The sequence below is a fragment of the Bordetella saccharivorans genome (assembly GCF_045862855.1).
Taxonomy (GTDB): Bacteria; Pseudomonadota; Gammaproteobacteria; order Burkholderiales; family Burkholderiaceae_B; genus Bordetella_A; species Bordetella_A petrii_F.
On the sequence record NZ_BAAFZO010000001.1, the window covers coordinates 4,617,526 to 4,673,062 of the forward strand.

The following is a 55,537-nucleotide window of genomic DNA, read 5'->3' on the forward strand; positions in this document are numbered from 1 at the left end:
GCGTTGTCGAGCAGCGACAAAAGCAGGTGCTCGACGGTAATGAATTCATGCCGGGCCGAGCGGGCCTCGACAAAAGCCATGTGCAGGCTGACTTCAAGCTCTTGGGAAATCACGCTTCCTCCGTAACGCATCGAAGCGGTCGAAATACACGATTCATATTCTAAGCCGATCAGGGCGTAACGCCAGAGATTTCAAAAACCACACGGTCGTATCGGCCTTGCGCATCCATGGCGGTCAATGTGTACCGTCCATTGTGCACCAAGGCCAATTGCAGCGGCGCGGACGGCCCGCCGCGCTGTCGCACGCGGCCGTCCAGCATCCACCATACTTCTCCACGCGCACCCTGCACGCTTACATCCAGTACTACTTCCTGCCGGCCCGGCACCGGGCGCAGCACCGAACCATCGGCGATGCCCTGCAACCGCAACGGCCCGCGCGCCGCGTCGACATAGCCGGCGAAGGTGGGCGGCACCGTCTGGTCCAGCGCCCACGCCGAGCGGGGCTGCGAACACGGCTGCGCCGCCATGCTGCGCTGGCGCCAGCCCTGCGGCCAGCACGCGACCACGGGCTGTACGCTGGCCGGCCGCCGGCGCGCCTGCGGCGCCCCCGCCGGCAGGGCCGCCGCAATGTCGCGCAGCAGCGGCGCCGCCACGTTGGCCCCGAAAAAACCCGGATTCGGCGTGCCATCCGGCCGTCCGACCCACACCCCGATGGTCCAGCGGTCGGTCACGCCCAGCGCCCAGGCGTCGCGAAAGCCGAAACTGGTGCCGGTTTTCCAGGCCAGCCGGCGGCCGGGCGCACCATCGTGCCAGAGCGGCCGGTCGGGATGCCCGCCCCCTTCGAGGATATCGCGCACGATCCAGGCCGCGCCTGCGCTCATCATACGGGACTCGACCCGGGGCTGTCCCGGCGCCAGGCGCGGCCGGCCCGCCAGGCCGTCGCGCGCCAGGGCGCGATATGCGCCCACCAGTTCTTCCAAGGTGGTGCCGGCCCCGCCCAAAATCAAGCTCAGGTTGGGCGCGGCGCCATCCGGCAGGCGCAATCGCACTCCGCCGGCCAGCATGGCGGCGGCGAAGCGCGCCGGCCCGACGCGGTCGAGCAGGTCGACCGCCGGCACATTCAACGACCGCTGCAGCGCCTGGGCCACGCTGACCGGCCCCGTGAATGCCGCCTGGAAATTGCCTGGCGCGTAGCCGCCGAACGACAGCGGCGCGTCCAGCAACAGGCTCTCCGAATGGATCAATCCGTCGTCGAGGGCTTGCGCATACAGGAACGGCTTGAGCGTGGACCCCGGCGAACGCACGCCCCGCACCATATCCACGTGCGCGTAGCGGCTGGCGTCGGAAAAATCGGCCGAGCCGGCGTAGGCCTTGATTTCCAGCGTGTCGTTATCCATGGCCAGGGCCGCCATCGAGACTTTGGGCGGCAACGCGTCCACCCGGTCGAGCAGCATGCGTTCGACGGTAGCCTGGATATCGGCGTCCAGGGTCGAGGCCACCACTGCCGGCCGCTTGCCGCCGCGGTCCCGGCCGGACACCAGCCGCTGGGCGGCCAGGGGTGCCAGCCAGCGCGCGCGCAGCGGCGGCGCCACGACTGTTTCCAGCTTGGCGTCGGCGATCGCCGCCGCGCTCCAGCCGCGCGCTGCCATGCGGTCCAGCACTTTATCGCGGGCGGCCTGGGCGGCCTGCGGATGGCGGTCTGGCCGCAGGCGCGACGGCGCCTGCGGCAGCGCCGTGAGCAAGGCGGCCTCGGCGCGGCTGAGGTCGCGGGCCGACTTGCCCAGCCACAGGCGCGCGCCCATTTCCACGCCCTCGACGATACCGCCCATCGGCGCGTGCGCCAGGTAGAGCCCCAGGATCTCGTCTTTGCTGAAATGCCATTCGAGCTGCACCGCCCGCGCGATCTGCCGCAGCTTCGCGATCGGCGAACGCGACGGCAGCGCGGCCAGGCCCGGATCGACCAGCCGGGCGACCTGCATGGTCAACGTCGAACCGCCGGAAACGATGCGGCCATGCGCCAGCCATTGCCAGCCAGCGCGCGCCAGCGATACGGGATTGAACCCGGGGTGCCAATAGAACCAGCGGTCTTCATAGCCCAGCAAGGCTTCCAGGTAGCGCGGCGAGACCTCGTCCGGCGTGACCGGATAACGCCATACCCCGTCGCGGCTGGGATAGGTGCGCAGCGGCGTGCCGTCGGCGGCCACCACCACCGCGGCCCCGCCCCCGGCCGTGGGCGGCAGCGGATACAGCCTGTCGAACGCCAGCAGCGCCACGGCGACGGCCAGCAAGCCGCCCGCCAGCCTGGCCAGCCAGCGCCGCCCGCGCGCGGCAGGCATCAGGGCCGCGCGCCGCGATCGCGGATCTCGATCGGGCTCCATTGCTCGCCCACGCCGCGCAATTCGGGGCGGTACATGTCCTCGGCCACGGTGGACGGCACCGCGTAGCGCCCGGGCGTGACCACGCGCGCCATATAGAAGATATCGACCGCGCCGCGATTGAGCTCGACCGCCGCCACGTAGCGGTCGTCGCGGAACTCCCGATGCTTGATGGCGGAATTGGCCAGCGCGTCGGCCACGCGCGTGCCGCCGATCTCCCAGTCCCGCATGTCGGGGCTCTGCGACAGGTTCAGGTTCTCGACTTCGAAGCCGGCCGGCACGCGGTCGACCACCAGGGCATCCGGCAGGAGCTGGTTGGCCGAAGCGCGCAGCTTCACCACGAGCAGGTCGCCCGTATGCAACACGCCGCCGTCCCAGGGCTTGCCGTCAGGCGTATACCAGCTGCGCTGCAGGCGGATCACGTCGCTGCGCGGCGCCGGCGGCTCGCGCCGCGTGCCCTGCAGGTCGAATTCGGCGAACAGGGGCTGAGTGCCGGTATTGGTCAGCCGCAAGGCCGCCAGGTCCGCGCCGCGCAGCGCCACCGCGCGATCGGCGTCGCCGCGCAGGGCCTGGGCGCCGGCCGCCGTGGCAAGCTCGGCCGACCAGGGCGCCTCGGCATCGCCGCCGGCCGCGCGCGCGGCCAGCACCAGCGCCATCTGCTCTTGCGTGGACAAGTAGGAACGCCCCTGCAGCCGGCCGTCCAGCTGCGCCAGCAAGGCTTCCCTGCCGCCGTCCAGCAACCCGTACTGCGCGGCCAGGGCGTAGCTCAGCGCGTAGTCGCGCACGGCGCTGCCGTAATCGCCCAGCCAGTCGTCGCCGTAGCCTGCCCGCCCATCGTGCCGGCGGAAGCCATAGGCCCGCTGCGCCGCCAGGCCGGCGGCCTGCTCCATGCGCCCCGCATCGCCCATGAGCTGGAACGCCGCGGCAAGCTGGATCAGCGGCAACGGCGACAGCGCGCGTTCCTGGTAGCGGTCGAACAATTGCCGCACGGTCGACAGCGGCGCCTGGCGGTCGCGCGCCAGCGCCAGGGCGGCGGCGGCGTAACCCGCAAAACGACGATGATCGTTGCGCAGCGTGTCGATATCGTCGCTGGCGATGCGCCCATTCTGCAGGCCGTGGCGCAGCCGGTCGGGCCAGGTGCCGAAGCTGCCGGCGCTCTGCTGCAGTTGCTCCAGCAGCCATTGGCGCGGACGCGCCAGCGCCGCTTCCGGCACGCTGAAGTCGTGGTCGCGCGCGTCCTGCATGAAACCGACCGCATACGCGGTGAGCCAGACGTCGCGCGCCGACGCGTCGCCCCACAGCGAATAGGCGCCCGCGGCATTGCGCATGCCGGCCAGGCGGGACAGCGCGCCGGCCACTTTGCCGACCCGCTCCTCGTGGCTATGCGGCGGCAGGCCGAAGCGCTTGCCGTCTGCGTCGCTCACCAGCACCCAGGGCAGCGCCGCGCTGATCGTCTGCTCGGTGCAGCCGTACGGATAGCCGAGCAGGCGCTCCACCAGCCGCGCGACGTTGATGGGCGGACGGCTCGACAGGCTGAGGCTGGCCGAGACCGAATCGGGGTAGTAGCCCGCCAGCGCGTCCGCGCCCGGCGCGAAATTCTCGCCCGGCGCCAGCCGCAGGCGCCGCACCCGGCTTTCGGCGGCGTGAGCGGGTTGCACTTGCAGGACCGCCTCGCGCACGATGTGCACCGGCTTGGGCCCGCCCGCGCCGTCGACCTGCAGCCGCAATTGCCCCAGCCCGTAGGAACCGGTGGTGGTGGCGGTGAAGCGGAGGGTGGCGCGCTGCCGGTGCTTGAGCGTGAGCGTGCGGGCGCCGTCGGCGATCGCAAGAGGGTCGAGCGCGCGCAAGTCGACCTTGACCTGCTGGGTGGCGCCGCTCAGGTTCGTGACATCGAGCGCCACGGCGGCCTGGTCGCCCGGGGTCACGAAGCGCGGCATGCTGAGTTCCGCCACGATGGGCGCGGCCACGACCATCTCGGCCTCGGCGCTGCCGTATTGCTCGCCGGTGAACGCGACCGCCATCAGCCGCAGCGTGCCGTTGAAATCAGGCAGGTCCAGCGGGATCTCGGCCTCGCCCCGCTCATCCAGCGCGACCGGACCGGAGAACAGGTCCACCAGCTTGACCTTCTTCGGCAGGCTGCGGCTGTCGCCGCGCAGCGCCGCGTCGCCGCCCCATTTCAGCCGCCCGCGGGTGCCGTCCATTTTCTCGATCAACTTGCCGTACATGTCGCGCAGCTCGGCGGCATAGCGATGCTTGCCAAAAAAGTAATCGAGCGGATCGGGCGTTGCGTACTGGTTGATGTTGAGAATGCCCACGTCGACCGCCGATAGCGTCACGGTCGCGCGCTTGCCCTGCGCGCCATCCACCTTCACCCGCACGGTCGAGCGCGCTTCCGGCTCGACCTTGGCGGGTGCCGCGATGGCGACGCCGAGCCGGCGTTCGTCACTGGCAATGGGCAGGAACGCCAGCCCGAGCGCGCGGGCCGGCGTAATGCGGTCGCCGGCGCTGCCCGGACGGAACACCGTCGCCGACACGTACAGGTCGTGGCGCTTCCATTCCGGGTCCAGCGCGATCTCGACCGGCGTGCCCGCGGCCTGGACCGGCACCCAGCGCGACCACAGCATGCGGTCCGCCTCGACCGTGACAAGCGCCTGCCCGTCGTGCGGCGGCGTGACGGTCAGCTTGACGGTATCGCCGGGCCGGGCCGGCACGCCTTCCAGTTTCATCTGCACGCGATCGGGGCGATTGCCCACCGCCTCGGCGTCCTGCGCGCCCCAGCCGGCGTAAAAGCGGTAGCGCAATACCTGGCCGGTCTGCGGATCGGCGAGCTCCAGGCGGTAGCGCCCCCATCCCACCGGCAAGGCCAGCGGCGTGCGGTCCAGCAGCGCGATCTGGCGTGATTCGACCAGTTCCTCGGTCTCGGTATAGCCGCTGTTCCAGCCACGCTGGTCGTCATAGCGCCAGTAATAGTTCCGGTGCTCGCGATACAGGCGCAGTTGCGCCTGTTCCAGCGGCGCCACCTTGCCGGCGGCGTCGACCCGCACGGCTTCGAAGCCGGCGGGCGCGCCTTCCCGCGCCACGTCGTCTTCGAACAGGGGGCGCACCGCAATGAGTCGGTCGGCCGGCCAGACGGAGCGCTCCAGCGAGCGCACCACCGGCCGTCCGCCGGATTCCAGCAGGCTGGCCGACAGCCGCACGCGCAGCGGCGAGTGCGCCGTGCCGGCGGCCTGCGGGTCGACCTGCAGGGTGGCGCGGCCCTCCTCGTCGAGCGCGGCCTCCGGGAGTTCTTCGTAATGCCGCAGGGTATCGTCGGCCACGTCGCCGAAAATGAAGCCGGGCCATTGCTGCGGCAAGGCATGGCGTTCGCGCTTGACCTGGAAACTCGCCAGCAGGCGGTTGCCGGCGGCCGGCGCGCCGTACAGGTAGTCGCCCTGCGCCGCCACTTGCCAGGTTTCATCCGGCGCCAGCACCGCCTGGCCGGAGTCGAGCCGCAGCTTCATCCGCTCGGGCAGGAATTCCTCGACCTGGAACCACCACGCGGCATCGGGCGCGCGGGCGGCCGGATCGACCCGCAGCTCGAGCAGCCATTTGCCGGTCTGTGCGTCCACCGGCAGGTCGACAGCGTGTTGCACATAGCCGGCCACCTGCGCCGCCGGATGCCACAGCTCGCTGCGCACCACGCGGCCATCGGGCCGCTTCAGGGTGGCGGTCAGCGGCGCGGGCGGCAGCAGGCGGCCATCCGGGTCGCGCGGCAGCACCGACACCCGGAAGGTTTCTCCCGGCCGGTACAGGTCGCGGCCGGCATACACGAACAGATTGGTGTTGCGCGCGGGATGGCCGCCGATGTCATATTCGGACAGGTCGAGCGCCGGCTCGCCCAGCGCCAGGACTGTCAGCTCGCGTCCGCGTACCGCGCGCACCAGGCGCGCCTCGGCATGCGCCCCCTCGAAGCGCGCATGGCCGGAGGCGTCGACCCGCGCGCGCGCCAGCGCCTTGCCGTTGCCGTCGACCAGTTCGATATCCGCATCGCCAATGGGCTCGCCGCGGGTCAGCGATACCGCGTAGGCCTCGATGCGGTCGGGATAGCGGCGCGTATGCAGGCCGATGTCGCTGACGTAGAAGTACGTCACCTGGTACTCGTAGCGGAACCGCCCGGGCTCGCTCATCACCGCCACATAGATGCCGGGCTGTTGCAGCTCGGCGATGGTTTCGACCGGCAGGAACGTCACATGGCGCCGGTTGGGCTTGTCGTCGGTCAGGAAGCGGCCCTGATAGACGCTGGTGGTCAACTCGTGCAGGCGGTCCAGGTCCCAGTTGCTGACCGAGCCCTTCAGGCTGCGGTTGTCGGCGTAGCGCCAGGCATCGTCCTCGTCGTCGGCCTCGTCGCCGTCCTCGTCGCCAGCGCTGCGGCCGTAGCCGAGCACATCGTCGAAGAACTCCGGCATGCGTTCGGGCGCCACGCGCAGGAACTGCACGTCGACCTCCGGCAGGTTGACCGTGGCGACCGGCAGCCCGCCATTCTGGCCCGCCGGCAGCACCACGCCCCGGCTGGCGAAATAAAAGGAAGGCGGCATGGCGTCGGTCTGCACCGCGCACTGCATGTCCGCGCCCAGTGTCGCCCCGCCCTGCGCCGGCAGCGCGGCGCGCAACTGCACCGCGTAGTTGCGCTGCGGCTGTACATACGGGAAGTAAGCCATGCGCGGGTTGTCGCCGACGACCCAGCCGCCCTCGACCGGCTTGCCCCGCGGCGTCGCATCGCCCGCCTGGCGCGCCACCGGCGCATTGGCGGCGGCCGGGGCCGGCGCGTCATCCTGCGGGGCCGCGGCCGCGCCGGTATCGAGCACATTGAGATAAGCGTCCAGCCCGGCCTTGCGGTCCACCGGTTGGCTGAATGTAACGGCAAGCGCCAGGCTGTCGTTGTATTGCCGCGCCTGGCAATCGACGGCAGCAAAGGGATCAGGCTGCCCCACGGTGGCGGCGGGCAGCGGCTCCGCCGTGCGCGCCGCGGGCACGGCCGCCGGCTCGGGAGCCGGCGGCGCCGAACCCGGCACACCGCCGCGCCCCGCCCACCAGCCCAGGCCTACCGCGATAGCGAGCGCCACCGCCGCTATTCCGACCGCCCCACCCCTGTCACTCATGGCTTGCCCCTGTACAGCCGGTTATGGGCGCTCCGCGCCCGGTCGACGGGCCGCATGGTCGGCCGGCCCGCCGCAGATATTAGCGCGCGGCCGTGCTGTTTCGGCAGCCGGCTAGACAGGCTCCATGACGCATTGCAGCGGATGCTGCCGCGCCCGCGCGTACTGCGCCACTTGCGCGATGCGCGTGGCCGCCACGTCGCGCGGGTACACCCCACAGGTGCCGCGCCCTTCGTGGTGGACCTGCAGCATGATGCGGGTGGCATCTTCCTGGTTCTTGCCGAAGAACTTCTGCAATACCTTCACCACGAACTCCATCGGGGTGTAGTCGTCATTGAGCAGCACTACCTGGTACATGGGCGGCGGGGCCGTGCGGGCCGGCGCCTTCTCCACGGCCAGGTCGTGCTGGGTATCCACGGTCGAACTCATAGGGCGGCTATTCTATTGAAACAGGGACAGGCATTGCCCGGACTTACCCAAAATTACACGCAGAAATGCGTAGTTTCCATACTTGACGCCGGAAAGAAAAGCAGAGCATTATCCACGCATTCGGGGGCCCTCGTCTGCATCAGGGGCGCCCGGAAGCCGGAAGGTCGCCGGTCCAGGCCGTGCCGCCTTCTGTCAACATACGATTCAATGAGGCAGTCCGCATGTCTGATACGACCGCAACCGCCGTCCAAGGGGACAATCCCAAATCGACGGGTACCGTCAAATGGTTCAACGATGCGAAGGGTTTCGGCTTCATTACGCCCGATGACGGCGGTGAAGATCTGTTCGCGCATTTCTCGTCCATTCAGATGAACGGGTTCAAGACCCTGAAAGAAGGCCAGAAGGTGGCTTTCGAGATCATCCAAGGCCCTAAAGGCAAACAGGCGCTGAACATCACGTCGGCCTGACGCCCAGTATCTGTATCGCGCCGCCCGCGTGCCGGAAGCATCCGGCTCCGGGCGGCGTTTTTGCCCGGGCGGGGCACCATGCCCCGCCCTGTTATTTTCCGCTGTTTCACTGCTTCATGTCGACCCGCCACGCTCCGCCGCCCGCCCGCAGTCCCGCCCGGGTCGCCGCGGCCGCCGCCCTGCTCGGCGCCCTGGCCTGCCTGCCGGCCGCCCGGGCGCAAACCCCGCAAACCGGCCTGCCGGTCACCCAGCTGTCGGCGGGCATCCACGTCATCCGCGCCGAAGTCGCGGATACCGAGGCCACGCGCCGCGTTGGGCTGATGCACCGGCAAAGCCTGCCCGGCAACGGCGGCATGCTGTTCGTGTTCGAATCGCCGGACCTGCAATGCTTCTGGATGCGCAACACACCGCTGCCGCTGTCGATCGCCTTCATCGCCGACGACGGCTCCATCGTCAATATCGCCGACATGGCTCCGCAGACGGACGATGCCCATTGTTCGGCCCGGCCGGTGCGATACGCGCTCGAAATGTCGCAAGGCTGGTTCGAGGCGCACGGCATCCAGCCCGGCAACCGGATCGACGGCCTGCCCTGAGCGGTTGGCGCCTCGATGAAAGGAAAAGGGAGCCGCGCGGCTCCCTTTTTTGCTGCTGGCGGCGGCTGGCGCGGCCGGTCAGACGCGTTCGAGGATCAGCGCGATACCTTGCCCCACCCCGATGCACATGGTGCACAGGGCATAGCGGCCGCCAGTGCGGTGAAGCTGATTGATCGCCGTGGTCGCCAGGCGCGCGCCGCTGGCGCCCAGGGGATGGCCCAGCGCGATGGCGCCGCCATTGGGGTTGACGCGCGCGTCATCGTCGGCGATGCCGAGCTGGCGCAGCACCGCCAGCCCCTGGGCGGCGAAGGCTTCGTTCAGTTCGATCACGTCGATCTGGTCCAGGGTCAGCCCGGTCAGTTCGAGCACCTTGCGGGTGGCCGGCGCCGGACCGATGCCCATGATGCGCGGCGCCACGCCGGCCGTGGCCATGCCCACCACGCGGGCGCGCGGCGTCAGGCCATGGCGGGCGGCGCCGCGCTCGTCGGCCAGCAGCAGCGCCGCCGAGCCGTCGTTCACGCCGGAAGCATTGCCGGCGGTGACGGAGCCGCCCTCGCGCACCACGCCTTTCAGGCGGGCCAGCGCCTCGAGGCTGGTCTCGCGCGGGTGCTCGTCCTTGGACACCACGATGGGATCGCCCTTTTTCTGAGCAATCGAGACCGGCGTGATCTCGGCGTCGAACACGCCGTCCCGCTGCGCCCGGGCGGTTTTTTCCTGGCTGGCCAGGGCGAACTTGTCCTGGTCTTCGCGGCTGATCTTGAAGTCGTCGGCCACGTTCTCGGCAGTTTCCGGCATGGAGTCCACGCCGTACTGGGCCTTCATGAGCTTGTTGACGAAGCGCCAGCCGATGGTGGTGTCATAGATGGCGGCGCTGCGCGAGAAAGCGCTGTCGGCCTTGCCCATGACGAACGGCGCACGGCTCATGCTTTCCACGCCGCCGGCCAGCATCAGGCCGGCTTCCCCGGCGCGGATGGCGCGGGCCGCGGTGCCCACCGCATCCAGGCCCGAGCCGCACAGGCGGTTGAGCGTGGCGCCCGGCACCTCGACCGGCAGGCCGGCCAGCAGCGAGGCCATGCGGGCCACGTTGCGGTTGTCTTCGCCGGCCTGGTTGGCGCAGCCGTAGATCACGTCGTTCAGTTCTTCCCAGTGCACGCCGGGGTTGCGCGCCATCAGCGCCTTGATGGGCACGGCGGCCAGGTCGTCGGCGCGCACCGGCGCCAGGGCGCCGCCGTAGCGGCCGAAGGGGGTGCGAATGGCATCGCAGATAAAGGCATGCACGGTCATGGATCCAAGCTCGAAAAGAAGAAAAAAACTGAATAGCGAATCTATTGATGTTACGCCACTCGGGGCTGGGGCAGCGGGACGCGGCGCGCAGTCTGTCCGCATATCGGACAGTGTTTGCGCCGTGGACGCTCGCGCGCGGCTACGGCGCCCCGCGCGCCGCGCGGCCGGTCTCGACCTGGGCCTGGCGGCGAAAACGCCCGGCGGCGAAATGATAGAACGGCCGCGGGCAGAACTGCCGCGCCACCAGCGACGCGGCCAGCGCGCCGACCAGCAGCCAGAACAGCATGGGCTGGCTGCCGGTCATTTCCATCACGATGACGCTGGCGGTCAGGGGCGACTGCGTGGCGGCGGCCAGGAAGGCCGCCATGGAAATCAGCACCAGCACGCGCCGGTCGATATCGCCGCCGCTCAATTCCCACAGGTGCTGACCGATGCCCGCGCCGGTCGTCAGCGCCGGGGTGAATATGCCGCCCGGAATACCGGCCCAGTAGGACACCACCGTGGCGGCCAGCTTGGCCAGGCCGAATGCGGCCGGCCCCTCGGCCTCGCCCGACAGCAGGCCGCCCGCCACGGCGTAGCCGGTGCCGTACACCGTATTGCCGCTGAGCGCGCCCAGGCAGGCCAACGCCAGGCCCATGGCGGCCGCGGTCCAGATCGGATGCTGGCGGATCCAGCCGCGCCAGGCCGGCGGCGCCACGCCTGAAGCGCCCTTGCTGAGCAGCCGGCCGAAGACGCCGCCAAGCACGCCGTTGACCAGCCCGCACGCCAGCACCCAGAGCGCCATGTGGTGCGGCAATGCCTGGCCGCCGAACGTGCCGAAATACGGATTGTTGCCCGCCAGCGCGACCACCAGGAAGCCGGCCGCCAGCACGCCGATCAGCACCAGGCGCTGCCAGCGCAGTACCGTGCCGCGGCCGAGCTCCTCGATGGCGAAGATCACGCCCGCCAGCGGCGCATTGAAAGCGGCGGCCAGGCCGCCGGCGGCGCCGGCCGCGATCAGCTCATTGGCATGAAAACCGCGCAAAGGCACGCCGTTGCGGCGCCAGAACCGCCCCCAGGCCAGCATCACGGCGGCGCCCACCTGCACCGACGGCCCTTCCCGGCCGGCCGATGCGCCTGCCGCCAGGCCCAGGAAAGTCAGCGGGATCTTCCATACCGTCTGGCGCGGCGATACCAGGCTGGACTGCGCCGGCCCGGGCGGCAGCGACAAGGCGCCGATGACCTGCGGAATACCGCTGCCGGCGGCATTGGGCGCCAGCCGCAGGGTCAGCCAGCGCAATGCGGCAAAGGCCAGCGGGATCAGCGCGAACGCCAGCCAGCCATGGCGCACCGTCCAGGCGCCGTTCCATTCGAGCGCCAGGTCGGCCAGCCAGGCGAATCCCAGCGAGACCAGTGCCACCAGCGCCGCGCCTCCCAGCAGCAAGCCCAGTTGCAGGCTCTTGCGCGACAGCCTGCCCAACTGGCGCAGTTTGCGCCGCGCCAGCCGGCGCGCGCGGGAACCAAGGCGGCGTAACGTATCAGCGGTCGGCATGCGGGGGCGTAGGGGTGGAAAGCCGCTTACCTTAACATCCGGCGGCGGCCACGGCCGCGCACGCAAAAACGCCCGGCACCGGGCCGGGCGTGATGCGCCTGCGGCGCCGTGCCGCTCAGGCGAAATTCTTGGCGGCGAAATCCCAGTTCACCAGGGCCCAGAAATTCTCCAGGTACTTCGGACGCGCATTGCGGTAATCGATGTAGTAGGCGTGTTCCCACACATCACAGGTCAGCAGGGGCTTGTCGGCCGTGGTCAGCGGCGTGGCGGCGTTGCTGGTGTTGACGATGTCGAGCGAGCCGTCCGGCTTCTTCACCAGCCAGGTCCAGCCCGAACCGAAGTTGCCGGCGGCCGACTTGTTGAAGGCTTCCTTGAAGGCGTCGAAGCTGCCCCACTTGGCATTGATCGCATCGGCCAGCGCGCCGCTCGGGGCGCCGCCCGCGTTGGGGGCCAGCGAATTCCAGTAGAACGTGTGGTTCCAGATCTGGGCCGCGTTGTTGAACACGCCGCCGGACGACTTCTTCACGATGTCTTCGAGCGAGGCGTTCTCGAACTCGGTACCGGGAATCAGGTTGTTCAGGTTGGTGACGTAGGTCTGGTGGTGCTTGCCGTAGTGAAACTCCAGCGTTTCCTTGGAGATGTGCGGCGCCAGGGCATCCAGCGCGTAAGGCAGGGGGGGAAGAGTATGTGCCATGTGGGGTTCCTTCTCTGTGTTGAGTGCACGATCAAGCGCAACCATTGTATCGGCAGTTTGCACGCGTGCTTGCGTTAACCCTGATCCGGCGCGGGGTTAACGTCGGCCTCGTCGCCGCGCGCGGCCAGCACCTGCACTTGGGCGCCGCCATGCGAGAACGTCACATCCAGCGACTGGCCCCGCGCCAACACGGCCGCATCGCGCAGGATGCGGCCGTGCTCGTCGCGCACGATGGCATAGCCGCGTGCCAGCGTGTGGCGGGGATCGAGGGCGCGCAAGTGGGCCGCGACAGCCGCCGCGCGCGCCTGGCTGGCCGCGAGTTGCCGCGTCTGCGCCTGGCCCAGGCGGCGCGCCAGCGCGTGCAGGCGCTCGGCGGCGCGCGCCGTATCGGGCGCGCAATGCGCCAGGCGTTGCGCCAGCAATCCGGCGCGCGCCGCGCGGCGTCCGTGCGGCGCGCGCCAGGCCGCGGCCAGGCGATGGCGCAGGGTATTCAGGCGCTCGGCCTGGTGGGCCAGCCGGCGAGCCGGCGATATCAGTTGCGCGGCGGCGCGGTCGAGCCGTTGCGCGGCCTGCTCCAGCCGCCGTTGCTGCCCGCGCGCCAGGCGCTGCGCCGCCTGGCCCACGCGACCGAGCAACTCCGCGCGCGGCACGCAGGCCAGCTCGGCGGCCGCGGTCGGCGTGGGCGCGCGCACATCAGCCACGAAATCCACGATCGTGAAGTCGGTTTCGTGCCCTACCCCGCTGATGACCGGAATGGCGCTGGCCGCCACCAGGCGGGCCAGGGCTTCATCGTTGAAGCTCCACAGATCTTCAATGCTGCCGCCGCCGCGCACCAGCAGCAGGGTATCGACCTCGTTGCGCGCGTTGGCCACCTGCAGCTGGACGGCCAGGCGGGCCGCCGCGTCGGCGCCCTGCACTGGCGCCGGGTAGAGGATCACCGGCACTTGCGGCGCGCGCCGGGCCAGCGCCGACAGCACGTCGCGCAGCGCCGCCGCGTGCGGCGAGGTGATGACGCCGATGGCGCGCGGCAACGCGACGGGCTGGCGTTTGGCGGCGGCGTCGAACAGGCCCTCGGCGGCAAGCTGCGCCTTCAGGCGCAGGAAAGCCTCGTACAAGTTGCCCAGGCCGGCGCGCCGCATGGCATCGGCCTGCAATTGGTAATCGCCGCGCGGCTCATAGAGCGACACCCGGGCCCGCACCTCGACCTGGTCGCCGGCGCGCGGCACGAAACCGACTGCCGAGGCGCGGCTGCGGAACATGACGGTGCGCACGGCGGCCCGGCTGTCCTTGAGGGTGAAATACCAGTGCCCCGAGGCAGCCTGCGTGAAATTGGAAATCTCGCCGCGAACCCACAACGCCGGGATGTTGCGCTCCAACAATTGGCCCACTGCTTGATTTAGCTGGGCAACTGTCATGATATCCCGCGCAAATACGTCGTTTCTTACGGGAAACTGTGCTGTCATAAGGCTTTCCAGGGGGATATCTGTCCACAGGGCTTGTCGGGCGGGCCTCGATGATATCTCAGCGCCGCTCATCCCAGCCGCCTGCCCGCAGCGCCAGCAAATTCGTCGCAAGTATCTGTTTTTTATATAGAAAAAACCCACCCACCGCTGCCCCGCTGGCCGCCAACCCAGCGCAAAACCAGCATTCATCCGTGTTTGGGGGGAGTTCTACACAGAATTATCCACAAAAACTGTGGATAGTTTGGGAGGCCCGCCGGCCTTGCCACGGTCCCGCTCCCCCCGTTACAGTTCGCCCTTGAATCGGGCGCCGCGCATCGCGGCCCTGCCTACCGGGAGCCTCTCTCTTGCTGTCCATATTCCGCGAAGCCGGCTGGCCGATCTGGCCGCTGCTCGCCACGTCCGTCCTGGGCCTGGCGCTGATCGTCGAACGCCTGCTGTCGCTGCGCCGCAGCCTGGTGGCGCCGCGCGGGCTGGCCGAACAGGTCATGGAAATGCAGCGCAACGGCCAGGACAGCCCCGAAGCGCTGGCCCGGCTGGAGCGTAATTCGCCGCTGGGCCGCATCCTCGCCGAAGTGCTGCGCCACCGGCACCAACCGCGCGACGACCAGCGCACCGCGGTCGAAGACGTCGGCCGCGCCGTCGCGCACGACCTGAACCGGTACATTCCGGCGCTTGGAACCGTGGCGGTCATCGCCCCGCTCATGGGCCTGTTCGGCACGGTGGTGGGCATGATCGAAATCTTCGGTTCGTATACCCCCGCCGGCGGCGATCCGGCCCAGCTGGCGCGCGGCATTTCCATAGCCCTGTACAACACTGCATTCGGCATCCTGATCGCCATTCCCGCCATGATCGCGCATCGCTACCTGCGCGGCCGCGTCGACGCGCTGCTCAACACCATGGAGCAGATCGCCGCGCGCGTGGCGCGCGCCGCCCGGCCGGAGGCCCGGCCATGAACTTCCGCGGGGCGCGCGGCGAGCGCGATGATCTCGAGATCAACCTGATCCCGCTGATCGACGTGCTGCTGGTCATCCTCATCTTCCTGGCCGCCACCACCTCGTTTGTCCGCTACACCCAGCTCAAGGTCGCCCTGCCCGAGGCCGCGGTCGAGCAGGACACGCCGCCGGCCATCGAAATCGCCATCAGCCGCGACGGCCGCTATGCCCTCAACGGCACGCTGGTCGATGCCGCCGATGCGTCCGCCATCGCCCAGGCCCTGGCGCTGGCGGCGGCGGGCAAAAACCAGCCCGTGCTGGTCATCAACGCCGACGCCCAGGCGACCCACCAGTCGGTCGTCAACGTCATGGAGGCCGCCCGCCTGGCGGGCATCGGCCGCGTCAACTTCGCCGCCCAGAACGCCCGGTGAAACCGCCCGCTTCCCGCGCCGCCTTCCCGCAGCGCCACTGGCAGCACGACGGCTGGCTGGCGACCCTGCTGCGGCCGCTGGCGGCGGTCACGCGCTGGCAGGTCGAGCGGCGGCGCGCCCAATACCTGTCCGGCCGCCGGCCCGCCTACCGCGCCCCCGTGCCAGTGGTGGTGGTCGGCAATATCTATGTAGGAGGCACCGGCAAGACGCCGGTGGTCATCGCCACGGTCCAGGCGCTGCGCGCGCGCGGCTGGACCCCCGGCGTCGTGAGCCGCGGCTATGGCACGCGCGTGGGGCCGCAGCCGCGGGTCGGCCAGGGAGAGCTCGAACCCGCCGACTACGGCGATGAGCCCGCGCTGATCGCCCACGCCACCGGCGCGCCGGTGGCGGTGCACCCGCGCCGGGCACTGGCGGCCCAGGCGCTGCTGGCCCGGCACCCGCAGGTGGATGTGATCATTTCCGACGACGGCCTGCAGCACCTGGCGCTGGCGCGCGATGTCGAAATCGCGGTGCAGGACGAGCGCGGCATCGGCAACGGCCGGCTGCTGCCGGCCGGGCCGCTGCGCGAGCCGGCCGCGCGCCTGGACACGGTGCATGCTGTCATCACGAACCGGCCGCGCCCGCCCGCTCCGCCGGCCGATCCCGCGCCGGACGGCGCCCCGCGCCGCGCCGACATGTGGCTCGAGCCGGACGCCGCCCGGCACCTGCAAAGCGGCGCCCGGCGGCCGCTTGCCGACTTCGCGCCGGGCCGGGCTTTCGCGACCGTGGCCGCCGCCGCCGGCATCGGCAACCCGGCGCGCTTCTTCACCACTCTGCGGGCGGCCGGTATCCGGCCTGACCCCAGCCTGGCCCTGCCCGACCACTACGACTACCGCCGCCCGCCGTTCGGCGCCATCGCCGCCGAAGCCATCCTGGTCACCTCCAAGGACGCCATCAAGTGCCGCGCGCTCGGCGACACGCGCCTCTGGGAAGTGCCAGTGCGGGCGCGCTTTTCCGATCCCGCCCTGTTCGACTGGCTGGCCGCGCTGGTGCGCGCGGCGGCCACGGCGCCAGGCGGCGCAAGCGCCGCCGGCGCGCATAAACTGCTTTAGAATCGCCCCATGGAATCCCGCCTACTCGACATTCTCGTGTGCCCGGTGTGCAAGGGCCGCCTCGACTACGACCGCGCGCAAGCCGAACTGATCTGCCGCGCCGACCGCCTGGCCTATCCGGTGCGAGACGGCATCCCGGTCATGCTCGAATCGGAAGCCCGTCCGCTCGACGGCGCGCGCCCCGAACCGGCGTGAGCCGCGCCGTGAGGTTCGTCGCCCTGATCCCGGCGCGCATGGCGTCCACGCGCCTGCCCGACAAGCCCCTGGCCGACATCGCCGGCAAGCCCATGGTGGTGCGCGTGGCCGAGCGCGCGGCCCGCTCGCGCGCGGCGCGGGTTTGCATCGCCACCGACGACGCCCGGGTCGAGCGAGCCGCCGCCGCGCATGGCCACGCCGCCCTGTTGACCCGCGCCGACCACCCCACCGGCACCGATCGCCTGGCCGAGGCGGTCGAGCAGCTCGGCCTGCCCGACGATGCCGTCGTGGTCAATGTCCAGGGCGATGAACCGCTGATCGACCCGGCGCTCATCGACGCCGTGGCCGAGTCGCTGCAGGCCCATCCGCAGGCCGACATCGCGACCTGCGCCTGCCCCCTGGCCGACGCCGAGGCCTTGTTCAATCCCAATGTGGTCAAGGTCGTATGCGGCGCCGACGGGCTCGCCCTGTATTTCTCGCGCGCGCCCATCCCCTGGGCGCGCGACGCGCTGGCCGGCGGCCAGCGGCTGCTGGCGCCGGGCCTGCCCGCCCTGCACCACATCGGCCTGTACGCCTACCGGGTGGCGTTCCTGCGGCGCTTCCCGACCCTACCGCAAGGCCCGCTGGAACGCTACGAAGCCCTGGAACAGCTGCGCGCGCTGGAGCACGGCCATCGCATCGTCGTGCACCGCACGCCGCAGGCCCCGCAGGCCGGGGTCGACACGCCGGACGACCTGGAACGCGTGCGAACCATCTATGCAAATGGGTTATAAGGGGTTTTCCCTTGATCCGCCCAGCCACAACGGCTGCTGCATTGCGGCATAATCGTCCCCGGCCATAAAAATTCCCAATCATTCAGGAGCACCCATGCGTCTCATCCTGCTCGGACCGCCGGGCGCCGGCAAAGGCACCCAGGCCGCATTCGTCACCCAGCACTTCGCGATCCCGCAGATCTCCACCGGCGACATGCTGCGCGCGGCCGTCAAGGCCGGCACGCCGCTGGGACAGGCGGCCAAGAAGGTCATGGACGCGGGCGGCCTGGTGTCCGACGACATCATCATCGGCCTGGTGCAGGATCGCCTGAAGCAACCGGACTGCGCCAACGGCTATCTGTTCGACGGCTTCCCGCGCACCATCCCGCAGGCCGACGCGCTCAAGAACGCCGGCGTGGCGCTCGACTACGTGGTCGAGATCGAGGTCCCCGAAGAAGACATCATCGAACGCATGAGCGGCCGCCGCGTGCACCCGGCCAGCGGCCGCAGCTATCACGTGCGCTTCAACCCGCCCAAGGCCGAAGGCCTGGACGACGTCACCGGCGAACCGCTGGTGCAGCGCGACGACGACCGCGAGGAAACCGTGCGCAACCGCCTGGCCGTCTACCAGAAGCAGACGCGCCCGCTGGTCGACTACTACGCCTCGTGGGCCGACGCCGGCGACGCCGCGGCGCCCAAGTACCGCAAGATCTCCGGCGTGGGCGCCGTCGACGAAATCAAGGCCCGCCTGTTCCAGGCGCTGGCAAGCTGAACCGGCATCGCCGCTTTCGCGCGCCGCGGCCCGCCGCGGCGCTCCGTTGAACACTTCCCGCTCAAAGAACCGACATGGAAATCGCGAACAAGGTATTCATCGTCACCGGCGGCGCGTCCGGCCTGGGCGCCGGCACGGTGCGCATGCTGGTGGCCAACGGCGCCAAGGTCGTCATCGCCGACCTGCAGGACGAACCCGGCCAGGCGCTGGCCGACGAACTGGGCCAGCGCTACGTGCACTGCGACGTCACCCAGGAAGCCGACGGCCAGCGCGCCGTGGCGGCCGCGCGCGAGCTCGGCGCGCTGTTCGGCCTGGTCAATTGCGCCGGCGTGGCGCCGGCCGCGAAGATCGTCGGCAAGAATGGCGCGCATCCGCTCGACCTGTTCCAGAAAGTCGTCTCGATCAACCTGATCGGCAGCTTCAACATGATGCGGCTGGCCGCCGAGGCCATGAGCGCCAACGCGCCGGAACCCACCGGCGAACGCGGCGTGCTCATCAATACCGCATCGGTGGCGGCCTTCGACGGCCAGATCGGCCAGGCGGCCTACGCCGCCTCCAAGGCCGGCGTGGCCGGCATGACCCTGCCTATCGCGCGCGACCTGGCCAAGGCCGGCATCCGCTGCATGACCATCGCCCCGGGCATCTTCGGCACCCCCATGATCTTCGGCATGCCCCAGGAAGTCCAGGACTCGCTGGCCGCCAGCATCCCGTTCCCGGCCCGCCTCGGCCGCCCCGAAGACTACGCCAAGCTGGTCCACAGCATCATCACCAACGACATGCTCAACGGCGAAACGATCCGCCTCGACGGCGCGATCCGCATGCCGCCCAAGTAACGCCTCCGCGCGCGGCCGCGCCCCCAGCCCGGCCGCGCGCACTTTCCCGTCCTCCCCATGGGTCTGTTCCGCTCGGCCGCCACCGTCAGCAGCTTCACGCTGCTGTCGCGCATTACCGGCCTGGTCCGCGACATCCTGGTCGCGCGCGCGTTCGGCGCCGGCCCGCTGACCGACGCCTTCTGGGTGGCGTTCCGCATCCCCAACCTGTTGCGCCGCCTGTTCGCCGAAGGCGCGTTCTCACAGGCCTTCGTACCCATTCTCGGGGCCGCGCGCACCGAGCGCAGTGACGCCGAAGTGCGCACCCTGCTCGACCGCGTGGCCCTGCTGCTGACGCTGGCCCTGATGGCTATCACGCTATTGGGCATCGTCGCCGCCCCCTGGGTCGTCACCGCCATGGCCAGCGGCCTGCGCGACGCAGCGCGCGGCACCGAATTCGGCGCCGCCGTCTGGATGACGCGGATGATGTTCCCGTACATCCTTTGCATGTCGCTGGTGGCGTTCGCCTCGGGCGTGCTCAACACCTGGCGCCGCTTCGCGGTGCCGGCCTTCACGCCCATGCTGCTCAACCTGTCCATGATCGCGGCCTGCCTGTGGCTGGCCCCGCGCATGGAAGTCCCCATCTACGCGCTGGCGCTCGGCGTCATGGCCGGCGGCGTCGCCCAGCTGGCCGTGCAGTGGGCCGCCCTGGCGCGGCTCGGACTGGTCCCGCGGCTGGCGACCAACCTGCGCCAGGCCTGGGGCGACCCCACCGTGCAGCGCATCCTCCGCCAGATGGCGCCCGCCACGCTGGGCGTGTCCGTGGCCCAGATATCCCTGCTCATCAACACCAACATCGCCACCTGGCTGGCGCCGGGCAGCGTGACCTGGCTGTCGTTCGCCGACCGGCTCATGGAGTTTCCCACCGCCCTGCTCGGCGTCGCCCTCGGCACGGTGCTATTGCCCAGCCTGTCGGCCGCCCACGCGCGGCAGGACGGCTCCGGCTATTCCGCGCTGCTCGACTGGGGGCTGCGGCTGGTGCTGCTGCTGGGCCTGCCGGCCGCGCTCGGCCTGGCGCTGCTGTCCGACGGACTGGTCGCCACGCTGTTCCACTATGGCGCCTTCCAGGCCCACGACGTGCAACAGACCCGCCTGGCGGTGGTGGCCTATTCGGCCGGCCTGATCGGCATCCTGGCGGTGAAGATCCTGGCGCCCGGCTTCTACGCCCAGCAGGACATCCGCACCCCCGTCAAGATCGCCATCATGGTGCTGGCGGCCACCCAGTTGATGAACCTGGCGCTGGTGCCCGCGCTGTCGCACGCCGGCCTGGCGCTGGCCATCGGCCTGGGAGCCACGCTCAATGCCCTGGCCCTGCTGGCTGGATTGCTGCGCCGCGGCGTCTATCGGCCCGCGCCGGGCTGGGGGGTATTCGCGCTGCGGCTGGTGCCCGCGCTGGCCGCCCTGGCCGCCATACTGCTGTACGCCGACCGGCGGCTGGACTGGCTCGCCCTGCAGCTCCAGCCCGGCCAGCGCGCCCTCTGGCTGGCCGCCGTGCTCGCCGCCAGCGCGGCCGCTTATTTCGGCGCGCTGTTCCTGTGCGGATTCCGTCCGCGCGACTTCGGCCGCCGCCGCGGCTGACCCTCCGCGCGCCCCAACCGTCGCATACTGGTTACAACGCCAGCAAAAAACAAAAAACTATGCGCAATCTATGTAATCTAAAGTAAAAAAAGCATTATTATTTAAGAATGCAATCGTTCGGCAGTCACTCGAGTTCGCTCATGGGGCCGGATCTCACCTCCAGCCAGGCGCCGCCGCTGTCAGACCAGGTCATCGACTGGCTGCTGCTGCTGCGCTCCGGGCGCGCGACCCAGCACGACTACGCCAACTTCCTGGCCTGGCGCAATGCCGATCCGCGCCACGACAGCGCCTGGCAGCAACTCACGGGCACGCTCGGCGGCGCCGCCTTCGGCCGGCTGGGCGACGCCTACCCGGCGGCCGGCTACCCGGCCCATTCGCCCCCCCTTCCTGTCGAGGCGGTATCGCAGACGCGCCGCCGCTTTCTGGGCGGCATCGCCCTGCTGGCGGCGGGCAGCGGTTCGGCTGCCTATGTGGGCAACATGTTCTTTCCGCTCGGCAGCCTGGCATCCGACGCAGCCACGGCCACGGCCGAGCGGCGCCGCTATACCCTGTCCGACCGCAGCGAACTGCTGCTCGATGCGCGCAGCCGGGTCGACCTGACCTTCACCGCCAATTCGCGCCACTTGCGCCTGCAGCAGGGCGCCGTGACCGTCACCGCGGCGCCGGACGACCGCCGGCCCTTCACCGTGCAGACCGCCGAAGGCATGATCCGCTCCTCCGGCAACCGCTATATGGTGCGGCAGCAGCCGCACCGCACCCTGGTGGTGGCGCACGACGAGCCGGTCGAAATCGAAACGCTGGCCGGCGCGCGCGACATCCTGCGTCCAGGCCTCGGCGTGCGCTTCGACTCCGTGCGCGTGGGCGTGCCGCGCGCCGAGCTGGCCGCCCAGGCCGCCTGGGAACGCGGCATGATCGACGCACGCGGCCAGCCCCTGGCCGAAATCGTCGAAGCGTTGCGTCCCTATTATCCTGGCACCCTGCGCGTCTCGATGGCCGCCGGCGGCCTGCCTGTCTCCGGCCTGTACCCGCTGGACGACGTCGACGTGACCCTGCAGTCGCTGGAAGACCGCATGCCCATCGACGTATGGCGCTTCATGCGCTGGTTCGTATCGATCGGCGTCGCCTCGGCTTAGGGGGCCGGCCCTGCGAGGCTGCTCGCAGCGCCGGCCTAGAGCAAAGCGCTTGCAATCCCTTCGATACTTGCTACAATATTGGACTTTGCCGAATTCACTTTAATATCGCAACATGGCCAATACCGCCCAAGCCCGCAAGCGCGCCCGCCAATCGGTCGCGCGCAACAAGCACAATTCCAGCCTGCGCTCGATGCTGCGCACCGCCATCAAGCGCGTTCGCCAATCCATCGCTGCCGGCGACAAGGCGGCGGCCAGCGAAGTGTTCCAGAAAGCCACCAGCGTGATCGACCGCGTGGCCGACAAGAACATCATCCACAAGAACAAGGCCGCTCGCCACAAGAGCCGCCTGGCTGCCGCCATCAAGGCGCTGGCCTGAGCCATTCTGCCGCCCCGCGCGCCGGGGCTGCATGAATACGGCAAAACAGAAGGATGCCCGCGGGCATCCTTTTGTTTTGGATTGCTTTCCCGGCTTCAGCTGGGAAAGGCCTCGCGCAGGGCGAACGTTGCCTGCTTGAAGACTCCCAGGTCGGTGCCCACGGCCACGAAGTGCATGCCCATTTCCAGGTAGCGGCGCGCATCGGCCTGCACGGGCGCCAGGATGCCCACCGCCTTGCCCTGCGCGCTGGCCCGCTCGTACAAGTGCCGGATCACTTCCTGCACCTCCGGATGCGCGGGGTTGCCGATATGGCCCAACGCGGCGGCCAGGTCCGACGGGCCAATGAAGATGCCATCCACCCCTTCCACCGCGGCGATCTCGTCGACTGCCTCGATGCCGGGCCGGCTTTCAATCTGCAACAGGACGCAGATATTGTCGTTGATGGTCTGCAAGTAATCCGGCACCGTGCCATACAGGTTGCTGCGCTGCGAGCCGGCCACCCCGCGCATGCCCTGCGGCGGGTAACGGGTGGCGGCCACCGCGCGCCGCGCGTCTTCGGCCGATTCGATGAACGGGATCAACAAGTTGTAGAAGCCGATATCCAGCAAGCGCTTGATCTGTACCGGGTCATTCCACGACGGCCGCCCGACCGGCGCGCTGGCGCTGCCCTGCAGGGCCTGCAGCTGCTGCAGGAACATCGGCACTTCATTGGGCGAGTGCTCGCCGTCCAGCAACAGCCAGTCGTAGTTGGCCAGTCCGGCCACTTCGGCGGTAATGTGGCTGGACATGCACATCCAGAAACCAATCAGCCGTTCGCGCGCCAGAATGCGTTGGCGGAAACGGTTGGGCAGTGGTGAATTCATGGAGAGTCCTTCGATGATGGAATCGGTCAATGGATTTCCGGTTCGCCGGCGCCAGCCTGCGGATGGCCGGTCTGCAGGAAATCGAAATCGCAGCCCGTATCGGCCTGGCCTATGTGCTTCAAGTAGAGCACGCCGTAGCCGCGCTCGAAACGCGGCGGCGGGGCCTGCCAGGCGGCCTTGCGGGCCGCCAGTTCCCCTTCCGGCAGTTGCACGTCCAGGCGCCGGTTGGGCACGTCCAGCGTGATCAGGTCGCCGTCGCGCACCAGGGCCAGCGGCCCGCCGACATACGACTCGGGCGCCACGTGCAGGACGCAGGCGCCGTAGCTGGTACCGCTCATGCGCGCATCGGAAATGCGCAGCATGTCGCGCACGCCCTGCTTGAGCAGCTTCTGCGGGATCGGCAACTGGCCCCACTCCGGCATGCCGGGCGCGCCTTGCGGGCCGGCATTCTGCAGCACGATCACGCTGTCGGCGTCGACATCGAGGGCGGGATCGTCGATGCGCGCCGCCATGTCGTTGTAGTCCTTGAAGACCACTGCCCTGCCGGTATGGGTCTGCAGGCGCGCCTCCATGGCCGGCGGCTTGATCACCGCACCATCGGGCGCCAGGTTGCCGCGCAGCACTGCCAGGCCGTCGCGCTCGACCAGGGCCTGGGCGCGCGGGCGGATCACGTCGTCATTGAACACGCGCGCCCCGGCGATGTTCTCGCCCAGCGTGCGGCCGTCGACCGTCTTCTGCTGCAGGTCGAGCAAGTCGCCCAACTGCACCAGCAGGGCGCGCAGGCCGCCGGCGTAATAGAAGTCTTCCATCAGGTACTTGCCGGCCGGCCGCAGGTTGGCCAGCACCGGCGTGCTGCGCGCCAGCCGGTCGAAGCGGTCGAGGTCGAGCGGGAAGCCGCAGCGGCGCGCCATGGCAATCAGGTGCACCACGGCATTGGTCGAGCCCGACAGCGCCAGCACCGTACGCACCGCGTTATCGAACGAGGCCGCGCTGAGCAGGCTGGACGGGGTGACATCCTCCCACACCATCTCGACGATGCGCTTGCCCGACAGGCTGGCCATCTGGGCATGGCGCGAATCCGGCGCCGGGATCGACGAGTAGCCGGACAGGCATAGTCCCAGCGCTTCGACCGCCGCCGTCATAGTGGAGGCCGTGCCCATGGTCATGCAATGGCCGGGCGAGCGCGCGATGCCGTCCTCGACACCCTGCCAGTCGGCCTCGGTGATGTTGCCGGCGCGCAGCTCCGCCCAGTATTTCCAGGTATCGGAGCCGGAGCCCAGCGTCTGGCCGTTCCAGTTGCCGCGCAGCATCGGCCCGGCCGGCACGAAGATGGTGGGCAGGTCCATCGAGGCGGCGCCCATCAGCAGCGCCGGCGTGGTCTTGTCGCACCCGCCCATCAGCACACAGCCGTCGGCCGGATACGAGCGCAGCAGTTCCTCGGTTTCCATGGCCAGCAAATTGCGATAGAGCATGGTCGTGGGCTTCTGGAACGGCTCGGACAGGCTCATGGCCGGCATCTCGACCGGAAAGCCGCCAGCTTGCCAGATGCCGCGCTTGACCTCTTCGACGCGCTGCTTGAAATGGCTGTGACAAGGATTGATGTCGCTCCAGGTATTGATGATGGCGATCACCGGCTTGCCCGCATAGTCGGAGCGGTGATAGCCCATCTGCGCGGTGCGCGAACGGTGGCCGAAAGAACGCAGGTCCTTGACGCCGTACCAGCGATGGCTGCGCAGGTCCTCGGGGCGCTTGCGCTTGGGTGTGTCGGTCATGATGTGGCGAAGTCCTTCTCTTGGTCGTGGGCCGGCGGGCGGCCGGGATGTCGGGGGGCGCCTTCAGGCGCCCAGCAGATAGGGCACGCCGCCGCGTTCGCATAACGCGCGCAGGCGCTGCTCGAGCGCGGCGGGAATCGGGATGCCGTCGCGCAGGCGGCGCGCGCGCTCGGCGGCCTCCGGTTCGCCGGCCACCAGCACAGGCTGCGCCGGATCGGCGGCGGGCGTGTCATGCAGCGTGTCGATCACGTCGTCCACGTCCTCCTCGAACGAGCCGGACTCGCGGAACGCATCCGGGTTCAGCGCCAGGAAGAAATGGCCGATATCGTCCGGCTCGCCCGGCCGCCGCACCGCCGCGTGGCGCGCCGCCATGGCGCTGCCGCCCAGCGTGCCGCCCAGGATCTGCGCCATGACCGCCAGGCCATAGCCTTTGTGGCTGCTCATCGCGGCCGTGCCGCCCAGCGGCGTGAGGCCGCCGTCCGGACGTTCGAAAATGTATTGCATGGCCTGCGCGGCGTCGGTCACGCTGCGCCCCTGGCCGTCGACCGCCCAGCCCTCCGGCAGGGTCCGGCCGTGAAAGTCATACACCTTGACCTTGTTGGCGGCCACCGTGGTGGTGGCCATGTCCAGCACGAACGGCTCGTTCTGCGCGGCCGGCGCGGCGAAGGCCAGCGGGTTGGTGCCCAGCATCGGCGCCGTGCCGCGCGTCGGCACCATGATGAGCGTGGTGGCGCTGCTGGTCACCAGGCCCACCGTGCCGCGCCGCACCGCGATGCGGGCGTAGACGCCGGCCGCGCCGAAATGATGCGAATTGCGCACCGCCACGGCGCCGACGCCATGGGCCAGCGCCTTGTCGACCGCCAGGTGCATGGCCTGCGCGGCCACCGGGTATCCCAGCCCGCCCATGCCGTCGAGCAGCGCGGTACAGACCGCATCGCGCACCACCCGCGGCCGCGCATCAATGCGCAGCGTGCCGGCGCGCAGCTTGGCCTCGTACGACGGCAGCATGGAAATGCCGTGCGAGTCGATGCCCAGCAGATCCGTCTCGGTCATCAAATCGGCCGTGGTAGCGGCCAGGTCATCGGCCATGCCCCAGGCCGCGAGCACCCTGATGATCTGCTCACGCACCTGCCCGGCGCGCACTCTTGCCACTTCCGTACTGCTGCCCTGCACTGCCTGTCTCCTTCGGGTCGCTGCCCGCTGCCCGGCTCCGCTCGCGGCGCAGCCGGCTGGTTGATATGCTGCCGGCGCCGCGCCGGCCCTAGTCCCGTTCGCGATCGACCAGCCGATGCCGGGCCTGGCCCAGGTGGAACTGCATGGCCACGCGCGCCCGTTCGCCGTCCTGTTCGCGGATGGCGCCGAGGATGGCCGCATGCTCGTCGGCCACCCGCTGGGCCCGCTGGCGCGAGCCCGTGCGCGTCAGGCTCAGCGTCAGCCGCATGAAGCCGCTGATCGATTCGTGGATGGATTCGAGCACGCCCAGGTAGTAGTCGTTGCCAGTGGCCTGCGCGATACTGGCGTGGAAGGCCAGGTCCGCCTCGGGCGAAACATGGCCATGCTCGAGCGCCTCGATGAAGGCCGCGTGCGCGTCGGCGATCTTGCGCAGTTCGTCGTCGGTGCGCCGCAGCGCCGCCAGGCGCGCCGCATCGCCCTCGAGCGCGACCCGGACCTCCTGTGCGCGCAGATACGCGCCTACGTTCTGCACGTCGCTGAAGGTCTTCAGGCGCGGCGCGGGCTGGTGGCTGACGAACGTGCCGAGGCCCTGGTGGGCCGTGACCAGGCCGTCGGCGCGCAGCCGCAGCAGCGCCTCGCGCACCACCGGCCGCGACACGCCGAAGCGTTCGCAGATTTCGTGCTCGGAGGGCAGCTTGTCGCCGACATTGAGACTGCCGTCGGCGATCTGCTCGAAGATCTGGCCATACAGCTGGTCGGCCAGCCGCACGCGCTGGCCGCGCTCCAGGACCAGCGTGCCGGCCTCCGGCGCCGCCGCGGCGGCCGCCGGCGCGCCAGCCGTTTTCTTGCGAATCACCTCACTCCCCTTCTTGTCCGTGCCACGAGACATCTATATACCACTGTGCGGGCCCGACGGGCGCCGCCGCCGGGCCGATCAGCCGCCCGGCGCCCCCTGGACGTTGACGTACAAGGCGTAGACCGAATGCGACGAGGCCATGAACAAGCGGTTGCGCGAGGCCCCGCCAAAGCACAGGTTGGCGCAGCGCTCCGGCAGGTGAATGTGGCCGAGCGGCTTGCCGCCCGGCGAAATGACCCGCACCCCGTCCTTGCCCTCGCCCATGCCCCAGCCGCACCACAGATTGCCGTCCGCGTCGCAGCGCATGCCGTCGATGGTGCCGCCCTGCGCGTCCAGGAACACGCGCCCATTGGCGGGACGGCCGTCGCCGCCCAGGTCATAGACGTGAATCAGGCGGTTCGGCGTGGCGCGCCCCTCGACCACGTATAGCAGCTTGCCGTCGGGGGAAAAGCACAGCCCGTTGGTGCCTTTCAGGCCGGTGATCATGGCCTCGCCCCGGCCCGTGGCCGCGTCGATACGGTAGACCGTGTGCGGCAGCTCGGCGACGGCCTTGCGGCCCTCATAATTGCCGCCGATGCCGAACGGCGGATCCGAGAACCAGATCGACCCATCCGCATGGCAGATGACATCGTTGGGGGAGTTCAGCGGCTTGCCTTCGTAGCTGTCCATCAGCACTGTGATCGAACCGTCGTATTCGGTGCGCGTCACGCGGCGTGTCAGGTGCTCGCAGGTCACCAGCCGACCCTGCCGGTCGCGCGTATTGCCATTGGCATAATTCGAGGGCTTGCGGAACTCGCTGACGGCGCCGGTTTCCTCTTCCCACTTCATGATGCGGTTGTTCGGGATGTCGCTCCACAGCAGGAAGCGGCCGTCGCCGAACCATACCGGCCCCTCGGCCCAACGCATGCCGGTGGCGATGCGCTCGACGCTGGCGTTGAAGAGCCGGTAGGCATCGAAAGCCGGATCGAGCGTCTCGATGGCCGGATCGGGATACGCGGCGGCAGGCTGCCAGGCTTGCGCCCAGCCCGGCAGGGCGGCGGCCGCGGCCGCGGCGGCGCCCGCCAGCAGGCGGCGGCGCGCCGGATCCGCCGGCGCGCCGGCCGGCAACGACTGCAGATCTACCTCAGGCATGGATGTCTCCTTGTTATTGTCAGAGCGCGCGGGGGCCGGCGGCAATCCCGGCCGGCGCCATGGTTCAGGCGGCGACGGCCTCCCGGTCCCATTCCAGCAGCGCGCGCGCCACCGGCGCCACGCGCTCGCGCTCCGCGGCGGACAAGCCCGTGAGCAGCGGCAGCATCGGTCCCATGTCGGCCACGCCGGCCAGCGTCACGGCATCGTGCAGCACGCGGATCGGGCTGATTTCGTCGCGGCAGTCCTCCAGCCCCAGGTAGCGCGCCCGCACTTGCTCGGCCTCGTCGAAGCGGCCTTCGTGCAACAGGCGCAGCAGGCGCATGGAGCCGCGCGGCGCCACGCACACCGAGCCCGAAGTGAAGCTCTTGAGCCCGAACTGGCGAAAGTGCGTGATGGCCGGACGCTCGCCGATGCCGCTGACCAGCCAGCGCGAATCCACCGCGGCGAGCAGGGCCGACAAGTACGGATCGTCGGCCGGGTCATCCCGCACCACGGCGTATTTCAGGGCCACGATGCGGCCCTCCTCGACCAGGCTGGCGACTGTCCGGGGCGCCAGGTAGCCGGCCGATTTGAGATACACCACCACGGGTTTGCCCAGCGCGTCGCTGAAACGGCGGATGCCGTCGGCCAGCCCCGCATCCGTGTACGGGAACGACATGGGCAGCAGCATGGCGGTCGGAAAGGCGCGCGAGCGCAGGATGGCCGCCTGGTCGATCAGCTTGCCGTAGTCCGGGCCGGCCGATGGCAGCACCCAGGTGTCGTCGCCGGCGGCCTCGGCCAGGAAATCGACCAGGCGCGCGTATTCACTGACCGCCACGTTGTAGAAATTGGCATTGCCGCCGTACATGACATTGCGCACGCCGCCCTGCTCCAGATGGCGCAGCAACGCCTTGTTGGCCGCCGTGTCCAGCGACAGGTCGGGCTTGCGCGCCAAGGGCGGCACGGCGATGACGGAACGCTGCAAGTCGGCGGCAGTGACCGGGGTGGTTTTCATGCGGGACTCCTGGAAAGCCTGGGTTATCGGGTGAAAGCTTGAAAAAAGTATACTTGGTTGACAAGTAAAAGCTCAATACCTATATTTGTTTTACAAGAAGGATCGCCCATTGCAAAGATGCGCGGCAACGCGCACAGAGGAGGCACGACATGCTTGTCAATTTTTCTGCCCGCCGCCTGCTGGCCGGGCTGGGTCTCGCCGCCACGCTGCTGGGCGGCGCGGCGGCGGCCGCCGACGCCTATCCCGGCCGCCAGGTCACCATCCTGGTGCCGTTCCCGGCGGGCGGCACTACCGACATCGCCGCGCGCGTGGTGGCCGCCGAGCTGGGCAAGCAATGGAAGCAGCCGGTCGTCGTGGAAAACCGCGCCGGCGCCGGCGGCAACGTCGGCACCGCCGAGGCCGCCCGCGCCAAGCCCGACGGCTACACCTTGTTGATGGGCACCGTCAGCACGCACGCCATCAACCAGTCGGTCTATGCACAGTTGCCCTACGACCCGGTGCGCGACTTCACCCCCGTGACCCTGGTGATTCCCGTGCCGAACATCCTGGAGCTCAATCCCGCCTTCGCGGACCGGCACCAGATCCGTTCGGTGGCGGACCTGGTCGCCTACCTGAAGGCCAACCCCGGCAAGGTCAACATGGCGTCCACGGGCAACGGCACGTCCACCCATTTGTCGGGCGAACTGTTCCAGGCCATGACCGGCACCAAGATGACGCACGTGCCCTACAAGGGCAGCAGCCCGGCCCTGACGGACGTCATGAGCGGTTCGGCCGACCTGATTTTCGACAACCTGCCGTCTTCCATGGGGTTCCTCAAGGCCGGCAAGCTGCGGCCGCTGGCGGTCACCACCACGGAGCGGTCGCCCGCGCTGCCGGACGTGCCGACCATGGCCGAGGCCGGCGTGGCGGGCTACGACGCATCGAGCTGGTTCGGGCTGCTGGCGCCGGCCGGCACGCCGCCGGCCATCGTCGAACAAGTGCAGCGCGACGTGGCCGCCATCCTCAAGCAGCCGGCAGTGCGCGAACGCTTCGCCGCGCTGGGCGCCGTGCCTTCGGGCAATACACCGGCGCAGTTCAAGCAGCTCATGGCCGACGAGACCGCCAAGTGGGCCAAGGTGGTCGAACAATCCGGGGCCCGGGTCGACTGACCGGGCGCCCCGCCGGGTTTCCCAAGCCGCCGGAGCGCGTGGCCGGCGGCCTTTCCAACAACACGCGCACCAGGAGACATCGTGAATAAACTGATCTGCGCCATCGCCGCCGCCAGCCTTGCCGTGCTGGGCGGCACCGCCGCCCACGCGGCGTCCTATCCGGACAAGCCCGTCACGATCATCGTGCCCTTCGTGCCCGGCGGCTCGTCGGACATCACCGCCCGCTCGGTCATGCCGGGCCTGCAGAAAATCCTCGGGCAGAGCTTCGTGGCCGAGAACAAGCCCGGCGCCAACAGCGCCATCGGCGCCCAGGCGCTGGCACGCGCCCCGGCCGACGGCTATACCATGATGGTCGGCTCGATCGGAACCTTCGCCATCAACGAAGCCTTGTACAAAGAGCTGGCCTACAACCCCAGCAAGGATTTCCAGTACCTGACCCAGGCCGTGCGCAACCCCAACATCCTGGTGGCGCCGCCCTCGTTCCCGCCCAACACCGTGGCGGAACTGGTCGAGTACGCCAAGAAGCATCCCGGCGAAGTGACCTACGCCTCGTCCGGCACGGGTTCTTCGGATCACCTGTCGGCCATCCTGTTCCGCCAGCGCACCGGCACCACCGGCGTGGACGTGCCCTACCGCGGCGGCGCGGCCGCCATCGCGGATCTGCTGGGCGCCCAGGTGAACGTCTCGTTCCAGAACCTCGGCGCGGTGCAGAAACATGTGCTGGCCGGCAAGCTCAAGGCCCTGGCCATCACCGGCGACGCGCGCGTGCCCGAACTGCCCGACGTCCCCACGCTCGGCGAAGCCGGCATCAAGGACATGGTGGTGTACTCATGGCAGGGGTTCGCCGTGCCCAAGGGCACGCCGGCCCCGGTGGTCAAGACGCTCTCGGACGCGTTGCGCACCACCTTGCGCGAGCCCGACGTGACCAAGACCCTGCAGGGCCTGGGCTTCGAAGTCGTGGCCAGCTCCCCGGAAGAATTCGCCGCGTTCCAGCAGGCCGAGGTCAAGCGCTGGAAGGAGGTGATCACCAAAGGCGGCATCCAGTTGCAATAGCCTGGCGCGGGGCCGGCGCGGCCACGCTGCCGCCGCGCCCCCGAATCAAGTAGCATTTGCATTTTCCCACCTCCACTCCGCAACGACATGACCACCAAGCACCGCATTCTCCAGGTCGGCTCCCTGTCCGGCTCTCCTTCGGCCAACCAGCGCCTGGCCGAAGGCTACGACGTTCTCGAACTCTGGAAACATGCCGACCGCAAGGCGGCGCTGGCCGAACATGGCCAGGGCATCACGGCCATGGTCACCTCGGCGTCGATCGGCGCCGACGCCGAGCTCATCGCCGCCCTGCCCGACCTCAAGGCCATTTGCAGCTGGGGCGTGGGCTACGAAACCATCGACGTACAGGCCGCCCGCCAGCGCGGCGTGCTGGTCAGCAACACGCCCGACGTGCTGACGGACTGCGTGGCCGACCTGGCCTGGGGCCTGATGATCGCCGGCGCGCGCCGCATGAGCCTGGGCGACCGCTACGTGCGGGCCGGCCGCTGGGGCCAGGTGCATGGCAGCATCCCGCTCGGCATCCGCGTCAGCGGCAAGAAGCTCGGCATCGTCGGCCTGGGCCGCATCGGCCAGGCCATCGCGCGGCGCGGCGACGGCTTCGACATGCAGGTGCGGTACCACAACCGCCGCGAACGCGGCGACGTGCCGTACGGCTACGAAGCCTCGCTGGTGGAACTGGCCCGCTGGGCCGATTTCCTGGTGGTGGCCACGGTGGGCGGCGCCGGCACGCGGCACCTCGTCAACAGCGCGGTCATCGAAGCCCTGGGCCCCAAGGGCGTGATCGTCAATATCGCGCGCGGCCCGGTCATCGACGAACAGGCCCTGGTGGCCGCCCTCGAAAGCGGCAAGCTGGGCTGCGCCGCGCTCGATGTGTTCGAATACGAACCCAATGTGCCGGACGCGCTCAAGGCCAGCGACAATACCGTGCTGCTGCCGCACATCGGCAGCGCCACCTACGAGACCCGCCTGGCCATGGAAGACCTCATGCTGGAGAACCTGCAGGCCTATTTCCAGACCGGCAAGCTGGTGACCCCGGTCGAGTGACGGGCACGCGGCCGCTCGGCGGCCACCGCACAGCAAAAAGCCGCGAATCCCTCGCGGCTTTTTGCTGTGCGGCCCGTCAGATTTCGCGCTCTTCGGTCTTGAGCTTGTTGTCGTGGGCGAAATCCACCACGAACTTGTAGGCCAGCGGTTCCAGGTCGCGCAGGCGCTGGTCGACCACGATGCCGCGCACGCCGTCGATCATGACCGGCAGCACATAGGGCGAATAGGTGAGATGGCTGCCGGAGGATCCCGGGGGACGGAACTGGGCCATCACACCGGCCAGCCGCTCGGCCCAGTCGCTGGGACGGAACCGGGCGCCGCTTTCGGTGACGCCGTGGATAACGAATTGTTTGACGCGATTTGGCATGAATTTTTCACTGCGGGCGGCGCGCGCGGAGCCTGGATCGGCCGCGCACCAAAGATGCGACCCGCGCCGCGAATTGTATATGATTGGTCTTTTGGCTTCGCCCCTTCCATCATGACACCTCCCACGCCCCAGAACGGCCCCTTGCGGCACTTCCTGCAGTTCAAGGACTTTTCCTCCGCCGAGATCGCCTATGTGCTCGAGCGCGCCCGCCTGATCAAGGACAAGTTCAAGCGCTACGAGCCGCATATGCCGCTGCACGACCGTACCCTGGCCATGGTGTTCGAGAAGGCCAGCACCCGCACCCGGGTGTCGTTCGAGGCCGGCATGTACCAGATGGGCGGCTCGGTCATCAACCTGACCTCCAACGATTCGCAGCTGGGCCGCTCCGAGCCCATCGAAGACACCGCGCGCGTCATTTCCCGCATGGTCGACATCGTCATGATCCGCACGTTCGAGCAGACCCGCATCGAACGCTTCGCCGCCCATTCGCGCGTGCCGGTCATCAACGGCCTGACCAACGAATTCCACCCATGCCAGATCCTGGCCGACCTGTTCACCTACATCGAGCACCGCGGCCCGGTCGCCGGCAAGACGGTGGCCTGGATCGGCGATGCCAACAACATGTCGTACACCTGGCTGCAGGCCGCCGAAATGCTGGGCTTCACGCTGCACGTTTCCACGCCGCCCGGGTACGAGCTCGATGCGACGCGCGTGGGCCAGCCGCCCGCCGGCGTGCTGCGCCAGTTCGCCGACCCCATCGAGGCCTGCCGCGGCGCCCACCTGGTCACCACCGACGTCTGGACCAGCATGGGCTATGAAGCCGAGAACGACGCGCGCCGGGCCGCTTTCGCCGACTGGTGCGTGGACGCCGAAATGATGGCCGCGGCCGACCCGCAGGCCGTCTTCATGCACTGCCTGCCGGCCCACCGCGGCGAGGAAGTCACCGGCGAAGTCATCGACGGCCCGCAGAGCGTGGTCTGGGACGAGGCCGAAAACCGCCTGCACGTGCAGAAGGCCCTGATGGAATTCCTGCTGCTCGGCCAGATCGACTGAGCTTCCGGCGGCGCCTGGCGCCCACACACCTCCCGGTAAAGGTGTCTGACACCCCAGGGGTATCAGACACCTGCCGGACGATCTCGAACACCCCGCCCCGGGCCTTCCGTCCCCCGCCCGCAAAAGCGGTAAAATGCCGGGTCGAACCGCATCGGGCGCGGCACGCTGCCGCCCTGCCCCCGTCAGTCCGTAGGCGCTTTAGATCACACAATGACCACTATTCTCCCCAACCTTCCTGTCGGCCAGAAGGTCGGCATCGCTTTCTCCGGCGGCCTGGACACCAGCGCGGCGCTGCTCTGGATGCGCAACAAGGGCGCCATTCCGTACGCCTATACCGCCAACCTGGGCCAGCCGGATGAGTCCGACTACGATGCCATCCCGCGCCGCGCCATGGAATACGGCGCCGAGAATGCCCGCCTGATCGACTGCCGCGCGCAACTGGTGGCCGAAGGCATCGCCGCGCTGCAGGCCGGCGCGTTCCATATTTCCACCGCGGGCATCACGTACTTCAACACCACGCCCATCGGCCGGGCCGTCACCGGCACCATGCTGGTGGCCGCCATGAAGGAAGACGGCGTCAACATCTGGGGCGACGGCAGCACCTACAAGGGCAACGACATCGAGCGCTTCTACCGCTACGGCCTGCTCACCAACCCCGACCTGAAGATCTACAAGCCCTGGCTCGACCAGCTGTTCATCGACGAACTGGGTGGCCGCGCGGAAATGTCCGAATACATGCGGCAGGCCGGCTTCGACTACAAGATGTCGGCCGAGAAAGCCTATTCGACCGACTCCAACATGCTCGGCGCCACCCACGAAGCCAAGGATCTCGAACACCTGGACTCCGGCATCAAGATCGTCAAGCCGATCATGGGCGTGGCCTTCTGGCGCGACGATGTCGCGGTCAAGGCCGAGGAAGTCACCGTGCGCTTCGAGGAAGGCCAGCCGGTGGCCCTGAACGGCGTCGAATACAGCGACCCGGTCGAGCTGATGCTCGAGGCCAACCGCATCGGCGGCCGCCACGGCCTGGGCATGAGCGACCAGATCGAGAACCGCATCATCGAAGCCAAGAGCCGCGGCATCTACGAAGCCCCGGGGCTGGCGCTGCTGTTCATCGCCTACGAACGGCTGGTCACCGGCATCCACAACGAAGACACCATCGAGCAGTACCGCGAGAACGGCCGCAAGCTGGGCCGCCTGCTGTACCAGGGCCGCTGGTTCGACCCGCAGGCCATCATGCTGCGCGAGACCGCCCAGCGCTGGGTGGCGCGCGCCATCACCGGCGAAGTCACGGTCGAGCTGCGGCGCGGCAACGACTACTCCATCCTGAACACGGTCTCGAACAATCTCACGTACAAGCCCGAGCGCCTGACCATGGAAAAAGGCGAGTCCACCTTCTCGCCCGCCGACCGCATCGGCCAGCTCACCATGCGCAACCTGGACATCACCGATACGCGGGACAAGCTGTTCACCTACGTGCAGACCGGCTTGCTGGCGCCCTCCGCCGGGGCCGCGCTGCCGCAGCTGAAGGACGCCAAGAAGTAAACGCGCTGCCTGGCCGCGCTGTTGCAAAGGGCCCGCCGTTGATCGGCGGGCCCTTTTCGCTGATGCCGCAGGCAGGCCCGGCCGGCCCTGCCGCATCGGCTTTTTCGGTCAGATCTCGACCTGCATTCCCATCTCGACCACGCGATTGGGCGGGATCTTGAAGAATTTGGTGCTGCGCGTGGCGTTGCGCGCCATGAACGAGAACATCGCGCGCCGCCAGCCCAGCATGGCGGGCTTGCGGCCCGCCACCACGGTCTGCCGCGACAGGTAATACGAGGTCCGCATGGGCTCGAGGTCGATCTCCGGATACGCCTCGGCCACCTGGCGCAGCACTTCGGGCACATCGGGATCTTCCTTGAAGCCATAGTGCACCACCACCTGCCAGCACGACGGGCTGACCCGCTGCAGCTCGAAGCGCTCTTCCGGCGCGGCATAAGGCACATCCGCCACCCGTATCGTCAGGAACAGGACGTGCTCGTGCAACACCTTGTTGTGCTTCAGGTTGTGCAACAACGCCGCGGGCACCACGCCCGGACTCATGGTCATGAAGATCGCCGTGCCGGGCACCCGCGCCGGCGGGAACTCCTCGAGCTGGGCCATGAATTCCTTGAGCGGCTGGCGGTCGCGCTGCTGCAGTTCGGCCAGTAGGTAGCGGCCGCGCCGCCAGGTCATCATCAGCGTGAATACCACTATCCCCACCAGCAAGGGCAGCCAGCCGCCTTCGTGGATCTTGAAAATGTTGGCGCCGAACAGCAGGATGTCGACCACCAGCAGCAGGCCCAGCACGGCCAGCCACAGCGCCCGCTTGCCGCCCGAGGCGCCGCGCGGCAATACCGAAAAAGCCAGGATCGTGGTCGTCAGCATGGTGCCGGTGACGGCGAACCCGTAGGCAGCCGCCAGGTTTTCGGAATCCTGGAACAGGGCGACCAGGATCAGGACGGCGACCAGCAGCAGCGCATTGACCTGAGGCAGGTAGATCTGGCCTTTCTCGATCGCGGAGGTATGCAGGATCTGCATGCGCGGCCAGAAGCCCAGTTGCACCGCCTGGCGCGTCACCGAATACGCGCCGGAAATTACCGCCTGCGACGCCACCACCGTGGCGATGGTGGCCAGCACCACCAGCGGCACCAGGCCCCATTCGGGCGCCATCAGGAAGAACGGGTTGCGAATGGCCTGCGGCTCGCGCAGCAGCAGCGCGCCCTGGCCGAAGTAGCACAGCACCAGCGCCGGCAGCACCATCGCGAACCAGGCACGCCGGATGGCCGGCCGGCCAAAGTGCCCCATGTCGGCATACAAGGCCTCGGCGCCCGTCAGGGCCAGCACCACCGCGCCCAGCAGCAGGAAGCTGCCGAGCGGGAAGTCGACCACGAAACGCACCGCCCACACCGGATTGAGCGCAGCCAGCACCTCGGGCGCTTGCCAGATCTGCCAGCCGCCCAGCACCGCGAGCGTGGCGAACCACAGGGCCATCACCGGCCCGAACAGCTTGCCCATGGCGCCGGTACCATGCGACTGGATGGCGAACAGACAGACCAGCACCGCCAGCGAAATGGGCACGACCCAGGGGTCGAGCGTGTGCGAGACAATGCCGATGCCCTCGATGGCCGACAGCACCGAGATGGCCGGCGTGATCATGCTGTCGCCGTAGAACAGCGAGGCGCCGAATATGCCCAGCACCACCAGCAGCCAGCGCGACCGCCCCTGCCGGCCGCGCACCGCCAGTTCCAGCAGCGCCAGGGTGCCGCCTTCGCCGCGGTTGTCGGCGCGCAGCACCAGCGTCACGTACTTGAACGACACCACCAGCATCAGCAGCCAGAACAGGATCGACAGCACGCCCAGGATATGGTCCGGCTCGAGGTCGGCAAAGCCGACCAGGCAGGCGCGCAGCGTATACAGCGGGCTGGTGCCGATATCGCCGTAGACGACGCCCAGCGCGCCCATGATCAGGGCGGCTTTCGAAGACGGGTTGTGGCCATGCGGCGCCGCGGCGCCCGGGAGTGTCGGTGTCATGATGCGCGGTCGTGGCGGGTCAGTTGCGCCCCTTTGCGGGGGCCGGGAAAGACGACGGACAAGCGGGTGCCGGGGTATTCGGGCCGGCTGGTGAGTTTCCACCAGGCGCCATGGGCGTGGGCAATTTCGCGCACGATCGCCAGGCCGAGCCCCGACCCTCCGGCCGTGCTGCCCGGCGAACGGTAGAAGGCCTCGAACACGCGTTCATGCTCGTCGCGCGGAATGCCGGGCCCGTCGTCCTCGACAGTCAGGGACGGCGGGTTGACGCCCACCGTCAGGGTGATGCGCCCGCCCCCCTTGCCGTAGCGCACCGCGTTGTCGATCAGGTTGCCGAGCAACTCGTCGAGCAGCAGCGGATCGCCGTCGATCCAGACCGGATGGTCAGGCGCGGCCAGGTCGATCTCGAACTGCGCGGCGCGCGCGTGGGGTATCCATTCGGCGCCGCTGGCGCGCACCCATTCGCACAGGTCGATGCGCACGAAGCTGTCCTGCGGCCGGGCGTTGGGATCGGAGCGCGCCAGCACCAGCAGCTGCTGCCCCAGCCGGATCATGCGGTCGCTGACTGCCTTGATGCGCTCGGCGCGGGCCCGCACGTCGTCCGGCAACGGCCGTGCCAGCATCAATTCCGATTCCATGCGCAGGCCGCTCAGCGGCGTGCGCAACTGGTGCGCGGCATGGCCGATAAAGCGCCGCTGCGCCGCCAGCGAGGCATCCAGCCGCAGCAGCAAGTCGTTGGTGTGGGTGACCAGCGGTTCGATCTCGACCGGCACGCCCGCCACTTCAAGCGGCTGCATGTCATCAATGGAGCGCTGGCGGATCTCGTCGGAGAGGTGGTTCACCGACCGCAGGCCCGAGCGCACGCCCTGCACGATGACACCGGCGAACACCGCCACCAGGATGGCCTGGCCGACCACCATCAGCCAGAAGAAATCCTCGAGCATCCAGCCCGCCATATCGAGCTTGTGGCTGATGACCCAGGTGGCGAGCAAGTCCAGCGCCACCAGCAGCAGGATCGGCGGCAGCAGCCGCAGCACCAGGTAGCGCGCCAGCGAGCCGCGCGGCAGGCTCCAGCGCGCGGCCGATGGCGTGGCGGAATCGCGGGAAGAAGTGTCCGGCATGGAAGGAGGCGCCGGCCGGGCGGGAGGGTGCGCAGGCCGGCGCGAGGCGTTCACGCCGGGTCTGCGTCCAGCATGTAGCCGAATCCGCGCACCGTCTGGATGCTGGCGCCCGTGCCTTCCAGGCGCTTGCGCAGCCGATAGACGTAGACCTCGACGGCGTTCTCGCTGAAATCGGCGTCCCAGGCGGACAGGGAATTGACGATCTGGCGCTTGGTGACCACGCGGCCGGCACGGGCCATGAGCATTTCCAGCACCGAGAGCTCGCGCACCGAGAGCGACAGGCGCTGGCCATTGGCGCGCACTTCGCGGCCGACCGTGTCGAAAGTGAGCGTGCCGGCCTCGATCAGGGGCTGCGCCTGCCCGGCGCGCCGGCGCCCGAAGGCGCGCACGCGGGCGGCCAGCTCCGGCAGGTCGAAAGGTTTGGTGACGTAATCGTCGGCGCCGGCATCCAGCCCGGCCACGCGGTCGTCCAGGCCATCCCGGGCGGTGACGATCAGCACCGGCACCTGGTTGCCGTCGTGGCGCAATTCGCGCAGCACATCGAGCCCGCTGCGGCCCGGCAGGTTGAGGTCGAGCAGCAGGAGGTCGTAGGTTTGCCCCGCCAGGGCGCCCAGGACCTTGTCACCGTCGGTGAGCCAGTCGACCGCGTAGCCTTGGTCGGCCAGGAACTCCTGGAGGGCGTGCCCCAGGGTCGTGTCGTCTTCGATTACAAGAACTCGCATGCGGCGATTCTAGCGCGAAGACGGCCCGGACGGGTAACGGCGCCCGCGCTCAGGGTGCCGGCGCGGACGCGGCGCCCGCGGCGGCCAGCGGATTGCCCGCCGCGGCGCCCGGCGCCCCGGCCTGCGGCGCGGGGGTCGTGATGAAGCCGATGCGCGCCAGTCCGGCCCGACGCGCCGCCGCCATCACCTTGGCCAGCGTCTCGTAGCGGGTGTTCATGTCGGCGCGGATGCGGATCTCGGGCTGCGGCTTGCCCTGCGCCAGCGCCAGGAAGCGGTTGGGCAGGTCTTCCAGGGCGACCGGCTGTTCGTCCAGGAACAGCGTGCCGGCCGGGTCGATGGCCAAATCCACGCTCTTGGGCTCTTCCTGGATCTGCTCGGCGCTGACCTGCGGCATGTTGATGCGGATCGAGTGCGCCATCAGCGGCGCCGTGATGATGAAGATCACCAGCAGCACCAGCATGACGTCGATCAGCGGCACCATGTTGATTTCCGACACGGTGTGGCTGCCCGAACCCTTGCTGTCGAAGCTGCCGAAAGCCATTATTGGACTCCCCGGCCGGCCGCGGGCTGGCCCTGGCGGCGCAGCGCGCGCACCTTGCCGTCGGACAACACCACCTGCTGGCCCGTGCTCAGGAACGCGAACAGGTCATGCGCGAACGCGTCCAGGCGCGACAGGAACACCCGGTTGCTGCGCACGAAGGTGTTGTAGGCCAGCACGGCCGGGATGGCGACCGCCAGCCCCAGGCCGGTCATGATGAGGGCCTCGCCCACCGGGCCGGCGATGCGGTTGATGGTCACGCCGTCGGCCAGGCCGATGCCGACCAGCGCGTGGTACACCCCCCACACCGTGCCGAACAGGCCCACGAACGGCGCCGTCGAACCCACCGACGCGAGCACCGTCAGGCCGTTCTCGAGCTTGGCGGTCTCCTCGTCGATCACCTTGCGCATGGTGCGCGTCACGAATTCGCCATTGGCGCCGCTTTCCTCGAGCTTGGTGGCGCCGAACTTGGCATGATGCGCCTGCGCGTGCATGGCATGGCTGGTCAGGTGGGAGAACGGATCGCGCGCTCCGTGCGTGACGATTTCATTCTCGACCTGCTCCAGCGAGCTGGAATTCCAGAACTTGTTGAGGAAGTCGGCCGATCGGCGCCGCATGCGCAGGTTGCTGACCACCTTCACCAGGATCAGGTACCAGGTCACCAGCGACATGATGATCAGGATCGCGAACAGTGCCTTGCCCACGAAGTCGCTCTGCGCCACGAAGTGCAGGAAGCCCATGTCGGCCGGGACGGGCAGCGGCGGCGGCAGCGCCGCGGCGGCCTGCTGGGCCGCATCGGCCGCCTGCGACAGCGCCGGGGCGGCCTGGTTCACGGCTTCGGCGGCCTGCTGCGCGGCCGGCGCGACACCGGCGGCCGCGGGCGCGGCGGAGGCGGCCGGGGCCGCGGCGGCGCCCTGCCCGGCGGGCGCGGTGGCCGCCTGCGCCACCAGGATGGCGTTATGCATAGCGTTGGACATCTCAGTTCCTCATCACGAAATCGAACGGTAATTTGGCTTTGGCCGGATACGCCACGCCATTGCGGGTCAGGGGCTTGAAGCGCGCCTTGCGCGCGGCGGTCAGGGCGGATTCATCGAGCCGCGAATAGCCCGACGACTGGGCGACCGAGGCCCGCTCGACCAGCCCCTGCGTATTGATTTCCACCAGCACCACGACGCGGCCTTCCTCGCGCAGGCGCTTGGAGACCATGGGATACACCGGCAGCGGCCGCCGCCCCAGGTACTCGACGCTGGACACCATGATGGGCTCGTCCGGCGGCGGCCCCTGGCGGGGCGCGGCGTTCTGCTGGGCGCCTTCGGGCGCGCCGGTGGGCGGCGTCTCGGGCTTGGGCTTGGGCGGCTCGACCGGCTTCTCGACCTTGGGCTTGGGTTTTGGCTTGGGTTTCGGCTTGGGCTTGGGCTTCGGCTTGGGCGCGGGCTCCGGCGCCTTCTCGACCACCGGCTCCGGTTCGGGCTCGGGTTCGACCACGGGCTCGGGTTCGGGCTCGATCACCGGTTCGGGTTCAGGTTCAGGTTCAGGCTCCGGCTCGGGCGGCGGCTCGGGTTGTGGCGGCTCTTCGGCTTTGGCGACCTGCGGCAACGGCGCCTCGATTACGCTGACCATCACCGCTTCGGGTTCGAGCAGCTTCGGCGGGCTTTCTTCGGGCATCCAGTAGATTGCCGCCACCACCGCCATGTGCGCTGCCAGCACCGTGAGGCCGGCGCCAGCGCGTAAAGCCAGGGAAGACTGCGAAGAAGCGGACCAACCGTGATGGGAACGAGGCATGAATCAGCCGAAAAGCATCAATGTCGGCCGGCCGCGCAACCGGCACCACGCCGGGAAACGCCGGGGCCGGCAAATTCCAAGTCCGACATATTATATTAAATGCGAATGATTCGCACATACTTTCTAATCGGGCCTGAAAGCCAATCAATCCCGCGCCTTGCCCGCCTGCGCCGCGCGGTCGATGTGGCCGAGGTCGCGTTGCGGATCGAGGCGGTCGCGCACGCGTTGCTTGAGCGCCTTGGCGTCGGGGAACCCGCCGTCGACGGCGCGGTCCCAGATCAGGGTGTCGTCGTAATGGATCCGGAACACGCCTCCCGTGCCCGGCGCCAATGCCACCGCGCCGAGGTCGGTGCCGAAAGTGGATAGCAGTTCTTGCGCCATCCAGGCGGCCCGCAGCAACCACTGGCATTGGGTGCAATAGGTAATGGTGATACGGGGAAGGTTCGATGCATTCATGAAACGCTCCGGGCATGGCCAGCGGGCGCCGCTTGCCGGCGCCCCAGGCGCCAGTATGCGGGCATGCCGGCGTGGCGGACAACCGCCCCGCTGCCGCGCCGCAGCAATCGATGCGGATTCGCAATACAATGCGAGGCAAGCGCCCCGTTCCCCGGGCGCGCCCTGCCTGCCCTTGCCCACGGCAGGCGGTCCCGGCCGCGGGCCCCGCCCGTCCAGCCCCTGCGCCACCGGTCGGCCCGCGCCGCCCCCTGGTCCCCGATATGTCTGGTAGTTCCGCCAATTCCTTCCTGCGCAATCTGTGCAGCCTGCGCTGGCTGGCCATCGCCGGCCAGGCCGCGACCGTGCTGGTCGCCAGCGAACTGCTGGACCTGGAGCTGCCGCTCGTGCCGCTCTGGAGCGGCGTCGCCGTGCTGGTGGCGTTCAACCTCTATGCCAGCGTGCGCGTGCGCCGCAGCCGCCGCGAAATCGGGCCCGGCACCGCGTTCGCGCACCTGCTGGTCGACATCGCGGTACTGGCCTGGATGGTCGGCTGGAGCGGCGGCATCCACAACCCGTTCGGCCTGATGTTCCTGATCCTGATCGCGCTGGCCGCGCTGGCGCTGCCGCGCGGCTGGGCCCTGGCGGCGGCCCTTGCATGCCTGGCGGGCTACGCGGCGGCGTCGGTGCTGGGCCAGCCGCTGCAGGGACACCACGATCCCTACGCGCTGATTCTCTGGGGCATCGCCGTCAGCTTCCTGATCTCGGCCGCGGTGGTGCTGTATTTCTCCACCCGCCTGGCGGCCGACCTGCGCAGCCGCGAGCGCGAGCTGGCCGCGCTGCGCGAGCGGTTCACCCGCAACGAAGGCATCGTCGCGCTGGCCACGCACGCGGCCGCCATGGCGCACGAGCTCAACACCCCGCTGGCCACCATGACGCTGCTGGCCGACGAGATCGCGGTCCAGGCCCGCACCGAAGAACAGCGCGCCGACGCGGACCTGCTGCGCCAGCTCCTGGCCCTGTGCCGCGAACGCATCCGCAACCTGGCCATGCCCACCGAGGTCGACCTGGTGCGCGTGGTGGGCCAGTGGCGCCTGGTGCGCCCCACCGTCGACCTGCACCGCACTGGCGAATTGCCCGCCACGCTGCGGGTCGAGCCCGCCATCGCGCACCTGATCCAGGCGCTCCTGAACAACGCCGCCGACGCCGGCGAGGCGGTCCGGCACTCGCGCGTGGACCTGCACCTGGAATACCGCGACGGCGCGCTGCAGGGCGAGGTGCGCGACCATGGCCGCGGTTTCGATCCCGACCAGTCCCTGCTGCCCGCCACCAGCTTGTTCCATAGCGGCAAGCCGGGCGGGCTGGGCGTGGGGCTGGCCCTGTCGCACGCCACCGTAGAACAATTGGGCGGCGAAATGACCATGACTGCGGCCGACGGAGGAGGCGCCCGCATTCGCTTTTACTTGCCGCTCGGGCCCCAGGCCCGGCGCGGCCCCGGAACACCAGCATGAATCCCACCGACGCCGGCCTCCTCATCGACGACGACGAACTCTACCTGCGCACCCTGCAGCGCAGCCTGGCGCGCCATGGCCTGGAGACGCGCATCGCCACCAGCATCGCCGAAGCCCTGCGCGTCGCCGAGGAAATGCTGCCCGCGTTCGCGCTGGTCGACCTGCGGCTGGGCGAAGACTCGGGCCTGACCCTGATCCGGCCGCTGCGGGCCCTGCGCGCCGACATGCGCATCCTGCTGGTGACGGGGTATGCCAGCGTGGCCACGGCCGTCGAGGCCATCAAGCGCGGCGCCGACGACTACCTGCCCAAGCCGGCCACCGCGCCGATGATCCTGCGCACGCTGGGCCTGGCGAAGGCCGAATCGGTGGCCATCGAATCGACCATGACGCCCCTGCACCGGCTCGAATGGGAACACATCCAGCAGGCGTTGCATGAATGCGGCGGCAACGTGTCGGCCGCGGCGCGCCTGCTCGGCATGCACCGCCGGTCGCTGCAGCGCAAGCTGGCCAAGAAACCCGGCCCCGAACGCGACCCGGTCCTCGAATGAACCACGCCGATGTGCGACACGTTGTCGCACCCGGTCGACGGCTGTCCCGGGGGCCTTGCCCCGGCTGCGCCGGTATCCCCCTCAAGATCCGCCCCTGAACGGGCCTGGTGATGCGACTTTTCGTCGCATCTTTGCGCTGCAACAAAACGATAGCATTGCGCCTTCGCCGCATTTTTGCGCCTGCGCAAGGCGCAAGCATGCGATTTCGTTTTGCCACGCTGTGGCAATCCACCCTCAAGGCTGTACGTGAAACACCCCCACTTCGCCACCCTCGGGCGCACGCTCGGTATCGGTGCGCTCATGCTGCTCGGCGGTTGCTCGATGGAAATCCTCAACCCCAAGGGAGACATCGGCGCCCAGGAAAAAACCCTGATTCTGACGGCCCTGGGGCTGATGCTCCTGGTCGTGGTGCCCGTCATCATCATGACGGTGTACTTCGTGTGGAAATACCGCGCGTCGAATACGCAGGCGGTCTACATGCCGCGCTGGGCCCATTCGACCCGCATCGAAGTGGTGGTGTGGACCATTCCCTGCATCATCGTGGCCATCCTGGCCGTGCTGACCTGGCGCTCGTCGCATGCGCTGGACCCCTACCGCCCGATCGAATCGACGGTCAAGCCGGTCAACATCGACGTGGTGTCGCTGGACTGGAAATGGCTGTTCATCTACCCCGACTACGACATCGCCACTGTCAACGAAATCGCCTTCCCGGTGGATGCGCCGGTGCAGTTCCGCATTACCTCGGCCTCGGTGATGAACTCGTTCTTCATCCCGCAGCTCGGCAGCCAGATCTATTCGATGGCGGGCATGGAAACCAAGCTGCACCTGATCGCCCGCGAAGCCGGCACCTACGCCGGCCTGTCGGCCAACTACAGCGGCGGCGGATTCTCGGGCATGCGCTTCAAGGCCATCGCCACCTCGCAAGAAGGCTTCCAGGACTGGATCAACAAGGCCAAGGCGACCGACAACCCGCTGACGCCGCAAGCCTATGAGGCGCTGGCCGCGCCCAGCACGCATGAGGCGGTCGCGCTGTATTCCAGCACCCCCACGGGCATGTTCGACTACATCATGCACAACCAGATGAGCAAGATGGCCGGGCTCGACCCCGCCACCTGCACGCCCACCTCGAAGAATCTGATCGCAGGAAACAACTGATGTTCGGCAAACTCACCCTGGACGCCGTTCCATACCACGACCCCATCATCCTGGGGACGCTGATCGCGTGCGCCATCCTGGGCGCCGCCCTGGTGGGCGCGGTCACCTACTACGGCAAGTGGAAATACTTGTGGACCGAATGGCTGACCAGCGTCGACCACAAGCGCATCGGGGTCATGTACATCATCGTGGCCCTGATCATGCTGTTGCGCGGCTTCGCCGACGCCATCATGATGCGCACCCAGCTCGCCGTGGCCTCGGGCGACTCCACCGGCATCCTGCCGCCGCATCATTACGACCAGATCTTCACCGCCCACGGCGTCATCATGATCTTCTTCATGGCGATGCCTTTCATCACGGGCCTGATGAACATCGTCGTGCCACTGCAGATCGGCGCGCGCGACGTCGCCTATCCGTTCCTGAACTCGCTGAGCTTCTGGCTGTTCGGCGCCGGCGTGGTGCTGATGATGATGTCGCTGTTCGTGGGCGAGTTCGCCGCCACGGGCTGGCTGGCGTATCCGCCGCTGTCGGGCCTGGACTACAGCCCGGGCGTGGGGGTCGATTATTACCTCTGGGCACTGCAGATATCAGGCCTGGGGACGACGCTCAGCGGCATCAACTTCATCGTGACCATCCTGCGCATGCGCGCGCCGGGCATGAGCCTGATGAAGATGCCGGTGTTCACCTGGACCTCGCTCGTCACCAACGTGCTGATCGTGGCCGCGTTCCCCGTGCTGGCCGCCACGCTGGCGCTGCTGACCGCCGACCGCTACCTGGGCACGCACTTCTTCACGAACGACATGGGCGGCAACGTCATGATGTACGTGAACCTGATCTGGATCTGGGGCCACCCGGAGGTGTACATCCTGATCCTGCCCTGCTTCGGCGCGTTCTCGGAAATTGTCGCCACGTATTCGAAGAAGCCGCTGTTCGGCTACAAGTCGATGGTGTACGCCACCGCCGCGATCGGCATCCTGTCGTTCCTGGTGTGGCTGCACCACTTCTTCACCATGGGCGCGGGCGCCAACGTCAACGCATTCTTCGGCATCATGACAATGATCATCTCGGTGCCGACCGGCGTGAAGATCTTCAACTGGCTGTTCACCATGTACCGCGGCCGCGTGGAAATGACCACGCCGATGCTGTGGACGGTCGGTTTCATGATCACCTTCGTCATCGGCGGCATGACCGGCGTGCTGATGGCCATTCCCGCCGTCTCGTTCGTGCTGCACAACAGCCTGTTCCTCATCGCCCACTTCCACAACGTCATCATCGGCGGCGTGGTGTTCGGCTGCATCGCCGCCATGACGTACTGGTTCCCCAAGGCCTTCGGCTTCAAGCTCAACGAACGGCTGGGCAAGTATTCGTTCTGGTGCTGGCTGGTCGGCTTCTACCTGGCCTTCATGCCGCTCTACATCCTGGGTTTCAAGGGCATGACGCGCCGCCTGAACCATTACGACAATCCGGAATGGCAGCCGTACCTGGTCGTGGCATTGGTGGGCGCGTGCTTCATCGCCCTGGGCATCTGGTTCATGCTGCAGCAGGTGTTCGTCAGCATCCGCGACCGCAAGCAGAACCTGGACACCACCGGCGACCCCTGGGGCGGCCGGACCCTGGAATGGTCGATTCCCTCGCCCGCGCCGTTCTACAACTTCGCCCACGTGCCGCGCGTCGAGCACCTGGACCAGCACTGGGAAAACAAGGAAAAGGGCGTGGCCTACACGCCGCCCGCCAGCTATGAAGACATCCATATGCCGCGCAACACCGGCGCCGGCGTCTACATCGGGGCGTTCGGCCTGGCGATGTGCTTCGGCCTGATCTGGCACATCTGGTGGCTGGCCATCGTCGGCTTCGTCGGCATGATCGGTTCCTTCCTGGTGCGCGCCTATGACCGCGACGTCGATTACTACGTACCCGCTGCGGAAGTCGAACGCATCGAATCCGCCCATCTCGCCAACATGCAGAAAGCCGCCTGAGCCATGACCCAAGCTGTAACCGCCCTGCCCCACGGGTCCGGCCACGCCGGACACCACGATGACGGATCCAAGACCGTATTCGGCTTCTGGATCTACCTGATGAGTGACCTGCTGATCTTCTCGGTCCTGTTCGCCACTTTCGCCGTGCTGTCGCAGGCCACCGCCGGCGGCCCCACCGGCCGCGAATTGTTCGACCTGTCCTTCGTGCTGGTCGAGACCATGCTGCTGCTGGTCAGCAGCTTCACCTTCGGCATGGCCATGCTGAACATGCACGCCGGACGCAAGGGCCGCGTCATCGCCTGGCTGTGGATCACGTTCCTGTTCGGGGCGGGCTTCATCGCCATGGAAGTCTACGAGTTCCACCACCTGATCAGCATCGGCGCCGGCCCGCAGCGCAGCGCCTATCTGTCGGCCTTCTTCACGCTGATCGGCACCCACGGCCTGCACGTCACGTTCGGCCTGGTCTGGATCGTGGTCATGATCGACATGCTGCGCCGCCATGGCCTGGACGCCGTCAATACGCGCCGCCTGTCGTGCCTCAGCCTGTTCTGGCACTTCCTGGACATCGTCTGGATCTGCGTGTTCACCTTCGTCTATCTCATGGGAGCGCTCTGATGTCGCACGACACTACCGCGGCCGGCCACGGCCACAGCGGCGCCGATCACGGCAGCCTGAAATCCTACCTGGTGGGCTTCGCGATCTCGATCGTCCTGACCCTCGGCTCGTTCGGCCTGGTCATGATGGACGCCGTGCCCCGCTCGCTCGCCCTCCCGGGCATCATCGCCCTGTGCGTGGCGCAGTTGCTGGTGCAACTGGTGTTCTTCCTGCACATGGGCCGCTCGCAGCGCGACAACCTGTCCGCCTTCGTGTTCTCGGTATTCGTGATCGCCATCATCGTGGGCGGCTCGGTATGGGTGCTGCACAACATGAACGCCAACATGATGCACCCCATGCCGGCGTCGATGGGGGGCTGAACGCGCGGTTTGCGGCCCCCGGGCGGCTTCCGGTATACTGCCGGGCTTGCGCTAAGGCGGGGCCCCGCCACGCGCAGCAACGGGGGGTGCTTAGCTCAGTTGGTAGAGCGGCGCCCTTACAAGGCGTAGGTCACAGGTTCGACCCCTGTAGCACCCACCACCCCACCCCGGCGGCGCGCTTCCCACGCGGCAGCCACGGCAAGCAAGGCACCCCGGCGGGTGCCTTTTTGTTTGGCGCCGGCCGGGCTTAGGCCAGCCCGCCGTTGGCGCGCAGCACCTGGCCGTTGATCCAGCCCGCGTCCGGGCCGGCCAGGAAGCTCACCACAGCCGCGATGTCGTCCGGACGACCCAGCCGCTCGAGTGGCGGCATGCTGGCGAACTGGGCGATCTGCGCCTCGGTCTTGCCCTCCAGGAACAGCTCGGTGGCGACCGGCCCGGGCGCCACTGCGTTCACCGTAATGGCGCGCCCGCGCAGTTCCTTGGCGTAGACGCGGGTGAACGCCTCGACGGCCGCCTTGGTCGCGTTGTAGATGGCGTAGCCCGGCAGGTTCAACGCCAGGGCCGAAGTCGAGAAATTGATGATGCGCCCGCCGTCGGCCAAACGGCGGCCGGCTGCGCGCAGCATGTTGAAGGTTCCCCGCGTATTGACGGCGAAGGTCCGTTCGTATTCTTCATCGTCATGGTCGGCCAGCGGCCGCACCGACAGCACGCCGGCGTTATTGACGACTACCGCGGCCTGCCCCCAGGCCTGCTCGACCGCATCGAACAGCGCCGCCACGTCCCCCGGCCGCGCCACGTCGGCCCGCACCGCCAAGGCGGCGCCGCCGGCGGCTTGGATCGCGGCCACCACGGCCTCGGCCGCCGCGGCATCGCGCGTATAGTTGACGGCGACGGCGAACCCGTCGCGGGCCAGGCGCCGCGCCACCTCGGCCCCGATGCCGCGCGAGGCCCCAGTGACAATGGCGATTTTCTTCGGTTGATTCACAACCATGACAGGCTCCTTCCAGGATGCTGGACAATGGGCGTGCCGCCCATCGGCACACCCCATGGGCCTATGATGATCTTTCTACCGGCGAAAATAATTACCCTAAAATTGCCAACATTGATCCATTTGCGTTAACACGCCCAGGCATGGACCGATTCCAGGAAATGCAGGTCTTCGTACGGATCGCGGAGCGCGGCAGCTTCACCCAGGCCGCCGATGACCTGCGCATTCCGCGCGCGACAGTGACCAACCTGCTCAAGCGCATGGAGGCGCGCCTGGGCGTGCGCCTGATCGAACGCACGACGCGCACCGTGCGCCTGACGCACGACGGCGAAGCCCATTACCGCCGCTGCGTGCGCCTGCTCAGCGACGTGGAAGAAGCCGAAGGCGCGTTCCGCAACCTTGCCCCCAAGGGCCTGCTGCGCGTCAATATGCAGGGCACGCTGGCGCGGACTTTCGTGGTCCCGGCATTGCCGGACTTCCTTGCCCGGTATCCGGACATCGAGCTGGCCATCGGCGAAGATGATCGCCTGGTCGACCTGGTCCGCGAAGGCGTGGACTGCGTGCTGCGCGCGGGCACGCTGCAGGATTCCAGCATGATCGGCCGCCGCGTCGCGCAGCTGGAGCAGGTCACGCTGGCCAGCCCGGCCTACCTGGAGCGGCACGGGGAACCGGCCGACCTCGACGCCCTGAGCGGCCATCGCGCCGTCAATTATGTATCCAGCCGCACCGGGCGGGCGATGCCGCTGCAGTTCGCGCCGGCCGGCCAATTGACCGAACTGCAGCTGCCGGCGGCCATCTCGGTGACTGGCGCCGAACTCTATACGGCGTGCGCCGTGGCGGGCATGGGGCTGATCCAGGTCCCGCGCTACCGCGTGGCGGGCGAACTGGCGGACGGCCGCCTCAGGATCGTGCTGGCCGCATTCCCGCCGCCATCGATGCCGGTTTCGGTGCTGTATCCGCAGAACCGGCAGTTGTCCGCGCGGGTCCGCGTGTTCGCCCTGTGGTTGCGCGACGTATTCGCGCATGCCCGCTAAGGCCTGCCCCGCTGAACCAGGGTCCCGCGCCGGCCCGCAGCCGGGCGGCCGGGCGGGGCGCAAACAAAAAGCCCTTGAACGCCGGCGGGGGGCGCCGCTTCAAGGGCTTTTCCGGGCCGCGACGCCAGGCGCCGCGACAGGCCGTCGATTTAGTTGACGGCGTCTTTCAGGGCCTTGCCGGGACGGAACTTCGGCACCTTGGCCTTCTTGATCTTGATGGTTTCGCCGGTGCGCGGGTTGCGGCCCGTGCGGGCGGCGCGGGCCGAGACGGCGAACGTGCCGAAGCCCACCAGCGTAACCGTGCCGCCCTTCTTGAGGGTCGTCTTGACCGCGCCGATCAGGGCGTCAAGCGAACGGCCGGCGGCAGCCTTGGAGATATCTGCCTTGCTGGCGATATGATCGATGAGTTCGGTTTTGTTCATTCAGGTTTACCCCTCACAAGGTATAGGTTCTGTCTGGCGCGGGCTGGCTGCGCATACTGCCGCGACGCCAGCGGACGGAACAACGGACGAGTGGAAATGCTTCTGGGCGATGCCAATCGCAACTGCAAAATTGCTGCGTCGCAGAGGCTCAACACAGCGTGGCTGCCGTTGAGCATCGGCGACGCAGGGATGTATTAGGCCTTGCGCCGCAGCGGCTGTCAAGGGGAAAGCTCCCTGCAAGCCGCGCCAATACTAGCTTTTACGGCTTTTCGCAATATCGCCGCGGGCCCGCTGCGGCCGTCGTGACTTGCGCGCAACGCCGGTGCCGACGCGATTCAGACGTCGGCCCACCGGCGCAGCAGGTTGTGATAAACGCCCGTCAGCTGCACGATGGACGGGTGTCCCGCGGCGTCCTGGTTCAACCGCTGGATGGCTGCGTCCATCTCGAGCAGCAGGCTGCGCTGGCTGTCTTCACGCACCAGGCTCTGCATCCAGAAGAAGGCGCTGATGCGCGCGCCCCGGGTGACCGGATTGACCTTGTGCAGGCTCGTGCCCGGATACAGCACCATGTGGCCGGCCGGCAGCTTGACCGCGCGCGGACCGTAGGTGTCGTCCACCACCAGTTCGCCGCCGTCGTAGGAATCCGGGTCCGAGAAGAACAGCGTGGCCGAGAGGTCGGTGCGCACCCGCTCGGCGCTGCCGGCCACCGTGCGCACGGCATTGTCGACGTGGTAGCCGAACGCCTCGCCGCCCTCGTAGCGATTGAATAGCGGGGGAAATATCTTGCGCGGCAGCGCGGCCGACATGAACAGGTTGCTGGCCGCCAGGCGCTGCAACACCAGTCCGCCCAATTCCTGGGCCAGCGGATCCTGTTCCGGCAACTGGCGATTGCGCTTGACCTGGGCGGACTGCAGCCCGGCTGTCACGCGGCCGTCCACCCAGTCGGCCCGTTCCAGGCGCTGGCGGATCTGCGCCGCCTCGTCGGCGCTGAAGACATCGGCAATTTGTATGAGCATATGCGCCTGCGGAAATTGGCCGTGCTTATGCCAGGCAGCCCTGCAGGGCCTGATCGAAGTCGTGCAGCAAGTCGGCCTGGTCTTCGATGCCCACCGAGACACGGATCAGGCTGTCGGCGATGCCCATCTGGGCGCGCCGCTCGGGCCCCATTTCGTAGTAGATGGTATGCGCGGCCGGCAGCGCCAGGCTGCGGGTGTCGCCCAGGTGCGTCGCCATCAGGACAATGCGCAGGCGGTTCAGGAAATCGAAACAATCGACGCCTTCGGCCAGTTCGATGCCCAGCAGGCCGCCGTAGCGCTGGCCGAACAGTTCGGCGGCCCGCTGGTGCTGCGGATGGCCGGGCAAGCCGGGGTAATGCACCTTGGCCACGCCGGGATGCGCGGCGAGCATGCGCGCCAGCGCCAGGGCGTTGCTGCAATGCGCCGCCATGCGCAGCGCCAGGGTCTCGGCCCCGATGGCGATGCGGTGCGCGGAATCGGCCGACAGCGTGCCGCCCATGTCGCGCAGGCCCTTCTTCTTGATCTGCAGCAGCCCCCAGCCGGTGGGCGGCCCCTTGCGATAGCTGTCATAGATGTTGGCGTAGCCCGACCAGTCGTACAGCCCCGTGTCGGTGATCGAGCCGCCCAGCGCGTCGCCGTGGCCGCCGATGTACTTGGACAGCGAATTCATGACCAGCGAAGCGCCCACCGCGCGCCCCTGGAACAGCCACGGCGAGGTCAGCGTATTGTCGATCACGTAGACCAGCCCGCGCTCGCGGCACAGGGTCCCGATGCCGGCCAGGTCGGCCAGCTGGGTGCCGGGGTTGGCGATGGTCTCGGTAAACACCATGCGCGTATTGGGACGCAAGGCGGCCCGCACCTGGGCGGCATCGGTGGGATCGACATAACTGACCTCGACGCCCAGCTCCGCCAGCGTGCCGAGCAGGCTGTTGGTGTTGCCGAACACGTACTGGCTGGACAACAGATGGTCGCCCTTGCGCAGCAGCGTGGTGAACACGGCCGCCAGGGCGGCCATGCCGGTGGCGAACGACACGGTGCCCGCGCCGCCTTCCATCTGGCTGATCTTCGCTTCCAGCGCCGCCGTGGTGGGCGTGCCCTGGCGGCTGTAGGTAAAGCCCGCCTTGCCCTGGAACACGGCCGCCAGTTCGCGCGCATCGGCGTAGGCGAATTCCGACGAGGTGTGGATGGGCTTGTGCACGGCGCCGTGCTCGACGGACTGGCGGCGGTCGGAATGGAGAATCGTGGTGGTGAAGCCGTTCTTGTGCATGATGGGAACCGGTCAAATGGGACTGGACCGCCGCGGCCTGGCGACGGCGCAAGAGCGAGGAAAGTTTACTCTCGCCGCTGGCGCACGGACTCGTACAGGCACACGGCGCTGGCCACGCTGACGTTCAGGCTCTCGACCGAGCCCAGCATGGGAATGTTGACCAGCTGGTCGCAGGTTTCGCGGGTCAGGCGGCGCATGCCCTCGCCTTCCGCGCCCATCACCCAGGCCATCGGCTGGCGGGCATCGACCGCGTGCAGGCTGGCGGCCGCCTGGTCGTCGGTGCCCACCACCCAGACGCCGCGCTCCTTGAGGGCGCGCAGCGTGCGCGCCAGGTTGGTGACCGTAATGTAGGGCACCGTGTCGGCCGCGCCGCACGCCACGCGCTGCACCGTGCTGTTCAGTCCCACGGCGCGATCGCGCGGCGCCACCACGGCGTGCACGCCGGCCGCGTCGGCGGTACGCAGGCAGGCCCCCAGGTTGTGCGGGTCGGTCACGCCGTCGAGCACCAGCAGCAGCGCGGGGCCCTCGATGGTGTCCAGCACTTCGTCGACATCCACCGCCAGCAGGCGCTCTTCGGCCAACGCCACCACGCCCTGGTGGCGGGTGCCGCGGGCCAGGCCGTCCAGGCGTTCGGCCGCCACCGGATGGACACGGCGGCCGGCGCGCTCGGCCTGCTCCAGGAACGCCAGCATGCGCTTGTCGCGGCGCGCGGCCTCGACGTAGATGTCCTTGATCGACTCGGGCGCATGCCGCAGCCGCGCCACCACCGCGTGAAACCCCGCCAATACTTGGGCCGACGCCATGAATACTCACCTTTCTGGTATGGAATGAAACCGCGGCGCGGTCGCGCCGGCCGGCCGCGCTGCCATGGCGCGGCCGTAGCCGCCATGTTACTGCGTGGCAACCGCGCGCGCCGGACGCACGGCCGGCGGCGCCCTCAGCGGCGCCCGCGCGCCGGGGCTTTCTTGGCAGGCGCCCGCTGCTTGGCCGGCGCGGCCGGCTTGGCCGCCTTCTTGGCCTGGGCGCGCCGCTGCTTGGCCGTCTGCCCCTTGAGCGCGGCGGGTTTGGGCGCCGCCGCCTTTTTCACCTTGCGCGGCTCGTCCGGATTGCGCGACGCGGCCTTGCGCAGCGCCTCGAAGCTGGTGCCCTTGACCAGCCTGAACTCGATGCGGCGCGCCTCCAGGTCGACGCGCGACACCTGCACTTGCACCTTGTCGGTCAGGCGATAGCGCATGCCGGTGCGCTCGCCGCGCAATTCGTGCAGCGCCTCGTTGAACTGGAAATACTCGCCGCCCAGTTCCGACACGTGCACCAGGCCCTCCACGTGCAGCGTGTCGAGCGTGACGAACACGCCGAAACTGGCCACGCCGGTCACCGTGCCGCTGAAATCCTCGCCGACCCGCTCCTTGACGAACCAGCACTTCAGCCAGGCCTCGACGTCGCGCGAGGCTTCGTCGGCGCGCCGCTCGCTGGCCGACAGCAACAGGCCCAGCTTCTCCCAGGTGGCATGCTCGTGCTCGCGCTGGCTGCGCCCGATCACCAGAGGCTGGTCTTCCAGGCCCGGCACGTAGCGCCCGGCCTGCAGCAGCGCCTTGATGACGCGGTGGGTCAGCAGGTCGGGATAGCGCCGGATCGGCGACGTGAAGTGGCTGTAGGCAGGATAGGCCAGCCCGAAATGGCCGACATTGTCCGGGCTGTAGATGGCCTGCTGCATCGAGCGCAGGCACATTGTCTGCAGCAGCTGGAAATCGGGCCGTCCGCGCACGCTGTCGAGGAATTCGCCATAGTCCTTGGCCGTTGGCGCGTCGCCGCCGCCCAGCGTCAGGCCCAGGGTGCGCAGGAACTCGCGCAACGCGGTCAGGCGCTCGGGCGTCGGCCCCTCGTGGATGCGATACAGGCCCGGGTGCTTGCTGCGGCTCATGAAATCGGCGGCGCAGGTATTGGCCGCCAGCATGCATTCCTCGATGAGCTTGTGCGCATCGTTGCGCACCACGCCGACGATCTGCTCGATGCGCCCCAGTTCATTGCAGACGATCTTGGTCTCGACCGTGTCGAAATCGATGGCGCCGCGCTTCTTGCGCTGCTGCGCCAGCAACTGGTAGAGCTCGTGCAGGTGGCGCACATGCGGCATGACCTCCGCCAGCGCATGCGCGACCGGCCCGCCCGGCTGCTGCAAGGCTTCCCAGATCTGCGTATAGGTGGTGCGCGCGTGCGAATGCATCACGGCGTTGTAGAACTGATAGGCCGAGATCGTGCCCGCCTTGGCGCCCGAGGCGGGGATCACCATGTCGCATACCAGCACCAGCCGGTCCACCTGGGGATTGAGCGAGCACAGGCCGTTGGACAGCGACTCCGGCAGCATCGGAATGACGCGGCGGGGAAAATACACACTGGTGCCGCGCTCGAGCGCGTCATCGTCCAGCGCATCGTTGGCGGTCACGTAATGGCTGACATCGGCGATCGCGACCAGCAGGCGCCAGCCCGGCCGCTTGCGCTGGCCGCTGCCCAGTTCGACTGGCTCGCAGTACACCGCGTCGTCGAAGTCGCGCGCGTCTTCGCCATCGATGGTGATGAGCGGCACGTCGCGCAGGTCGACGCGGTCTTTCAGGTCGGCCTTGCGGACCGCGTCGGGCAGGCGCGCCGCCTGCCTGGCGGCCGCCTCCGAGAACTCGACCGGCACGTCGAACTTGCGCACCGCGATCTCGATCTCCATGCCCGGATCGTCGATCTCGCCCAGCACTTCGAAGACGCGCCCCAGCGGCTGGGTATGGCGGGTCGGCTGCTCCATGATCTGCACCGACACGACCTGGCCGTGCTGGGCGCCGTTGGTGTCGCCGGGCGGGATCAGGATGTCGTGCTTGATGCGCTGGTCTTCCGGCACCACGATGGACAGGCCGTGCTCGTGCAGGAAGCGGCCGACCAGCTTGTTGGTGCGCCGCTCGATGA

Annotated in this window: 52 protein-coding genes and 1 tRNA gene (2 of these 53 running past the window's edge); 25 read left to right on the forward strand and 28 right to left on the reverse strand. The window is 68.6% G+C overall.

Annotated features, from left to right (window positions below):
• From clpA to clpS, 4 genes are all read right to left on the reverse strand, one after another.
• Positions 1 to 131, reverse strand: partial view of an ATP-dependent Clp protease ATP-binding subunit ClpA gene (gene clpA, locus ACKTT0_RS22105; RefSeq protein ID WP_407851907.1) — the beginning only. It extends 2,197 nt beyond the left edge of the window; 131 of the gene's 2,328 nt are visible here — the first part of the coding sequence; the start codon lies at positions 129 to 131; its stop codon lies off the left edge, out of view.
• A 38-nt stretch (positions 132 to 169) separates the two neighbouring features.
• Positions 170 to 2,335 carry a penicillin-binding protein 1C gene (gene pbpC / locus ACKTT0_RS22110; protein WP_407851908.1) on the reverse strand — a complete coding sequence of 722 codons (2,166 nt, stop codon included), beginning with the start codon at positions 2,333 to 2,335 and terminating at the stop codon, positions 170 to 172.
• Positions 2,335 to 7,512, reverse strand: a complete 5,178-nt coding sequence (locus ACKTT0_RS22115; protein ID WP_407851909.1) for an alpha-2-macroglobulin family protein — start codon at positions 7,510 to 7,512, stop codon at positions 2,335 to 2,337. Before ACKTT0_RS22115 ends, pbpC begins: the two co-directional genes overlap by 1 nt.
• Before the next feature lie 111 nt (positions 7,513 to 7,623).
• Positions 7,624 to 7,938: an ATP-dependent Clp protease adapter ClpS gene (gene clpS, locus ACKTT0_RS22120; RefSeq protein WP_407851910.1), complete on the reverse strand. Its 315-nt coding sequence runs from the start codon at positions 7,936 to 7,938 to the stop codon at positions 7,624 to 7,626.
• A 221-nt stretch (positions 7,939 to 8,159) separates the two neighbouring features.
• On the opposite strand from clpS, the gene ACKTT0_RS22125 reads away from it, so the two are divergent.
• Positions 8,160 to 8,405, forward strand: coding sequence for a cold-shock protein (locus tag ACKTT0_RS22125; RefSeq protein ID WP_012249572.1), 246 nt, complete (start codon positions 8,160 to 8,162; stop codon positions 8,403 to 8,405).
• A 116-nt stretch (positions 8,406 to 8,521) separates the two neighbouring features.
• The gene (locus tag ACKTT0_RS22130; protein WP_407851911.1) at positions 8,522 to 8,998 is read left to right on the forward strand and encodes a DUF192 domain-containing protein; all 477 of its coding nucleotides are present in this window, start codon (positions 8,522 to 8,524) and stop codon (positions 8,996 to 8,998) included.
• Between the two features lie 78 nt (positions 8,999 to 9,076).
• On the opposite strand, the gene pcaF is transcribed toward ACKTT0_RS22130, so the two are convergent.
• The 4 genes from pcaF to xseA all read right to left on the reverse strand — a co-directional run bounded on the left by pcaF (position 9,077) and on the right by xseA (position 13,970).
• Positions 9,077 to 10,282 carry a 3-oxoadipyl-CoA thiolase gene (gene pcaF / locus ACKTT0_RS22135; RefSeq protein ID WP_407851912.1) on the reverse strand — a complete coding sequence of 402 codons (1,206 nt, stop codon included), beginning with the start codon at positions 10,280 to 10,282 and terminating at the stop codon, positions 9,077 to 9,079.
• Positions 10,283 to 10,421: 139 nt separating this feature from the next.
• Positions 10,422 to 11,813, reverse strand: coding sequence for a chloride channel protein (locus tag ACKTT0_RS22140; protein WP_407851913.1), 1,392 nt, complete (start codon positions 11,811 to 11,813; stop codon positions 10,422 to 10,424).
• Between the two features lie 115 nt (positions 11,814 to 11,928).
• The gene (gene sodB / locus ACKTT0_RS22145) at positions 11,929 to 12,507 is read right to left on the reverse strand and encodes a superoxide dismutase [Fe] (protein WP_289785410.1); all 579 of its coding nucleotides are present in this window, start codon (positions 12,505 to 12,507) and stop codon (positions 11,929 to 11,931) included.
• 74 nt (positions 12,508 to 12,581) lie between these two features.
• Positions 12,582 to 13,970, reverse strand: coding sequence for an exodeoxyribonuclease VII large subunit (xseA, locus tag ACKTT0_RS22150; protein WP_407851914.1), 1,389 nt, complete (start codon positions 13,968 to 13,970; stop codon positions 12,582 to 12,584).
• Between the two features lie 344 nt (positions 13,971 to 14,314).
• Here xseA and ACKTT0_RS22155 point away from each other — a divergent pair, with 344 nt between their 5' ends.
• The 10 genes from ACKTT0_RS22155 to rpsT all read left to right on the forward strand — a co-directional run bounded on the left by ACKTT0_RS22155 (position 14,315) and on the right by rpsT (position 22,099).
• A complete protein-coding gene (locus ACKTT0_RS22155) occupies positions 14,315 to 14,923 on the forward strand; it encodes a MotA/TolQ/ExbB proton channel family protein (RefSeq protein WP_407851915.1) in 609 nt (202 codons plus the stop codon).
• On the forward strand, positions 14,920 to 15,333 hold the full coding sequence (locus ACKTT0_RS22160; RefSeq protein ID WP_407851916.1) for an ExbD/TolR family protein: 414 nt from the start codon (positions 14,920 to 14,922) through the stop codon (positions 15,331 to 15,333). The genes ACKTT0_RS22155 and ACKTT0_RS22160 overlap by 4 nt, the downstream gene beginning before the upstream one ends.
• On the forward strand, positions 15,330 to 16,424 hold the full coding sequence (gene lpxK / locus ACKTT0_RS22165) for a tetraacyldisaccharide 4'-kinase (RefSeq protein WP_407851917.1): 1,095 nt from the start codon (positions 15,330 to 15,332) through the stop codon (positions 16,422 to 16,424). Before ACKTT0_RS22160 ends, lpxK begins: the two co-directional genes overlap by 4 nt.
• A gap of 9 nt (positions 16,425 to 16,433) precedes the next feature.
• Positions 16,434 to 16,619, forward strand: coding sequence for a Trm112 family protein (locus tag ACKTT0_RS22170; RefSeq protein ID WP_028355816.1), 186 nt, complete (start codon positions 16,434 to 16,436; stop codon positions 16,617 to 16,619).
• 8 nt (positions 16,620 to 16,627) lie between these two features.
• Positions 16,628 to 17,392, forward strand: coding sequence for a 3-deoxy-manno-octulosonate cytidylyltransferase (kdsB, locus tag ACKTT0_RS22175; RefSeq protein WP_407851918.1), 765 nt, complete (start codon positions 16,628 to 16,630; stop codon positions 17,390 to 17,392).
• A gap of 94 nt (positions 17,393 to 17,486) precedes the next feature.
• Complete coding sequence (adk, locus tag ACKTT0_RS22180) at positions 17,487 to 18,143, forward strand: adenylate kinase (RefSeq protein WP_407851919.1); 657 nt, start codon at positions 17,487 to 17,489, stop codon at positions 18,141 to 18,143.
• A gap of 74 nt (positions 18,144 to 18,217) precedes the next feature.
• The gene (locus ACKTT0_RS22185; RefSeq protein WP_407851920.1) at positions 18,218 to 18,976 is read left to right on the forward strand and encodes a 3-hydroxyacyl-CoA dehydrogenase; all 759 of its coding nucleotides are present in this window, start codon (positions 18,218 to 18,220) and stop codon (positions 18,974 to 18,976) included.
• A 57-nt stretch (positions 18,977 to 19,033) separates the two neighbouring features.
• The gene (gene murJ / locus ACKTT0_RS22190; RefSeq protein WP_407851921.1) at positions 19,034 to 20,590 is read left to right on the forward strand and encodes a murein biosynthesis integral membrane protein MurJ; all 1,557 of its coding nucleotides are present in this window, start codon (positions 19,034 to 19,036) and stop codon (positions 20,588 to 20,590) included.
• A 140-nt stretch (positions 20,591 to 20,730) separates the two neighbouring features.
• Positions 20,731 to 21,723 (forward strand): FecR domain-containing protein, encoded by a 993-nt coding sequence (locus ACKTT0_RS22195; RefSeq protein WP_407851922.1) that lies wholly within the window; start codon positions 20,731 to 20,733, stop codon positions 21,721 to 21,723.
• Between the two features lie 112 nt (positions 21,724 to 21,835).
• Positions 21,836 to 22,099 carry a 30S ribosomal protein S20 gene (gene rpsT, locus ACKTT0_RS22200; RefSeq protein WP_028355810.1) on the forward strand — a complete coding sequence of 88 codons (264 nt, stop codon included), beginning with the start codon at positions 21,836 to 21,838 and terminating at the stop codon, positions 22,097 to 22,099.
• A gap of 95 nt (positions 22,100 to 22,194) precedes the next feature.
• On the opposite strand, the gene garL is transcribed toward rpsT, so the two are convergent.
• From garL to ACKTT0_RS22230, 6 genes are all read right to left on the reverse strand, one after another.
• Positions 22,195 to 22,962 (reverse strand): 2-dehydro-3-deoxyglucarate aldolase, encoded by a 768-nt coding sequence (gene garL / locus ACKTT0_RS22205; protein WP_407851923.1) that lies wholly within the window; start codon positions 22,960 to 22,962, stop codon positions 22,195 to 22,197.
• Between the two features lie 26 nt (positions 22,963 to 22,988).
• A complete protein-coding gene (gene araD, locus ACKTT0_RS22210) occupies positions 22,989 to 24,734 on the reverse strand; it encodes an L-arabinonate dehydratase (RefSeq protein WP_407851924.1) in 1,746 nt (581 codons plus the stop codon).
• 63 nt (positions 24,735 to 24,797) lie between these two features.
• Positions 24,798 to 25,907 carry an Ldh family oxidoreductase gene (locus tag ACKTT0_RS22215; RefSeq protein ID WP_407851925.1) on the reverse strand — a complete coding sequence of 370 codons (1,110 nt, stop codon included), beginning with the start codon at positions 25,905 to 25,907 and terminating at the stop codon, positions 24,798 to 24,800.
• Positions 25,908 to 25,995: 88 nt separating this feature from the next.
• On the reverse strand, positions 25,996 to 26,796 hold the full coding sequence (locus ACKTT0_RS22220) for a FadR/GntR family transcriptional regulator (RefSeq protein WP_094806913.1): 801 nt from the start codon (positions 26,794 to 26,796) through the stop codon (positions 25,996 to 25,998).
• 45 nt (positions 26,797 to 26,841) lie between these two features.
• Positions 26,842 to 27,894, reverse strand: coding sequence for an SMP-30/gluconolactonase/LRE family protein (locus ACKTT0_RS22225; protein ID WP_407851926.1), 1,053 nt, complete (start codon positions 27,892 to 27,894; stop codon positions 26,842 to 26,844).
• A gap of 64 nt (positions 27,895 to 27,958) precedes the next feature.
• Positions 27,959 to 28,888, reverse strand: coding sequence for a dihydrodipicolinate synthase family protein (locus ACKTT0_RS22230; protein ID WP_407851927.1), 930 nt, complete (start codon positions 28,886 to 28,888; stop codon positions 27,959 to 27,961).
• Positions 28,889 to 29,037: 149 nt separating this feature from the next.
• Between ACKTT0_RS22230 and ACKTT0_RS22235 the strand changes: the two genes are divergently transcribed.
• From ACKTT0_RS22235 to ACKTT0_RS22245, 3 genes are all read left to right on the forward strand, one after another.
• Positions 29,038 to 30,036, forward strand: a complete 999-nt coding sequence (locus tag ACKTT0_RS22235; RefSeq protein WP_407851928.1) for a tripartite tricarboxylate transporter substrate binding protein — start codon at positions 29,038 to 29,040, stop codon at positions 30,034 to 30,036.
• Positions 30,037 to 30,117: 81 nt separating this feature from the next.
• Complete coding sequence (locus ACKTT0_RS22240; protein WP_407851929.1) at positions 30,118 to 31,089, forward strand: Bug family tripartite tricarboxylate transporter substrate binding protein; 972 nt, start codon at positions 30,118 to 30,120, stop codon at positions 31,087 to 31,089.
• An 87-nt stretch (positions 31,090 to 31,176) separates the two neighbouring features.
• Positions 31,177 to 32,133, forward strand: coding sequence for a 2-hydroxyacid dehydrogenase (locus ACKTT0_RS22245; RefSeq protein WP_407851930.1), 957 nt, complete (start codon positions 31,177 to 31,179; stop codon positions 32,131 to 32,133).
• A 76-nt stretch (positions 32,134 to 32,209) separates the two neighbouring features.
• Here ACKTT0_RS22245 and ACKTT0_RS22250 read toward each other — a convergent pair whose 3' ends face one another.
• On the reverse strand, positions 32,210 to 32,500 hold the full coding sequence (locus ACKTT0_RS22250) for a DUF3579 domain-containing protein (RefSeq protein ID WP_407851931.1): 291 nt from the start codon (positions 32,498 to 32,500) through the stop codon (positions 32,210 to 32,212).
• A gap of 111 nt (positions 32,501 to 32,611) precedes the next feature.
• Between ACKTT0_RS22250 and argF the strand changes: the two genes are divergently transcribed.
• Positions 32,612 to 33,553, forward strand: coding sequence for an ornithine carbamoyltransferase (gene argF, locus ACKTT0_RS22255; RefSeq protein ID WP_407851932.1), 942 nt, complete (start codon positions 32,612 to 32,614; stop codon positions 33,551 to 33,553).
• A gap of 210 nt (positions 33,554 to 33,763) precedes the next feature.
• Complete coding sequence (gene argG, locus ACKTT0_RS22260) at positions 33,764 to 35,098, forward strand: argininosuccinate synthase (RefSeq protein WP_407851933.1); 1,335 nt, start codon at positions 33,764 to 33,766, stop codon at positions 35,096 to 35,098.
• Positions 35,099 to 35,206: 108 nt separating this feature from the next.
• On the opposite strand, the gene ACKTT0_RS22265 is transcribed toward argG, so the two are convergent.
• The 7 genes from ACKTT0_RS22265 to ACKTT0_RS22295 form a co-directional block, all read right to left on the reverse strand.
• Positions 35,207 to 37,108, reverse strand: a complete 1,902-nt coding sequence (locus ACKTT0_RS22265; protein ID WP_407851934.1) for a potassium transporter Kup — start codon at positions 37,106 to 37,108, stop codon at positions 35,207 to 35,209.
• Positions 37,105 to 38,226, reverse strand: a complete 1,122-nt coding sequence (locus ACKTT0_RS22270; protein ID WP_407851935.1) for a sensor histidine kinase — start codon at positions 38,224 to 38,226, stop codon at positions 37,105 to 37,107. Before ACKTT0_RS22270 ends, ACKTT0_RS22265 begins: the two co-directional genes overlap by 4 nt.
• A 50-nt stretch (positions 38,227 to 38,276) precedes the next feature.
• Positions 38,277 to 38,948: a response regulator transcription factor gene (locus ACKTT0_RS22275; RefSeq protein ID WP_028355795.1), complete on the reverse strand. Its 672-nt coding sequence runs from the start codon at positions 38,946 to 38,948 to the stop codon at positions 38,277 to 38,279.
• A gap of 49 nt (positions 38,949 to 38,997) precedes the next feature.
• Positions 38,998 to 39,489 carry an ExbD/TolR family protein gene (locus tag ACKTT0_RS22280; RefSeq protein ID WP_407851936.1) on the reverse strand — a complete coding sequence of 164 codons (492 nt, stop codon included), beginning with the start codon at positions 39,487 to 39,489 and terminating at the stop codon, positions 38,998 to 39,000.
• Positions 39,489 to 40,463, reverse strand: coding sequence for a MotA/TolQ/ExbB proton channel family protein (locus ACKTT0_RS22285; protein WP_407851937.1), 975 nt, complete (start codon positions 40,461 to 40,463; stop codon positions 39,489 to 39,491). The genes ACKTT0_RS22280 and ACKTT0_RS22285 overlap by 1 nt, the downstream gene beginning before the upstream one ends.
• A gap of 1 nt (position 40,464) precedes the next feature.
• On the reverse strand, positions 40,465 to 41,268 hold the full coding sequence (locus ACKTT0_RS22290; RefSeq protein WP_407851938.1) for an energy transducer TonB: 804 nt from the start codon (positions 41,266 to 41,268) through the stop codon (positions 40,465 to 40,467).
• Positions 41,269 to 41,412: 144 nt separating this feature from the next.
• On the reverse strand, positions 41,413 to 41,724 hold the full coding sequence (locus ACKTT0_RS22295; protein WP_407851939.1) for an Rdx family protein: 312 nt from the start codon (positions 41,722 to 41,724) through the stop codon (positions 41,413 to 41,415).
• Between the two features lie 260 nt (positions 41,725 to 41,984).
• On the opposite strand from ACKTT0_RS22295, the gene ACKTT0_RS22300 reads away from it, so the two are divergent.
• The 7 genes from ACKTT0_RS22300 to ACKTT0_RS22330 all read left to right on the forward strand — a co-directional run bounded on the left by ACKTT0_RS22300 (position 41,985) and on the right by ACKTT0_RS22330 (position 48,024).
• Positions 41,985 to 43,211, forward strand: coding sequence for an ATP-binding protein (locus tag ACKTT0_RS22300; RefSeq protein ID WP_407851940.1), 1,227 nt, complete (start codon positions 41,985 to 41,987; stop codon positions 43,209 to 43,211).
• Complete coding sequence (locus ACKTT0_RS22305; RefSeq protein ID WP_407851941.1) at positions 43,208 to 43,759, forward strand: response regulator transcription factor; 552 nt, start codon at positions 43,208 to 43,210, stop codon at positions 43,757 to 43,759. The genes ACKTT0_RS22300 and ACKTT0_RS22305 overlap by 4 nt, the downstream gene beginning before the upstream one ends.
• A 246-nt stretch (positions 43,760 to 44,005) precedes the next feature.
• Positions 44,006 to 44,914, forward strand: coding sequence for a ubiquinol oxidase subunit II (gene cyoA / locus ACKTT0_RS22310; protein WP_407851942.1), 909 nt, complete (start codon positions 44,006 to 44,008; stop codon positions 44,912 to 44,914).
• Complete coding sequence (cyoB, locus tag ACKTT0_RS22315) at positions 44,914 to 46,890, forward strand: cytochrome o ubiquinol oxidase subunit I (protein ID WP_407851943.1); 1,977 nt, start codon at positions 44,914 to 44,916, stop codon at positions 46,888 to 46,890. The genes cyoA and cyoB overlap by 1 nt, the downstream gene beginning before the upstream one ends.
• A gap of 3 nt (positions 46,891 to 46,893) precedes the next feature.
• The gene (gene cyoC / locus ACKTT0_RS22320; RefSeq protein WP_407851944.1) at positions 46,894 to 47,505 is read left to right on the forward strand and encodes a cytochrome o ubiquinol oxidase subunit III; all 612 of its coding nucleotides are present in this window, start codon (positions 46,894 to 46,896) and stop codon (positions 47,503 to 47,505) included.
• Positions 47,505 to 47,864 (forward strand): cytochrome o ubiquinol oxidase subunit IV, encoded by a 360-nt coding sequence (gene cyoD, locus ACKTT0_RS22325; RefSeq protein WP_407851945.1) that lies wholly within the window; start codon positions 47,505 to 47,507, stop codon positions 47,862 to 47,864. Before cyoC ends, cyoD begins: the two co-directional genes overlap by 1 nt.
• 84 nt (positions 47,865 to 47,948) lie before the next feature.
• Positions 47,949 to 48,024, forward strand: a tRNA-Val gene (locus ACKTT0_RS22330).
• Positions 48,025 to 48,111: 87 nt separating this feature from the next.
• Here the strand turns inward: ACKTT0_RS22330 and ACKTT0_RS22335 are convergent.
• Positions 48,112 to 48,855 (reverse strand): SDR family oxidoreductase, encoded by a 744-nt coding sequence (locus tag ACKTT0_RS22335; protein ID WP_407851946.1) that lies wholly within the window; start codon positions 48,853 to 48,855, stop codon positions 48,112 to 48,114.
• Between the two features lie 140 nt (positions 48,856 to 48,995).
• On the opposite strand from ACKTT0_RS22335, the gene ACKTT0_RS22340 reads away from it, so the two are divergent.
• Complete coding sequence (locus tag ACKTT0_RS22340) at positions 48,996 to 49,886, forward strand: LysR family transcriptional regulator (RefSeq protein WP_407851947.1); 891 nt, start codon at positions 48,996 to 48,998, stop codon at positions 49,884 to 49,886.
• Between the two features lie 149 nt (positions 49,887 to 50,035).
• Here ACKTT0_RS22340 and ACKTT0_RS22345 read toward each other — a convergent pair whose 3' ends face one another.
• From ACKTT0_RS22345 to rnr, 5 genes are all read right to left on the reverse strand, one after another.
• On the reverse strand, positions 50,036 to 50,308 hold the full coding sequence (locus ACKTT0_RS22345; protein WP_003812968.1) for an HU family DNA-binding protein: 273 nt from the start codon (positions 50,306 to 50,308) through the stop codon (positions 50,036 to 50,038).
• 335 nt (positions 50,309 to 50,643) lie between these two features.
• On the reverse strand, positions 50,644 to 51,324 hold the full coding sequence (locus ACKTT0_RS22350; protein ID WP_407851948.1) for a Fe2+-dependent dioxygenase: 681 nt from the start codon (positions 51,322 to 51,324) through the stop codon (positions 50,644 to 50,646).
• Between the two features lie 25 nt (positions 51,325 to 51,349).
• Positions 51,350 to 52,591, reverse strand: a complete 1,242-nt coding sequence (locus ACKTT0_RS22355; RefSeq protein WP_407851949.1) for a cystathionine gamma-synthase family protein — start codon at positions 52,589 to 52,591, stop codon at positions 51,350 to 51,352.
• A gap of 65 nt (positions 52,592 to 52,656) precedes the next feature.
• Complete coding sequence (gene rlmB, locus ACKTT0_RS22360) at positions 52,657 to 53,394, reverse strand: 23S rRNA (guanosine(2251)-2'-O)-methyltransferase RlmB (protein WP_407851950.1); 738 nt, start codon at positions 53,392 to 53,394, stop codon at positions 52,657 to 52,659.
• A gap of 134 nt (positions 53,395 to 53,528) precedes the next feature.
• A protein-coding gene (gene rnr, locus ACKTT0_RS22365; protein WP_407851951.1) for a ribonuclease R crosses the window boundary here: on the reverse strand, positions 53,529 to 55,537 show its 3' portion. It continues 469 nt past the right edge of the window; the window shows 2,009 of its 2,478 coding nt (coding positions 470–2,478); the start codon falls outside the window, past its right edge; it ends in the stop codon at positions 53,529 to 53,531.

What these genes read in the sequence shown, in the direction of transcription:
- pbpC (WP_407851908.1), bottom strand. Translation starts at nt 2,335, where the DNA reads ATGCCTGCCGCGCGCGGGCGGCGCTGGCTGGCCAGGCTGGCGGGCGGC.
- ACKTT0_RS22115 (WP_407851909.1), bottom strand. Translation starts at nt 7,512, where the DNA reads ATGAGTGACAGGGGTGGGGCGGTCGGAATAGCGGCGGTGGCGCTCGCT.
- clpS (WP_407851910.1), bottom strand. Translation starts at nt 7,938, where the DNA reads ATGAGTTCGACCGTGGATACCCAGCACGACCTGGCCGTGGAGAAGGCG.
- ACKTT0_RS22125 (WP_012249572.1), top strand. Translation starts at nt 8,160, where the DNA reads ATGTCTGATACGACCGCAACCGCCGTCCAAGGGGACAATCCCAAATCG.
- ACKTT0_RS22130 (WP_407851911.1), top strand. Translation starts at nt 8,522, where the DNA reads ATGTCGACCCGCCACGCTCCGCCGCCCGCCCGCAGTCCCGCCCGGGTC.
- pcaF (WP_407851912.1), bottom strand. Translation starts at nt 10,282, where the DNA reads ATGACCGTGCATGCCTTTATCTGCGATGCCATTCGCACCCCCTTCGGC.
- ACKTT0_RS22140 (WP_407851913.1), bottom strand. Translation starts at nt 11,813, where the DNA reads ATGCCGACCGCTGATACGTTACGCCGCCTTGGTTCCCGCGCGCGCCGG.
- sodB (WP_289785410.1), bottom strand. Translation starts at nt 12,507, where the DNA reads ATGGCACATACTCTTCCCCCCCTGCCTTACGCGCTGGATGCCCTGGCG.
- xseA (WP_407851914.1), bottom strand. Translation starts at nt 13,970, where the DNA reads ATGACAGCACAGTTTCCCGTAAGAAACGACGTATTTGCGCGGGATATC.
- ACKTT0_RS22160 (WP_407851916.1), top strand. Translation starts at nt 14,920, where the DNA reads ATGAACTTCCGCGGGGCGCGCGGCGAGCGCGATGATCTCGAGATCAAC.
- ACKTT0_RS22170 (WP_028355816.1), top strand. Translation starts at nt 16,434, where the DNA reads ATGGAATCCCGCCTACTCGACATTCTCGTGTGCCCGGTGTGCAAGGGC.
- adk (WP_407851919.1), top strand. Translation starts at nt 17,487, where the DNA reads ATGCGTCTCATCCTGCTCGGACCGCCGGGCGCCGGCAAAGGCACCCAG.
- ACKTT0_RS22185 (WP_407851920.1), top strand. Translation starts at nt 18,218, where the DNA reads ATGGAAATCGCGAACAAGGTATTCATCGTCACCGGCGGCGCGTCCGGC.
- murJ (WP_407851921.1), top strand. Translation starts at nt 19,034, where the DNA reads ATGGGTCTGTTCCGCTCGGCCGCCACCGTCAGCAGCTTCACGCTGCTG.
- ACKTT0_RS22195 (WP_407851922.1), top strand. Translation starts at nt 20,731, where the DNA reads ATGGGGCCGGATCTCACCTCCAGCCAGGCGCCGCCGCTGTCAGACCAG.
- rpsT (WP_028355810.1), top strand. Translation starts at nt 21,836, where the DNA reads ATGGCCAATACCGCCCAAGCCCGCAAGCGCGCCCGCCAATCGGTCGCG.
- garL (WP_407851923.1), bottom strand. Translation starts at nt 22,962, where the DNA reads ATGAATTCACCACTGCCCAACCGTTTCCGCCAACGCATTCTGGCGCGC.
- araD (WP_407851924.1), bottom strand. Translation starts at nt 24,734, where the DNA reads ATGACCGACACACCCAAGCGCAAGCGCCCCGAGGACCTGCGCAGCCAT.
- ACKTT0_RS22220 (WP_094806913.1), bottom strand. Translation starts at nt 26,796, where the DNA reads ATGTCTCGTGGCACGGACAAGAAGGGGAGTGAGGTGATTCGCAAGAAA.
- ACKTT0_RS22225 (WP_407851926.1), bottom strand. Translation starts at nt 27,894, where the DNA reads ATGCCTGAGGTAGATCTGCAGTCGTTGCCGGCCGGCGCGCCGGCGGAT.
- ACKTT0_RS22230 (WP_407851927.1), bottom strand. Translation starts at nt 28,888, where the DNA reads ATGAAAACCACCCCGGTCACTGCCGCCGACTTGCAGCGTTCCGTCATC.
- ACKTT0_RS22235 (WP_407851928.1), top strand. Translation starts at nt 29,038, where the DNA reads ATGCTTGTCAATTTTTCTGCCCGCCGCCTGCTGGCCGGGCTGGGTCTC.
- ACKTT0_RS22245 (WP_407851930.1), top strand. Translation starts at nt 31,177, where the DNA reads ATGACCACCAAGCACCGCATTCTCCAGGTCGGCTCCCTGTCCGGCTCT.
- ACKTT0_RS22250 (WP_407851931.1), bottom strand. Translation starts at nt 32,500, where the DNA reads ATGCCAAATCGCGTCAAACAATTCGTTATCCACGGCGTCACCGAAAGC.
- argF (WP_407851932.1), top strand. Translation starts at nt 32,612, where the DNA reads ATGACACCTCCCACGCCCCAGAACGGCCCCTTGCGGCACTTCCTGCAG.
- argG (WP_407851933.1), top strand. Translation starts at nt 33,764, where the DNA reads ATGACCACTATTCTCCCCAACCTTCCTGTCGGCCAGAAGGTCGGCATC.
- ACKTT0_RS22265 (WP_407851934.1), bottom strand. Translation starts at nt 37,108, where the DNA reads ATGACACCGACACTCCCGGGCGCCGCGGCGCCGCATGGCCACAACCCG.
- ACKTT0_RS22270 (WP_407851935.1), bottom strand. Translation starts at nt 38,226, where the DNA reads ATGCCGGACACTTCTTCCCGCGATTCCGCCACGCCATCGGCCGCGCGC.
- ACKTT0_RS22275 (WP_028355795.1), bottom strand. Translation starts at nt 38,948, where the DNA reads ATGCGAGTTCTTGTAATCGAAGACGACACGACCCTGGGGCACGCCCTC.
- ACKTT0_RS22280 (WP_407851936.1), bottom strand. Translation starts at nt 39,489, where the DNA reads ATGGCTTTCGGCAGCTTCGACAGCAAGGGTTCGGGCAGCCACACCGTG.
- ACKTT0_RS22285 (WP_407851937.1), bottom strand. Translation starts at nt 40,463, where the DNA reads ATGTCCAACGCTATGCATAACGCCATCCTGGTGGCGCAGGCGGCCACC.
- ACKTT0_RS22290 (WP_407851938.1), bottom strand. Translation starts at nt 41,268, where the DNA reads ATGCCTCGTTCCCATCACGGTTGGTCCGCTTCTTCGCAGTCTTCCCTG.
- ACKTT0_RS22295 (WP_407851939.1), bottom strand. Translation starts at nt 41,724, where the DNA reads ATGAATGCATCGAACCTTCCCCGTATCACCATTACCTATTGCACCCAA.
- ACKTT0_RS22300 (WP_407851940.1), top strand. Translation starts at nt 41,985, where the DNA reads ATGTCTGGTAGTTCCGCCAATTCCTTCCTGCGCAATCTGTGCAGCCTG.
- ACKTT0_RS22305 (WP_407851941.1), top strand. Translation starts at nt 43,208, where the DNA reads ATGAATCCCACCGACGCCGGCCTCCTCATCGACGACGACGAACTCTAC.
- cyoB (WP_407851943.1), top strand. Translation starts at nt 44,914, where the DNA reads ATGTTCGGCAAACTCACCCTGGACGCCGTTCCATACCACGACCCCATC.
- cyoC (WP_407851944.1), top strand. Translation starts at nt 46,894, where the DNA reads ATGACCCAAGCTGTAACCGCCCTGCCCCACGGGTCCGGCCACGCCGGA.
- cyoD (WP_407851945.1), top strand. Translation starts at nt 47,505, where the DNA reads ATGTCGCACGACACTACCGCGGCCGGCCACGGCCACAGCGGCGCCGAT.
- ACKTT0_RS22335 (WP_407851946.1), bottom strand. Translation starts at nt 48,855, where the DNA reads ATGGTTGTGAATCAACCGAAGAAAATCGCCATTGTCACTGGGGCCTCG.
- ACKTT0_RS22340 (WP_407851947.1), top strand. Translation starts at nt 48,996, where the DNA reads ATGGACCGATTCCAGGAAATGCAGGTCTTCGTACGGATCGCGGAGCGC.
- ACKTT0_RS22345 (WP_003812968.1), bottom strand. Translation starts at nt 50,308, where the DNA reads ATGAACAAAACCGAACTCATCGATCATATCGCCAGCAAGGCAGATATC.
- ACKTT0_RS22350 (WP_407851948.1), bottom strand. Translation starts at nt 51,324, where the DNA reads ATGCTCATACAAATTGCCGATGTCTTCAGCGCCGACGAGGCGGCGCAG.
- ACKTT0_RS22355 (WP_407851949.1), bottom strand. Translation starts at nt 52,591, where the DNA reads ATGCACAAGAACGGCTTCACCACCACGATTCTCCATTCCGACCGCCGC.
- rlmB (WP_407851950.1), bottom strand. Translation starts at nt 53,394, where the DNA reads ATGGCGTCGGCCCAAGTATTGGCGGGGTTTCACGCGGTGGTGGCGCGG.